Source organism: Oceanobacillus halotolerans (genome assembly GCF_010993955.1).
Classification (GTDB): domain Bacteria; phylum Bacillota; class Bacilli; order Bacillales; family Amphibacillaceae; genus Oceanibacillus_A; species Oceanibacillus_A halotolerans.
The window spans coordinates 173,015-230,685 of record NZ_WIXL01000004.1; the positions used below are offsets into that span (position 1 = coordinate 173,015).

The window sequence follows — 57,671 nt, forward strand, 5'->3', positions numbered from 1 at the left end:
CAATTTAAAAATGGAACGTTTTGTGGTTTAAATAGCTTGGTTAAGTGTGTTATAATCTGACATAGAAAAGTCTCCTTGTTAGTGGTTAAATTTTGTTTTGGTCGATAAAATTTCATCAGACGCTAATGGGGGCTTTTCTTTTTATTTTACCATTAATATCCGTCCATTTTGGGTATAAAAGGTTAAAATAGGCATCAAAAAGTACTTTAAAACTAGCACTTTTTGATGCCTATTTATATTTACAAGTCAAGCTTTATTTTCGGGTAAACTTAAATAGATTCCATTTCAAAAAATATATTATTGTAGAAGTTGTAATACTCCTTGGGGCTGCTGATTTGCTTGGGCTAACATACTTTGTGCCGCTTGAGAAAGGATGTTATTCTTAGTGAATTCCATCATTTCAGATGCCATATCCACGTCTCTAATACGTGATTCCGCAGCAGTTAGGTTCTCAGCTGAAGTTCCCAGGTTGTTGATAGTATGCTCTAGGCGATTTTGGAATGCACCCAATTTACCCCTCTCAGTTGAAACAGTATCAATTGCAGTTTGAATCTCCGTTATTGCAGTATCAGCGTTTTCTTGAGAATCTAAACTCAGTGTTTCAGCATCGACTGATAAATCAGATGCTGAAAATCCTGTTGTATCCAAAGCAACAGTAATTGCTTGATCCGCATCCGCCCCAACATGAATTTCAAAAGATGCTGAACCATTTAATAAGTCTTTTCCATTAAATTTTGTATCCTCAGAGATACGGGTTATCTCATCTGCTAGATCAGAAAACTCTTGGTTTAGTGCTGCACGATCAACTGAATCATCATTTGTATCATTAGCACTTTGTACAGCTAATTCACGCATACGTTGTAAAATAGAATGTGTTTCATTTAGTGCTCCTTCAGCAGTTTGGATTAACGAAATACCGTCTTGAGCATTTCTTGATGCTTGTTCAAGACCACGAATTTGTCCACGCATTTTTTCAGAGATTGCTAGTCCTGCTGCATCATCTCCAGCTTTGTTAATACGAAGACCTGAAGAAAGCTTCTCCAATGAATTTTGTGTTGCACCTTGGTTTGCTCCTAATTGGCGGTGTGCGTTAAGAGCAGCTATGTTGTGATTAATTTGCATAATTCCTTACCTCCATGTATTTGTTTTTTTTGCGGGTCACATCCTTATGTCCCGCATATCTATAACAACTCTCTAGTTAAGAGTTATTACCGTGTTTCTACCTAACGTTAGGTTAATTTATCATCAGTTCGATGACTTACATCTTATATCGGAAGGTTTATCAAATGTTAAAGTGCATTTATAAAATTTTTTATAGGAAAATAGTTTTACTAATCTATGGTGCAAAGCAAGGGTGAAGATATTCTATTATATTTTGTTAATACAAAACCAATTATACATTCAATAGATCTACTTAATATAATCTATCGCAAACCGATATTACAAATAGGGAACTTCAAACATACTAAATAATTTAGGAGTGTCGTATATGCAATCTTCGTCAGACAAACAACTACAGCAAGTTCGTAATATAGTGCAAACCTTAATAGAAGCTACGGAGCATTTTCATAAACTTATTAAAGAAAAAGAATTGAATCAAAGTATTTTTATTTTTAGTTCAATCGTTGAAGGATTTGGAGCGGTTAACAACATTTCTTACACTGGTTCAAACCATGACGAATGGAACACTAACAAAAATAAAGTGGAAAAGTATTTACTAGATATTGCGAAGTTACTTGAGAAAGGGAATTTCATAAAAATAAGTGAAATATTACAGTTTTCTTTATTACCGTTACTAAAGAAAATGGAACAAGGAATTGCTGATGAAATAGGAGACCAACACAAAGAGAAAATATATACGATAGGTGTATTCCATTCATTTCGAAATCCGCGTGAATTTTACATGGAATCACGTGTTAATGCGTTAGTCCAGGAAGGTGAAAAACAAAATACTCGGGTTCATTTCTTTACTTCTGAGGATGTTGATTTTGACAATAAAACTGTTACAGCAGATGAGTATAAAAACGGAGAGTGGAGACGTGTAACAACTTCTTTTCCTGATGTTATTAATAATGCAGGTGCAGGTAAACGGTCCCATGTTGAAAGAAAGTTGCGGAGAATAATTCCTTTTACTAGTTTTTTTGTTGGAAATAAGTATACCTTACCGAAGAAAATGGTTAAGCATCGCAAGTTTGCTGAATTACTTGTTCCTTTTATACGTTGCCGTAATGAAGAGGATATTCATACTTTTATAGATAAAAATATGAAAGTTGTATTTAAAGGTATTCGCAGTAACCGTGCAGAAAATATTTACTTTGTGACAAAAAAGGGTAATCACTACATATTATTAGAACATAAGAAAGAGCGTATTCTAAACCATGAAACATTCCAAAAATGGTTAAAATCTATTGTGTTAAGTGATAAAGGGAGTTTTATTGTGCAGCGTTATATTAATGCACGAACAAAAGATGATGAACCTTTTCATATTCGTTCGCAAGTACAGAAGAATGGAGAGGGTAAATGGGTTGTTACACATATTTATGTTACAGTTGGAAATAAAAAAGGAAATATTAGTAATTTAAATGCTGGAGGAAGAAGAGAGGAAATTCATACCTTTCTGCAACAAGAATATGGGGAGGAAAAAGGCAATGAATACGAACATTTTTTTAAAGAACTCGCTATAGATGTTGCTATGCACCTTGATAAATTATATGGATTCACTCTTGATGAACTCGGACTTGATCTTACTATTGATGATGCAAATCGCGTATGGATGCATGAAGCAAATAATGGCCCAGTTACTCGCTTTTTTGATGATAAAAGAGCAGTACATACCATCGCCTATGCAAAATACATAGCCAAAAATGGTATTGTACACGTCGATAATAACAGGAAAGCAGAAAATGGCTTGTTTCAAGCACAAATATCTAACCTTGAACTTGCAGAATTAGATAATCAACCTACTATTGGAATGTTAACAGGGAAAATAGTAAATGATCCATTAGCAGTTGCTTGCGCAAAAGCTGCTAAAAAGCAAAATATTCAACTCATTTCCTTTACACCTAAAGATTTGGACTATGATGAAATGCTGATTAAAGGGTATTTTTACGAGCATGATGAATGGGTGCCAAAAATAGTCGAATATCCTGATATTATTTTTGATCGTCTAAAACTGCGTGGTGATAAAAATGCACATTGGATCTATGAAGAACTGGAGGACATTCCATTCACCAATGAGTGGGAAACCAAAAGATACAACAGATCTGAAATATATAATAGAATTCACGATATAGAAGCTATTTCAACTATTCAAGTCCCATTTCGAAAGGTTACGAAAGCAAGGGACATTTTCCGTTCCATCGAGGACTACGGGAAAGTTCTGCTGAAACCAGAAAACTTAAATCAAGGAGGATATGGTATCGAAATACGTTCCAACCGAAAATATGCTTTAACAAGCGGTAATACAGTTAAAGAATATAATGAGTTGCCATTACAAAACAAAATAAAGAACATGATAAACGAAACAAACTATATCATTCAGAAAGATCCAAGAAGTTCAGATAAACATGATCAAACATTCAGCATCTATGCACATCTGATGCTATGGAAAGAAGAATGGCGTTTTGTAAGCCTTTATACACAGAAAACAGGTAATACCGCAGCAAAAGAAGATTTTGTGGAATTCCTTCATGATAATTATAGTAAAGAAAATGCGATCCTTTTTAAAAACAGAACAGAAGAAGTATCCAAAATAATTGCTAGTGAACTTCGAAAAATATATGGTGACGTCATTTCCGAGGTAGCTGTTGAGTTAGCAATAAATGAAAAGCAGCAATTAGAAGTAATAGACATCGATCCAAACGGCCCTGCAAGAATCTATGATGCCACTAAACATGCAGAAGCGATCATGGAGTATGCGGAAGATGTAGTTTCTTTAAATAAGAATAAAGAATTACAAATATAAATCGAATAAATTATATAGGAAATCACGTTAAAACTGCCAAGAAGTCACTTGGCAGTTTTTTCAATCAATAAATTCATAATATATGTTTTGACAAGCCCAATCCTACAAGCTTTTCTGCCACTTCATTTCTTGCTAGAGTGTGGATATATAGGCGCTAGTATCCTTTAAGATCAACTTTACGGATGCCTTGTTTCACATCTTCTATGTCCAATTCGATATTATCATGATCAATGTTATTAACTTTATTTCCCATGACACATCAACTCTTTTCTTTATGTTCCCTACAATCGTATTAACACTTTTTACTGCATCAGATCCTCCCGTAATGGAAGCGAATAAATGTGTTTAGTCTTTTTTTGAAAAAAATTGTAGAAAAATGATATTAACTTTTCGTACTATTACCACTATGAAAACGAAAATAAAAACATTGACGAATAATGTCACTCATATCAGGTTGAGTTTGTTCGCGAAACTGCCATAATATAAATTTAATGAGACATAAGTAACAGTTTAAATTAAAGATAATAAGGGAAATTAAGTATTAATTCCTATTAATGTTTACTTATTAAATAGAAGTTTACCCTTTTATGACGAAGGAGGTCGTTTTATGTGGAAGCATTATTCTTAGCGAAAGAAGTTGCTTTTTTAAACGGACTTGGTACTAGATTAAAAGAAATTCGACATCAGAAAGCACTCACACAAGAAGAACTGGCACATATTGCTGGGTTTACAAGATCCTACTACACAGAAGTCGAGAACGGAAAGCGAAACATTTCGATCTTAAATTTATACAAGCTTGCCCATGCGTTAGAGGTATCATTAGTTGAAATCGTTGATATTGATCTAGAACTAAATTGCACCAACTATGATCTAAAGAAAGGATAGGATAAGCAATGACCACCAAACATGTGAATGACATCTTACCAAATGAAGTATTAGCAGAAGATCTCGTTACGAACAATACATTGGTGCTGAAAAAAGGAACAGAACTAACAAGACGGATGATTGAACTAATTAAAAAACGCAACATAAAAACTGTAACTATCCAAGAACCAGAAGAAGAGCTTCAAGCAATAGAAGAACTAGAAATGCCGTTTCCTGACCAAAACAAAACCATTTATGTTCAGGATGAGGCAAAAGTAGAAGAAATCTTTTTGCATACATTGGCATATGTCGGATACGAATATCGATATGGGATGCTGTTAAATAAAGAAGAAGATATCCTATTTTTGAAAGAAATGTTTCTAAATATCCATCAAAACTATCCATTCATCGACACACTATACGCACTTCATAGGTGGGATCGCTATGCATTTGTCCATTCCTTTGATGTATTTGTGCTGGGAACATTAATGGCTAAGAAGCATAACTTAAGATCCCTTGAAACGATTGCATTGGGTTATTTATTTCATGACATCGGCAAAATGAATATCCCACAAGAAATTCTGCATAAAGAACGGAAATTAACGAATGCTGAATTTGAACTGATTAAAACCCATACCACTCAAGGGGAATCTATTTTACGTTCGCTTGGACAAGATCAGATCGCACACTTTGCTAGATCACACCATGAACGGATGGACGGATCAGGCTATCCAGATTCACTGACAGAGGAAAGCCTTTCCAAAGAATTGCGCATTTTACAAATGGTTGACGTTTACTCTGCACTCACCTTAAAACGAGCCTACAAGGATGAACTACCAGCACAAGAGGCATTACAAATCCTTTTCCGAGACTATAAAATGTTTGATATGAATCTATTATACGACTTTGTGGACACCTTAAACATTTATCCCTCTGATGCAACCGTCGTTTTGTCTGACGATACACCAGCAACCATCGAGGATATGCCAAATGGAGTACCAACTCTTCCCTATGTTAGACGAATTCCCGACCATACGACTGAAACATTGCCCTTAGACTTTTCTGTAACCATTTCTAGGATGATTAATTCTGAAGTAAAGTCAATGGAACAACTGTATAACGAATTCGTAGACGCGGTATTAAATGGACAAAGTAAAGAGGCTCAAAACACATTTGCAAAACTGATTGATGGGAGACAATTAGAAGATGTGTATACCCAGATTATTCTGCCTGTATATTATAAGGCGACAAATCGCTTACGCTCTAATGAGGAGTTTGAAGTGAGTCACAAGATATTAATGGACTTATTGAATGAGTTTGAACATGACAATATTAAATTAAACGAATACCATACACGTGTCCTTTTTATCATGGAAGAAAGTGTTGAAAATACGGTACCAGTTAAAAGTTTGCTAAATTTGCTGCATTTGGAACATGTCTTTCCAATGGTCATTCATCAAGCATTTTCTGCAACACAATTAGAGGCATATGTTAAGAAAAATGAGATCTCCCACGTATGTATGATTCATCGAGAGGAAAGTGACAAGCGGCGAATGCAAGAATTTCCGCCATTTAAAGCAGATATGTATCATACATCCTGTTATGACATCTCATTCCTATTAAAAGATCTCTTCCATACCGAACATCAATCATTGCATATGTTTGATCGCTTACGGACATTGGAAGTGAAACATACACTTGCAGCACATGGCTAATGACTACTTCTCATCTGGTCTGTTCCCCGACTGGATGAGTTTTTTGGTTGGGAAGGGTAGATGGATGCAAAATAAAAGCACGCAACGTCGTGTGCATGCTTTGGAGGGTCCTTTTGAAGAATGATCTAGTAGAAGATTGTGTAGGACAGGTTTATTTAATGTTGTTTATTGAAGTTTACAAGCTTTTCTGCTGTTTCATGTCTTACTGGAGTATCGAGATATCAGCTCGAGCATCAACAAGATCGTCAGAGAAGACAGATACTTTATGGTCAACTTTACGGATCGCTTGTTTCATATCCTTCATGTCTAATTCGATAGTATCTAATCTTGATTCTACGTTACCTAATCTAGACTCTACGTTATCTAATCTAGATTCCACATTATCTAGTCTATTTTCAATGGAATCGACTCTTTTTTCTACATTCCCTACAATCGTTTTAACACCTTTAACTTCATCAGATAATTCCTTGATGGCTACGAATAGATCCTCCATGGTTATGTTACTCACTTTTAGTTTCCCTCCTTTCTCTTATTATTTTCTTAGTTTAGCATGGGGTTGATTAGGTCACAAGCGAACATAATGTGAAATGTGACATTTATCGACATTGGGGAATTGTTTTAGTTGCACGAGTTTCTAGTGTTCTTGCATGAGTTTATTGCTTTCTTGCATAAGAATGGCGTTGTGTCGCATGACTTTTCTTGCTTGGTGCACGACTTTGTCCAGTTTGTGCATGACTTTTCCCCTATCATGCATGAGATTGGCGCTATGTCGCACGACTTCCTCCCTCTTACGCACGAGTTCGACACAATCTCGCACGAATTTTGCTCTACCACGCACGACCTTCTCATCCATCCATACAAAAAAAGCTCGCTGACATTGTCAACGAGCCCCTCTTCCTAATTTTATTTTGCCCACTCACTTGTATACGTTTCTGGTTCTGGTTCGCGATATTCAACCGCATTACTTTCTTCATAGTAACCTGCCCAGCCGACAGAATCAATGATCCATTCTCCAGAATCCTCATCATAGAGAAGACCATAGCCTACATCCTCACTTGTTTCATCCAAATCTACGTCTGAATCAAGATCATAATATGTTGCTGATTCATACATTACCGTTGCATTCGCTTCAATATGCCAGCCATCTCCATAATAGGAAATCGAATAAGAATCTGGATAGAAGTCTGTACCGGTAAAGCGTCCTTGGTAATAATAATCGTATTCTTGTTCATATTCTGCGTTGTCTACACGTTCTTCCACAATGTCTTCAGTTGCCGTTGTCATTTGACTTGCATCTGCTGTTGTACGAACTGCTAAATTCTCTTTCGTAAATTGAACGATGGTATCTTGAACTTGCTGAACAACTTCTTCACTAGGTGTAAAGATAACATCCATATAGTAGGACTCAATTGGTCTCTCTTCCGTTTTTGCCGTACCCCATGGGAATTCAGCCTCAAAGGAAGCTGTCATCGAACCATCTGTTAATAGTGGACCTACAATACTTTGTTCTTTCAGGTTGATCCCAGTGTCTTCCCCATTCAAATAAAGGGTAACGTGATCTAAATTCTCAAATGGCACATAAAACTCTACATCATCACCCTCAATATAAAGATCTACTTCGCTCGTATATCCTGGATCGAAGTTTGTGCGTTCTGTTTCTGTAGAGAGTTCCACATAATCTGATTCATATGTAGCTGTAAAGGTGTAGGTTCCAGGTACGTATGGACCTATTTCTTTGGAATAGTCTTCTTTATCTGCTGTTGCAACCTCTTCCCCATTAATAGAGATGGTCGTATCTTCATAATTAGTATAAATTCTAAAATAAACTGGTTCAATCACAATATCGTAATTATCAAAAATACCGAATGTCTTGCCATCCCTTACTAAATTAACAGGTGTACCAGATACAGCACCACCTTCTAATTGTGGTTCTATAGCATCAGGATTATTTTCATATAAACGGGATTGATCTTTCAAGTGCTGAATCATTTGTTCAAAATCACTTGGAGATTCTGCATAATATTCGATAAATCCTGTTACACTATTTTCATCAATCTCCAAATTTTTCGTATTGGTTTCTAGTAATTTCGCTACTTGGTCTGCATCATTTTCAATCATAGCTGTTTCAAACTTCTCCACAATTTTTTCATGTGATGTCATCGAAGAACCAACTTGATAGGCAATAATTAATAAAACTATAATTCCACCTGCAATTGCCATATATAATTTTTGTTGCTTGGTTAACTTCGAAACGGCAGAACCTCCACCACTAGAGGATGTGCTACCACCACTTGATCCTGTGAGCCCTCCACCTTGATCTTGTTGCTGATCATCATTTACTGGCTTATCTTCCCCTGCATTCGACAGGCCACTTTCTTCCTGACCAGAAAGACCTGTGTCATTAGTTGTTTCTTGTACTGGAGTGTCGTCACTAGCTACTTCGTTTCCGCAATATTTACAGAACTTGGCACCCTCGACAAGCTCCTTTCCACAATGTTTACAAAACTTCAATATACTTCCCCCTTGTTTTTTCTATCTATTTTTTGACAATTACGTAAAGATAGAGATATTATACTATAAAATTGTCGAAAATGGGAGAAAATCAGACAGAAAAGTCATAGAATGCTAGATATAAAACGTCAACATTTAGATAATTAGAATCACTTGAGTAAATAATCATGTTTATCATATACTATATGTCGAATAAAAAATACCGAGTGGCACTCTCCACCTGGTAGTAGTAATTACAAACCGCATCAAGAGCGGTTGACTGTGAATAAGTTGCGTAGTTCCGAGAAGTAACCGTCTACTCCGCTGGTCAAAATGGGGCGGTTACTTTCTATTTGTTAGGACGACAATAGTCACAGTTAATGTCAAAGTAGCCACCTCCCTTCTTTCGGGAAAATGGATTAAGAATAAGTATTAATGAGTAATTGATAGAATGCGAGGTTTGATTTCCACTCCTGACAGTCGCTTTCACCACGGGCATAAGTGCGACATCTGTTCAAACTTTACGTTTTCACAGTGTCTTCTTTACCGCAGGCACGGCCTCAGCCTCCTCGGAAGCAAACCACTTCCTGCTTAAGTCTATATACGTGCTGTCCCTATAAGAGTCAACTGTCCTCCGCTCAAATCAACTATTGTATTACTATTAATAAAGATATTAATAAGAAATAGAATAACACAAACTAGCGAAGTCGTAGCGATAATTATAGCGAAAACCAACTGCGCATAATATATAATGCAACGATACAAAACAACAGATATAACATATTTCAATTGTTGACTAATTTCTTCTCTCACATAAATAAACCTCTTCAACAGTAATTGTTCTTTCATGTAGAATACTCATAATACATTCCGCGCGCCCTATCTTTTACACTTATATTCATATCCCTTCCGCACATAAACTATATAATAATTCTGAAAACAACAGAATAGTATTGTACTGTAGATAAGTTCGATTATAATAACAAAAGGAGGGAAAAACATGTTTCAATCGATTACGTTATTTTTTGATCGTATGGTAAGAAGGTATCTACCAGATGCATTCCTTTTTGCGATTATTTTAACCTTTATTGTGTTTATTCTCGGAATTGGATTTACCAATAGCTCCCCAATGCAAATGGTGGAACATTGGGGTACTGGTTTTTGGGATTTATTAGCATTTGCCATGCAGATGTCGTTAATTGTCGTAACAGGTTATATTCTTGCTAATAGTCCTGTCGTTAAAAGAGTCCTTGCTAAAATTAGTACATTTGCAAACTCACCAGGCCAAGCCATTATGCTCGTGACATTTGTCGCAGCAATTGCCTGTCTTATCAATTATGGATTCGGATTAGTAGTTGGTGCCTTACTTGCTATCCATGTCGCAAAACGCGTTCCATCGGTTGATTATCGTTTGTTAATGGCGAGTGCCTATAGTGCATTCCTACTATGGCATGGTGGTTTGTCAGGATCAGTTCCGCTCACGATCGCAACAGAAGATCACTTTTTAACAGATATTTTAGGTGTCGTTCCTATTACAGAAACACTTCTAAGCAATGCTAACTTATTTATCGTCATTGCTCTATTAATTTCGTTACCATTGCTTAACCGTCTTTTAATGAAGTCAACACAAGGTGTCGGGAAAATTGATCAAGAATTTATTAATATGCAAACAAGTAAAAGCCTAGAGGAAGAAGAACCAACCAATACACAAATAGATGAAGATGCAACACCTGCTGAGCGACTAGAAAATAGTCAAATCGTTTCCTTTGTAATCGGCTTATTAGGACTTGTATTCATCATCTACCACTTCGTTCAAAACGGACTTGACTTAAATATTAATATTGTTAACTTTATCATGCTGTTTCTCGGAATACTTGCTCACCGAACACCACGCCGCTTCTTAAATAGTGTTAGTGATGCTGTAAAAAATGCGGGCGGAATCATCATTCAATTCCCATTCTATGCTGGGATTATGGGTATGATGGTCGAATCAGGCTTATCTGAGCAGATGTCAATGTGGTTTGTTAGTATCTCGAATGACTTTACATTACCACTATTCACCTTTATCAGTGCAGGGATTGTAAACTTCTTTGTTCCATCAGGTGGAGGACAATGGGCAATTCAGGGTCCAATTATGATACCTGCTGCAATGGAGCTTGGAGTTGATGGTGCCAAAACAGCAATGGCCGTAGCATGGGGAGATGCATGGACGAACATGATCCAGCCATTCTGGGCATTGCCGCTGCTTGCAATCGCGGGATTAAAAGTAAAAGACATTATGGGCTTCTGCGTCATGATCCTATTCTGGAGCTTCATTCCAATTACCATTGGCTTATTATTTTTCTAAAAAGGCGCAAAAAATAGGTATGCTATTTCGCATACCTATTTTTTATTAGCGAAAGAAGACTGAATAAAAGATAAATCCTACCACCATCAAGAGGATAAGAAATCCCGTGCCTTTCCAACCTAAGCTCCCTACTAAGTCCACAAGACTCCCTTGTTGTGATCGTTTAGAAGCATCATTCAAATTACCAGTTGGATTACTCTTTAATTCTTCTTGCCTTAATCTTTCTCTTCTTTGTTCTGGCGTTTCTTGACTCATTTAACAGTACCCACCTTCATCACGCACGCTTTATTCCTGTTTTATCACATTTCCGTCTTCATCATAATAGTAAATATTTTTAAAGGAAACATTCCCATCACCGGTTTGCGGTAATTCAATCCAAGTGGCTGATGCTTCATGAGGTGTAAATGTTTGCTCGAACTGACTCCCGTTAACTTCCATTTGTATTTCTGCAATTTCACTTTGCTTATTTGTCACAAACATCATTAGAGAGTCTTCAAAAAATGGGGGATAGAATAAACGGAAGGAATCTTGTTCTTCCGTTCGAACAACTCCCCTAATATAATTTCCTCTGCTATTTTTCCGAAATTCGATGTAAGACGGCTTCCCATTTGCTAAAAATCCAACGATCCGATAAGCTTCAAAATCTCTAATATGCAAAATCTCAATCTCATTATTTTCATAGCCTTCGATCGACTGAATGACTTTTACAATAGAATCCTTATCATTTCCATATAATTCTTTGTTATCAACATAAAGATATGAAATGCCGATGAGCAATAGGATGATAAATAACGGAAATAGCTTATCTAGCAGACTTGTTTTCAGATTTTTTTTCTTGTTATACCACACTATTTTTACGATGGATAACACCAATAACCCTATTAATACTGGTCCAAATAGGAATACATATATTTCATAAAGCTCTAAAAAGCTTATGGAAAATAAGGCTATCATCCAAAAAATAAGTAATAGCACAAACTTTACTTTTCTATATTTTTTATCATTAAAAAGAAATTCTAGGATAACTTCCTTCCACAAAAAAATTCACCCCTATAAAGCATTTAGTTGGATCATAACATATATTCCCCATTTTCATAATGGTATGACAACAATTCTTATAATATAAGACTGTTTTCTAAAGGTTATTGCTTTCTAATAACGTCATGCATATAAGATGTATGTTGCGCAGTAATTTACCGTTCCGGCAGAATACTTCGCTTTCACCAGGGGCACAAGTGCGACATCTGTTCAAACTTGTCGTTTTCACAGTGTCTTCCTAGCCATGGACACGGCCTCAGCCTCCTCAGAAGCACAGAACTTCTTTTAGGGGGCTTCGGACATGTGCTGTTCCCATAGGAGTCTCCGTATTCTGCCTTCACTGTAGAGATTTTCTAATCAAAATGTATCATTTATTATAAGTTACATAAATAGCAAAACCTACTGAATAGGAGTTGACTTCCTTCCGCTCTAATCACTAATAATAAGCTTATATATTGCAATAGCTGGTTTTAGCGGAGGAAATACACGGAGACTCCTGCGGGAAGAGAGGCATAGGTGAGACCCCGGAGTGCGTAGCACGAGGAGGCTCAACAGCCACCCGCGGAAAGCGAAGTGTATTTCCGTAGCGGTTTTCATAGAAAAACCTCTGCGTATAATATAGATTATAAGTAGTAGAAAACAACAATGTATCCGAAAAGAGCCTAATATAAGTTGGTTTACCCTATCCTTGTAATTCAGTTTCTAGGTTGAATAAGTAATCAAAGTCTATAATATAAGTATTAGAAAAATGCCGAGTAGCACGAACTACTCGGTATAGTAACTACAGACCGCATTAAAAGCGGTTGACCGTAGAATAAGGTGCATTATACAAAGTAGTAACCGTCTAATCCATTGGTCGGGGCGGTTACTTTTCTTTGTTTAGAAAGACGACGATCGAAATTAGAAAACTTGGGATTCACTGAGCCTTTAAGGTGAATCCCTTAGTTGCCCTTATGCAGTAGGGATGTTTATACTTTCCCTACTGCCAAGTAATGTTAGAGTAGCTGTTATCGTTAAGCTAAATTGTGCTACTAAACTTAATACTTCATATGTCGTCTTTCTACCACCTTCCTTCTGTCGGGAGATGGTCAACCGCCCACATGCTACGTAGTTACTAGTTTACTATTACCATATGATCGTACTTTTTTTATAGCGATATACAAACGTTTGATCTGAGTATTTACTCCCTATCTCCCTTTTTCACCGAAATCTGAGCAATTACAATGCCTGCCAAAATAAACAATGATCCAATGATAATTCCGATTGTTAAAGTCTCGCCTAATAAAATCGTACTAAATAATACCCCGAATACCGGGACAAGCAATGTCGAAATGGTAGCTGTTACCATGTCAACTGCACTTAATAGGATAAACCAGCCTGTGAAACAAAGTGCTGAAGCAAGCACTCCCGTAAATAAAACAATATACATGCTATGTCCGTTTAGGATAACTGGATCTCCCGCTTCCATTGCCAAGGCAGCAAGGATAATTCCGATGGTTCCAAACATCATTTGATATGCAGTCACTTGCAGCTGAGATAACCCCTTTATGTTTTTACGGTAATAAACATTTGATACACCCCAGGAAATGGCTCCAATGATAATTAAACCTTCACCGAAAATAACTAATGGATCCTGTACGATAAGGACATCCCAGCCAAGAATCGTAATCAGGCCGAACAATCCAATGCCTAAACCAACAGCCTTTTGCTTCGTCAGTTTCTCCTGTAAAAATCTTGCTGCAAACATACTACTAAAAATCGGCATCGAATACAGTAGAACGGACGACTTACCAGCATCAACAAATCGTAATCCATACATTGTTAGCAAGAATACGATCGATGTTTGTAATATCCCAATCATGATTAAATGCTTCCATTGATCTTTTGGCGGTAATGGGGCTCTCATCATTATTAAAATCACAAATAAAGTCAGTGCTCCCGTACCAAACCGAAACGCTGAAAACGTAAACGGCCCCATATAGAATAGCGACTCCTTCATTAACACCCAGCTATATCCCCAAATAACAGTAATTAATAGAATCAACGACCATGTTAGCCATTTTTTCTGTTGGAGTAATGTGATATATGATTGATTTATTGGTCTCTTTTGCATGTAAGTCATTCCTTTACATAAAGCTTAACTCATTCGGTGGGGATTTTCCGACGCACAGGACGTGCTAGTGCTGGCGTTGCGATTGACGTGGCGTTCTTAGCCAGTGAGACTCGACAGGACGTGCTAGTACTGGCATTGCGATTGACGTGGCGTTCTTAGCCAGCCTGCCAGTTAACACGTGACAAAAAGACATCCTTACTCAACGAAGAATAAGGATGTAGCTTGAATTTTCCATTATTATAACATGTCATAAATGATTAGTGGTGAAGATCGTTATTTCCTATTCTATATAAAAGAACGTTGCTTGTGTCGCTCTCATTTATTTCTTTGTTGCATGACTTTAGAAGGACCTCGCATGAAATTAGGTGTTGGTTGCACGAGAGTTTAGGTGGATGCTGCACGAGTTTAGGCGTTTATCGCACGAGTTTAAGTGGATGCTGCACGAGTTTAGGCGTTTGTCGCACGAGTTGGAGCTGCCTTTGCACGACTTTTATGAATCCCGCACGAGTTTACGACAAACTCTAACCCAACTCCTATCTTTAGATGTTTACTGTATCCTTTGTCATGTTTAGTAACGTTTGTGCAAACGCATGGGATCGTTCCACATCATCGTTGCTTGGTTCTAAATCTATCTTTAACCGTTCAGGTACTAGTTTTGCTCCTAAATCCACTAAGCGATCTCCCATTAACTCAATAGCACCTCCAAAGGTATCTGGATAGAAGGAATCACATGATCCAAACACCCCAACAGGCTTTCCAGAGAGATCAACATCCTCTAACTCTTCATAAAAATCCTCTACCTCATATGGTAGCTCCCCTTCATCCCAGGTATAGGTTCCAATCAACACGGCATCATATTCTAAAAGCTCCCCCACATCAATTGGATCAAAATCAAATGACTTCGTCTGTACTTGATGTCCAGTCTGCTCTAAATAGTCTACAATTGCTTCTGCGATTAACTCTGTATTTCCAGTCGAGCTTGCATATAGCATCAATATATTACCCATGACACATCCCCTCACGAATTGATGATGTCTTCACCTTCATCGTACTCTAGATTGAGAATGATTTTCAATCGCAATAGCGGAATTCACAAAAGAGGTTTGACAGAAGTGTGAAAAGATGAGGTTTTGTATTTGTTTGGGGCTGGTTTTGACTTTTGTTGTTACTGCTGCGGCACCGAAAAGCATACTCGATTAACTTTCTCCTACTACCCTCCCTGAAAATTACATCGAGAAGCTTGCTCACCTTTTCTTCCTTGAAAGTGCACCGACAAGCACGTTTACTTTCATTTCATCAAACCAACAACAAAAAAACGCCAACTCCCCTCTTGAGGAATTGGCGTTTCCACTATACGATTACTCGCCGATCCATTCATTAATAAGATCTTCGTTTTCTTCAACCCACTTGCGAGCACCTTCAATTTCTTCGTCTGCTTCATTTACATAGCTCATTAGTTGACCAATTTGTTCATCATTCATTTTCCAGTTTTTAAACCATTCATCTAACTCTGGGAAGTCATCTGCAAATCCGTGACGTGTTGCATGGGGTGGATTTAAACAATCTGGAATTGGCCGTGAACTAGGAAAACCAGGTTTAGAAGAATATCAAGAAACGAAGCATATCTTCCATAACCTAAACCCTGAGCCAATGAACTGGTTCTAATAGATGGAAGAGTTTATATAGACATAAATAGATTACTAGGAGGATTTTACATTATGAGTTTAAACATGAAAGTAGAACATATGCACAAATTCCACACATTCGAAATTCCAACAACCATCAAGCATGGAATTGGATCTATCAAACATATCGGTGAAGAAGTAAAAAATCTTGGCGTGACAAAAGTACTTTTAGTAACAGACCCAGGAATTTATAATGCTGGTGTAACAGCACCTGTTGAAAAACATTTACAAGAAGCTGGACTTGAAGTAGTTGTTTTCAATAAAGTAGAACCAAACCCACCTGTACGTTTAATTGCAGAAGGTTCTAAAGTATTTAAAGAAGAAGGCTGTGACGGTTTAGTAGCGGTTGGTGGCGGAAGCTCGATGGATACAGCAAAAGGTATTGGAGTAGAAGCAACTCATGAAGGTTCTGTACTTGATTATGAAGCTGCTGAAGGCAAAAAACCTTTAGAAAATCGTATTCCACCATTAACTACCATTCCAACGACTGCTGGAACTGGTTCTGAAGTAACACAATGGGCAGTTATTACAGATGAAGAGCGTGAATTCAAATTCAACACTGGTGGACCATTAATTGCAGCACACTTAACCATTCTTGATCCTGAACTACATGTATCCATGCCTCCACATGTAACAGCAATGACTGGTATTGATGCATTAGCACACGCAATCGAATGCTACACCATGCATTTCGCACAACCAGTAACAGATGCTGTTGCACTACTAGCTATGGAATATGTAGGCAAATACATTCGTCGTGCATATGCAGATGGTGGCGACTTAGAAGCACGTTATGGTATGGCTCAAGCTGCGATGTTAGCTGGTCTATCATATGGTAGTGAATCTGCTGGTGCAGCACACGCAATGTCGCAAACACTTGGCGGAATCATTCCTGTAGCACACGGTCAAGCTGTTGCAACCATGATGGGACCAGTATTGGAATACAACTGGAAAGGTCATCCTGCTAAATTCGCACGTATTGCCCAAGCACTAGGAGTGGATACTTTCCATATGACAGAAGAAGAAGCAGCAAAAGCAGCTGTTAACGAAATGTACAAACTAGCTGAGGATTTAGATATTCCTAACCTAGAAGAACAAGGCGTATCACCTGACATGATCGATCGCCTATCTAAAGAAGCAATGAAAGATCCACAAACTGTAGGTAACCCACGTGATCTTACAGAAAAAGATTACCAATGGATCTACAAACGCTGCTTCAACTTAGTACCAAAAACAGTTTAATAGATTTACTGGCTGAAACAGGAGATCCTTTTTGATGAGGATTTCCTGTTTTTGGTTGTGACGTTCGCAACTAGCGGAGTGAGGATTCATTGGGGAGCAAGATCTGGATCCTCGTTCCGCTATTGGGATGAAAATGTGGTGTTTTTGGCCTGAGATGAATCCTCGTTCCGCTAATCGGTCTAAAATGGCTATGATTCCACATATAAATTATAACAACTAATGTGATAAACTTAGAATGGAATCATTATCCTAAATCATACATAGGAGTAGATGTTATGAAACGTATTCTTTTAATAAGCCTTTTTATCATAGTGGCCTTCATCAGCTTCTTTTTAACAAGGAAAAAAGGAGCCGCAACAACTTATCAGGTAAAAGGTGTACCTACTTATTATCAATATCCAGAACTCCCAACTGGATGTGAAGCAACATCCTTAGCTATGCTATTAAGCTGGGGCAGCGGCGACGGTAAAGTGAGCAAATACGATGTGGTGGAAAAGCTGCCAAAGGGAGATAAAGTACATGAAGAGAACGGCGAATTAAGGGGAGCGAACCCTGATGTTGAATTTGTAGGTGATCCATATGGTGATGGAGATAGTTTTGGTGTATTTGAAGGGCCTATTCTGGAAACAATTGAAAAATTCATGCCAGGAAAAGGTGTTAATTTAACTGGAAAAGAATTTGAGGATCTACTAGATATAGTACGTTCTGGGAAACCAGTAATGGCATGGACGACTATTGAACAAAAGGAAACCTATCATAGTGATACATGGACAGATAGAAACGGTAATACCATTAAATGGTATACAAATGAACATGCTGTTGTCATCACAGGAATTGATGGGGACAATGTACTCGTTCATGATCCGCATACAGGAAAAGCAGAAGCCTATAATCGTGGATTATTTGAGAAAAATTGGGTATCGATGGGTAAACGTGCTGTCACGCTAGATGTTCCTCCTGAAACAAAGTAACTATTGAGATGTTATATTAAATAAAGCTTCTTTGCTGAAACAGGGATCCTTTTAGTGAGGGTCTCCTGTTTTGAATTAGTAGAACGGTCAAAGAGAGATATAGCGTTCTATTGTCTATGACCGTTTCATCTTGAAAAATAACCAAAAAGGCATTGAGACTGGCTCTCTATTACCTTTTTCAGAAAAAATGCTAGCACAATGGCATTGAGATTGCTTCTCTGTTAATGTATTAGTCTTAAATGAAGGAAAATGGGAATTGAGCACGCTTCTCTGTTCCCTTTTTACTTAAAAAGGTAGCAAAAGTGAATCGAGATCGTCCCTCGATAACCTTTCAATATTAAGATGTGGCACAAAGTGGATTGAGCTCGCTACTCGATCAATTTTTTTAGTACTCCAACTCGGAAAATGCATCAAGCATTCCGCTCGATCAACATTTTAGTATTTCAACTCGTTTAAAATACATTGAGTGCACTTCTCGATACACATTATATAATCTACTGGTAGTTAATCGACCACACATATCCGCTTCTCCAACTAAATTCTTTGACGATCTAGGGTGCATCTTCAGTGCCTTAGCATTATTCATTTGACGAACGGCTACGCAAATGCAACTCCCTCCCCTACTAAATCCAGGTACGCTTACACAATGACAATGGGATTCAATAACAGAGGTTACTGTGCAAGTGCCTGAATCCAAGCATCAACCAAACTCTTTAAGTTGCTGATTTCTCATCACAGTAACCAATTCTTCCACTATCTTTATAAGATTAAATAATTCCATCAACATAAAAATAACTCCTTCACGGAATAACGTCTCCCCTATCAAGTCCAAAATTGGAATAGTTCTTTTACCACTTCAAAATCATTTGGCAACACTTCTGGTGATACATCTACTGCTTGAATAGCGGCATCGGAATCCTTTAAGCCATTTCCAGTTAACACACAAACAACAGTGCTTCCCTTTTGAATTTCGCCTGTTTTCACTTGTTTAATGACACCTGCTAGGGATGCAGCAGATCCAGGTTCTGCAAAGATCCCTTCTGATTGTGCAAGAAGTTTATAGGCTTCGCGAATTTCGGAATCCGTCACTTCATCTATTTTTCCATTAGAGGATTTTGCTGCTTCAACTGCTTTTGACCAGCTTGCGGGGTTTCCGATTCGAATGGCAGTTGCAAATGTTTCAGGTGCTTCAATCACTTGATCCTGAACTATCGCAGCACACCCTTCTGCCTCAAATCCACGCATTTCTGGTAATCCTGAACCATGCTTTTCTTGATATGCCTTGAACCCTTTCCAATAGGCAGTTATGTTCCCAGCATTTCCAACAGGGATAGCGAGTACATCTGGGACCTTACCGAGCTGATCACACACTTCGAAAGCCGCCGTTTGCTGGCCTTCAATTCGATAAGGGTTTGTTGAATTGACTAATGTCACATGTGCCACGTCTTGTAATTGGCGAACCATTGCTTGAGCATTGTCAAAGTTCCCTTTAATGGCGATAATTTTGGCACCATAAATAACAGCCTGTGCTAATTTTCCTTTTCCAATCTTTCCATCTGGTACAATGACAATACAATTCATCTTCGCTCGTGCTGCATAAGCTGCAGCAGAGGCAGATGTATTTCCAGTAGAGGCACAAATAATCGTATTACTTCCTTCTTCTTTAGCCTTAGCAACAGCTAATGCCATGCCGCGATCTTTAAATGAACCGGTTGGATTGGCACCTTCGTATTTCGCATATAATTCAACACCTAATTGTTCTGATAATGTCGGTAATGGGATTAAAGGTGTATTCCCTTCATATAATGTAAGCATTGGTGTCTGTTCGGTAATGGGTAAAATGTCCCTGTATTCTTGTAAAATTCCTTGATAAGTCATAGCAATATCCTTTCTACTAACGAAATATTAGTTAAATAGTACACCAAACGCTAGATTAATTAAACGATTCGGTTCATTTTTAATAGAATTATAGGTAAAATAGAACTACTAGTCTATAGGAGGATTTCGAACGAATGAGTTTAAGTAAATATAAAAAGAAGAAAAATCAATTTACCGCTATACGTGTTTTTACGGATCGAGATCAACCAAGAGCTTCCTTTTGGAAATCATTTGATCAATTAGTTACCGATGAAGAGCCATTCAAAGTCCTTGCTTTTTACGGGATCGGTGGGATTGGCAAAACAAAACTACAGAACCATTTACATGAAGAAGTAAATACGAAAATCCAGCATCATTATCCGAATCAATTGAAACAAGTTTTTGTTAGCTTAGATGCATTTGAATTTGACTCACCGACAGATATATTAATCGCGATTCGGAAACAGTTGACAGTTCCCACATTTTTATTTGATTATGCCCTAATTACCTATTGGTCAGCTGTCGGATACACACCAATCGATATTAAAAAACGATTTGGTGGAACGGAAAATAGTATCATTTGGGATGTCCTAGAAGAAGTGAGTGATGTTGGTGGCTTACGAATTCCACTTAAAATTATCCGCTCCGCCTCAAATAAAGTGAAGCATAAATATTTACGTACATATAGTGATTATAAAGATGAGATGCATGAAATCGAAACTAGTCAGCCGATTGATATTTTCCGAAAACTGCCATTCTATTTAGGATTAGCCATTCACCAGGCATATGAAGAACAAACTATCAAACATATTATCTATTTCGATGCCTATGAAACGATGCTTAAAAAACTGAAAACCAAATCGGTAACAGAATCTGCAGATGAATGGATCCGCGAATTTGTTGCTTCTAGTGAAGTTGGGTTATTTGTAATGGGGAGTCGAGAGGCTATTAATTGGGAGATTTACAACCCTCAGTGGGGAGAGTTTATTAAGAATATTGATTTAGATGTATTAGGTGAAAAAGACGCAGATCGTTTTCTAGCTAATGTACCAATACCTGATACGTCAATTCGCAAAGAAATCATCCAATCTGCTAAAGGAATTCCACTTTATTTAAATTTATGTGTCAACATTTATGAACAAAAAGTATCAGAAGGGGTTAAACTGCAAAGTGAAGATTTTAAAATGGCAGAGTCGGAAGTAATTGATCGCTTTTTACGTCACTTATCAGAAGGCGAAGCAGAAATGGTCAAAACCTTATCCTCTATTCACTTTTTTGATTATGATCTGTTTTCCTATTTAAATGGGAACTTCCATATTGGTTACCCACTGACAAAGTACAAGGAATTTATCGAGAAATCTTTCATTCTTTGTATTGATCCAGATTATGGTATTTATAAAATTCATGATAGCATACGTGAGTATTTATTCGATGGAATTGCCAATTATTCTGGAAAACCGAGCGAGTTAAGTATCACGGTGATTAAAAGCTTATTTCAGTTTATCGATACGTATAAAGAAAAATACGATCTTCCAATTCTAGAGCGTTACTTTAGACAACTCGTCTCTTTATTGGTTCACATTAACGATTTCACGCGCAAGGAAATTGAAGCACTGATTGGAACAGCCTTATACTTAATTGATAATGGCTATTGGAATGAAGTCGAGGAAGCTTCCAAAAAAGCCGTTCAGGAATTACCGATCCCAGATCCATTTTACTTTTTACATGCCAATTGTCTATTGTGGAAAGGGAAATTAAATGAGGGATTAGACATCATTCAGCAGGCAGAGTTAACTCCCCAAAAGCTAGGTCGTTTCTCTGTCACGGCAGAATATGTGAAAACCCACATCATTGCTCTATCTGGTCGATATGATGAAGCGGAAGTACTGTATGAGGATTTAACGAATCGAATTAGCTATCAGCAGGAACAAGAAAAGCTTTACAGTAAGATTTTCCGTCAATGGGGAGACTTATTGTATCTTCGAGGAAAATATAATAAAGCTGTTTCTGTTTTGGATGAGACAGCCAATAAAACGATCAATATTTTTGAAAAAGCGGCAACCATTCGCACGAAAGGCCATGTGTATCGATTAAACTTTTTAAGCGATCAAGCAGAAGATATTTATCGCTCAGCACTTACAATGTTTGAAGGCGAAAAGACAGAGGGCTATATCGGCAAATCCCATACGAGTTTAATGGAGACATTGTGTTGGTCGAAACCAGAAGAAGCGATTGAACTTGCACCAAAAGCGATGGAAATCAATGAATTGCAACGGTCGAAAATTGAACTTGGCCGTATCTATGCATCTTTGGGTATTGCCTATGTCCTCCATGATAAAAACCTAAAACTTGCTAGAGAATATGCAGATTTGGCCATTCAAACACAGGAAGAAACTGGCTTCCAATCTGGTGTTCTTTTTGCAACTGTAGCAAAAGCGATGATAGCAATGGCAACGGGAGATGAAGAAGCTATTCTAGAAGCGAAACAAGCTGTCGAGTCCAAAGTAGAAGATCTTGATGTCTATCATTGTTTGCAATTACCACTTTATGTGTACTTAGACAATCAAGAAAATATTGATAGATTAAGCGAGCAATTTGATTGGATAGATTTCGATCAGACGATTCAACGGGTTGATCAAATCGTAGCGAAATTGAAATAATATTAGCATTAGGAGGTCTTTCTGATCAGGCGGAAAGGCCTTTTTTTGTTGGGTTAAATTGGAATTGATTCTAGCTTTGAGAAGGGTATAAACTATTAATAGAAAAGGCTGTTTTCTAAAAGATTGTTGCTTTCTAGTATGAAATGGCATATAAGATATATTATGCGCAATAGCTTAGCTATGAATACCGCTACGGAAATATACTTCGCTTTCACCAGGGGCATAAGTGCGACATCTGTTCAAACTATTCGTTTTCACAGTGTCTACTTTACCGCAGGCGGCTGTTGAGCCTCCTCGTGCTACGCACTGCGGGGTCTCACCTATGCCTCTTTTCCTGCAGGAGTCTGCGTATATTTCCTTCGCTAGTTATGCACTATTTCACTTCTTATAAATGCACTACTAGTACAAGGCTTGATTGGAGCGTAGGACAGTCGACTCCTGCAGGAAAAGCACGTGTCCGAAGACCCCGGAGGAAGTGGTCTTCTTCCGAGGAGGCTGAGGCCGTGCCTGCGGAAAGCGACTGTCCGTAGTGGAAATCAATGTACAACTTTATTGCACATAATATAAATTATGCGCAGTAGAAAACAGTATGTAAAAAGTGCCTAACAGAAAATAATTAATGGGGATGGAAATATGGGGAAAAAAACATTTAATCCATTTAAGAGGAAGTTTTGGACAATCGATAATTTATTTAAATTAGATAAAGACTCTGTCGTTGAATTCAAAAAGGATATGCGTGAGTTAAAAACAGAATTCAAAGATGATATGAGCGAATTGAAGGAAGACATGAATAAAACAAAACAAGAATTTCATGAGGATATGGGAGAGGTCAAGCAAGGTTTTGCTGAAGCTAAACAGGAAATTGCGAAGAACAAAGGTACTTTCATCGGCCTGACTGCTTTGGCAATCTTAGGAGTTACAGTCTGGATGATGTGGGATCGAATTGTTTCCTTCATGGCAACCGCGTGGGAATGGACCGTGAATTTATTTATTGTCTTTATTATCGTTTCGATTCTAGGATCAATTATTATGTTCTTATTAAGACCATTTACTAGAAGAAGATAGCTAAAAAGGAATGCGTTCTCTTAGTGGTTTATAACAACTATTAAATAATCAGGTGAAAATTATTTATCTTCGGAGCAAGATTTGACCTTCATAGACGTAATGAAGGTCATTTTTTCTGTTATCCAGACGGCTTGATCTTCACACACTAGTAGCTAATAGCTCCTACATTACATTACGTTAAATTCATTCCCTCGAGTTTTTTTCAAAATAATGAGATAATACCCTTAAAGGAGGTTGACACTTTAATGGATCATAAGAAATCGAACAAAAAGCCTATCATAAAAGAATCAGGCTGGACAGTAAATGATTATTATCAATTGCCTGAGGATGGAAATCAATACGAAATTATTAAAGGTATTCTTGATTTAAAGCCCTCTCCAACAACTACACATCAATTGGTTAGTCACCGACTAGAGCGAACGTTAACCGACGCTTGTGAGAATGAATATATCATTATGTATGCACCTATTGATGTCATTCTATCTGACAATGAAACGAGACAACCTGATATTTTGATGATAAATCGAGAGAGAGAACACATTATTGAGGAACACGCAATAGTAGGACCACCTGATTTAGTGATTGAGATTCTTTCCCCTAACACAGTAAAACGGGACCGTGTGATAAAAAAAGAAAGCTATGCGCTGTTTGGTGTCCCTGAATACTGGATTGTGGATTATCACCATCAAGTGATCGAACAATATGTACTAACAACAAAAGGGAAACCTTATGAACTCCATCATGTATTTGAGGCTGAGGACACAGTGACTTCAGAACGATTCCCATGTGTATCGTTTATCGTAAAAGATGGAATTAGGAAATAATAGCGTCCATTCTATACATCCATATGAGTCAACACAATCACAATTGATCCAGTGCTTGCAAGTCATCTACTACAAAACTAATATTGGCTACTCAACTTGTATTTGGAAAAAGTTAGTAGAATACTAGAATGAAGGAGCTATATTATCAAAAAAGTTCCAATTAATTGATATATTATTCATATTTGATAATTTATGTAAGCGCATTCAAAAAAGGGGAGGTTTTTAATGATGAATAATTTAATGGAGGGTAAAGCTGGTTTAGTTACTGCAGCAGGTTCAGGTATTGGTAGAGCGAGCGCTATAGCTTTTGCAAAGGCTGGCGCCAAGGTCATGGTTTCTGATATTAATGAAGAAGCTGGAAATGAAACAGTTCGAATGATTCAAGACCTAGGTGGAGTATCAGCCTTTTTCAAATGTGATGTTAGTGATGAAGAACAAGTAAAGGCTCTGATTGATGAAACGGTTAGTAAGTACGGAAAATTGGACTTTGCTCATAATAATGCGGGTACAAGTCTACAGCAAGGGAGAATTGGAGATGCGGATTCAGAGGCCTGGGATAAAACATTGAAAATTACGTTATATGGTACATTTTATTGTATTAAACATGAAGTGAACGCCATGGTGAAAAACGGCGGAGGAGCCATTGTGAATACAGCATCTGGAACGGGAGTAGAGGGTGTTCCAAATATGGCAGCGTATGTGGCTTCTAAACACGGAATTGTCGGACTCACGAAATCGATTGGTTTGGAATATGGAAAAGAAGGAATTCGAATTAATGCTATTGCACCAGGTTCAACCTTAACACCTGCAATTGAAAATTGGTCAAAAATGGCTCCTGAACAATACAATGCAGTTTTAAAAGCTATTCCTACTGGAGAAATAGCAACCCCTGAAGACCAAGGGAATGCTGCGATGTTCTTATGTTCTGATTTAGCCAAACAAATCAATGGTGTTATCTTGCCTGTTGACGGTGGCTTCGTAGCAGGTAAATTACAGCAATAAAAACTTATCTCACACAAAAGAATAATCTTAAATTATATGTGGCAGACCATACTCTTTCGTTTTGGTTTGCTTTTATTTTGGCACTAAAATTATGTTAAGAAACTTATCTGATAGTAGAGAGGTGATAAGACACTTTGTGAACGAATATTCAATTCAATAGATTACTACTTGAAAAGTCACCATATATTTTACTATATGCTTATAATTATCCAGTCGACTGGCTTCGTTGGGAGGGTGAGGTTTTTGAAAAAGCGAAGCAAGAGAACAATCCTATCTTTCTCTTCATAGGCTACTCTACTTGCCATTAGTGTCATGATTGTTATTAACAGTGAACAAACCTCCTATGGAACGATGGATCTGGCCATAATTTAGATAAAGAATCAAAAGACTTCAGGAAACTCTATACCCTTCATGTTATATGCTATAGTCACTATAATGTATATTAAGAAAAAGGATATTGTTTATATACTTTAGAATCGAAAAGAAGACAAGATAATTGAACGTAAATATGCGTGGAAAGATAAAAGGGTGAAAATGACTGGAGACAGGGCAAGAATTGATGCAAAAGCAAATGACACATGTATTGTATATGATGCAATAAATGGGCTTGTGAAAAAATATCCAAATGGTAAGATTGTTAAATTAGATCAAAAATTTTATGGTGAATCAGATGAAATAATTTGATACTAATTCTGATATATATTCAAGTTGTCTTAGCTCCATTTCATCCTTATCCTTTGAAATGATAGTTATTACCTATTATTATGCTTTAAGTTATATGATTGAACAATATCTTTGCTTTAGCAAGGGTACTGTTACTGGGGAGTTGAATCGTTTGAGAAGTGAAACGAGGAAACAAACCGATATACCTAAGAATTGGCTATTCGACTGGCCATTGGTGTCAATATTTTATTACACTACTATAAACAATGGTATATCAAGGAGTTAAAGGTGTTATAGTCCTAATATAAATACAGATAAGTAGGAAGATCAGTACTTTATAGATAACAATGAAGGGTTTATAGGATTGTCAGAGTATGGCAAATGCTGCTGAGGAAATTATAACAGAAACTGGAATGTTAGATAATTTACAGATGTATTTTGACTATGAGGTGAAACGTCACTATTTGTGCTATTTAATACTGTATGAATATAAAAGTCTCCTAGAAAATCTATGATATAGTCGGAGTTGTATATCTTGTAATCTTACACCACGATGATACAAAAAGTTTTCTGCAAAGAATTCCAAACGCCCCACGTGGTGATTAATGTCCTCATTTTTAGTCTACCTTTTTAATACAACTCAATAGCATATAACTGGTAGTTAGCTGGAAGTTGGCTTAAGTTCACAGTTGAATGGCTCAACTTTGCACCATTTAGGCTCAAGTTCACAATTTAACCGCTCAAGTTACAACCCAGCTCCCATGCCACTCCAAACCAGAGCATTAATCATTATGATTCCACTCATTTTTGAACTATACTAGTAGTAGAATTAAACATAAATGGAGCGAGATCAAATGACAAAAGTGAAAATGAATGTACAAACCGCTTATCATGGTGATTTATTACGTGCTGGAAAAGTGTATGAAGTCGATGAGGAAACAGCTAAACGCTGGATTGCTAGTAAAATCGCTACCTTAGCAGAAGAAACAACAGACTAAGAAAAGGAGTTATCACGACATGTTACGTGATAACTCCTTTTAAAATGCTTCCATAAATTGTAGTAATGCAGGACCTAATAAAATAATAAATAAGGTCGGGAAAATGAAAATAACAAGTGGAAACATCATCTTAATCGGAGCTTTCATTGCTGCCTCTTCTGCTCGTTGTTTTCGGCGTTCCCGCATGTCCTCTGTTTGTACACGAAGAACGGATACCATTCCTATGCCAAGTTTATCCGCTTGAATAATACTATAAATCAATGAACGTAAATCTTCTGATAATAGACGCTGTGTCATATCGTTCAGCGCTTCTTTTCGAGTTTTTCCTAATCGCATTTCTTCTAGAGCTGTTTTAAACTCACCAGACAAAACACCATGTTTTTTCGCCACTACCTGTGCTAATGCCGCATCAAATCCCAGGCCTGCTTCTAAACTAATTGTTAATAAATCCAATAAATCTGGGATTTCCTTCTCTGCTTGCTGACTCCGTTTTCCTGCTTTTGTTTTTAAATAATAATTAGGCAAAAAACTAGCGATAGCTATGCCAGTCACAGCGATTAAAATAGCTATACCTGGGTTTTGACCTGATAAAAGACCGTAGCCTACACCAATTGCGATAAAAACAACACACAATAACAGTTGGAAAAGCTTAAAACCAACAGGACTTGTTGAAAGACCAGCTTGTAATAGTTTCATCTCCAATTTTGATGTTACGTCATTACCTAACTTTTTCTTATACGATTGCTTTGCTTGATCCCAAAACGGTGCAATCATTCGCTCGTAAAACGAGACATTTTCTTCTTCGTCATTCAATGTTTGACTAGAGGCAGCTACATCTGTTGCAAAATAGGTTTGAATACGATTTTGCAGATGACTTCTTTTGGCTGTTACCAATGTAACCAATGCATAAACGAATAAGCTCATAAAGATAAATAAAGCACCATACAAAACCATATTCTACACCTCAATCGTTGTAATTTTTTGGACTAAGATAAAACCAATTACACCACTAACTAGTGCTACACCGACCATCATTAACCCAATTGGATTCGTGAATAATGTCGTCATATACGCTGGATTGATGACATAGATGATTAGTCCTAGTGCAACAGGAAGGATCCCAATAATAATCCCTGATAATCTTCCTTGTGCGGTCAATGTTTTTATTTGGTTTTCTAATTTTGTTCGTTCACGTGTTGTTTCCACAATTTTGTTTAACAAGTATGCAAGGTTTCCTCCTACTTGACGTTGGATTAAAATAGCTTCCACTAATAATTCTAAGTCTTCACTAGGCATCCGTTCTTTCCAGTCTAACAACGCATCCTCCAAACTTGTTCCGTATTGCATGGCCTTCAAGACAAGCGCTACCTCTTCTTTAATCGGGGAATAGGATTCTTCAGCCACTAACTGCAAAGATTGAACAAAGCTAAACCCAGCACGAAGCGATCCAATCATCGAGGTTAGCATATTAGGAAGTCCCTCATTAAATTGCTTAATTCGTTTTTTCTCCTTGTTACTTAACCATAGACCTAACAATTTATAGCCGAGAAGAAATCCAATTACAATCATTAATAGTTGGTTTGTAACTAAATAAAGAATGCCACCAATAATGAACCCTAGTATCCATTGAAAGGCAATAAATTCCTCCACCTTCATCGGAACACCAGCGACACTTAACTTTTGTGCTAAGTGATTCTTTTTCTTCGTTGGTTTTTTCTTTCGGATTAAAAGTGCCTTTAGTCGGTCATTTCCACTTTTTAATCCATCACGCAGTTTGAATTGCCGTACCCTTTTTTCTTTTCTTACATCTGTAGTACCCCTCGTTGTAAACATTGCCATGAGTAATAAAAAAACCGTCATAAATATACCGACAATTAGGAGCATGACCATCTTTTATCACTCCTTTTCCATAAAAATAGATGCTGGTAAATGAATTCCTTCACTTTCCATACGCTCATAAAATTTCGGACGTATTCCTGTTGGGACAAGTTTTCCAATAATCTTACCATTTTCATCGACGCCAAATTGCTTAAAGGTGAAAATGTCCTGTAATACGATGACATCCCCTTCTAAGCCTTGTACTTCGGTAATATTCGTAATCCGCCTTGATCCATCTTTCAAACGAGATTGCTGAATAATCACATGCAAGGCACCAGCAATTTGCTCGCGAATCGCTTTTACAGGTAACTCCATTCCAGCCATTAATACCATTGTTTCCAGTCTGGCTACCATATCCCGCGGACTGTTCGCATGTCCTGTTGCCAGTGAACCATCATGACCAGTGTTCATCGCTTGGAGCATATCAAGTGCCTCTCCACTTCGGACCTCCCCAATCACGATACGGTCAGGACGCATACGAAGCGAGTTTCGGACTAAATCACGAATCGTAATCGCACCTTTTCCTTCGATATTAGCTGGTCTTGTTTCCAATGACACGACATGTTCTTGTCCAAGTTGAAGTTCAGCAGCATCCTCAATCGTCACAATTCGATCTTCATTGGAAATAAAGGATGACAATACATTTAGGGTTGTCGTTTTCCCTGAACCAGTTCCACCACTAACAAAAATGTTTAACTTCGCTTCTACACATGCTTTTACAAAATCAGCCATTTCCTCAGTTAAGGTGCCAAAACGAATCAAATCATTTACGGTAAAAGGATCTTTAGAAAATTTACGAATCGTAATCGTTGGACCATTTAACGCAAGAGGTGGGATAATGGCATTCACCCTAGAGCCATCTTTTAATCTGGCATCTACCATCGGACTGCTTTCATCCACTCTTCGGCCAAGGGGTGCAACAATTTTTTCCAATACGTTCATGACATGTTCATGATCACGAAATGTCACATCGGTTAACTGCAGGCGACCATTACGTTCTGCATAGACTTGTTCTGGCCCGTTTACCATTACCTCTGATACACTCTCATCATTTAGTAATGGGGTGATAGGACCATACCCTGTTAGATCGTTTTTTATTTCTTCCTTGATGTTTTTCCAATCACTAACCGTCTTTAAGTCTTCGTTTTCCTTGAGGATTTCGGTGATAATCGCATCTAAATCAGACACAATCTCCTCAACATCTTCCTCTTTTCGTTCTCTAAGAATATATTTATAGATTAGATTTTTTAATTCATTATAGGCCTTTGTTTCTGCAGAAGGCACTTTCTTTTTCTTCATTATTGTTGAAACTGGTGCTACCTTTTCTACTTTTTGTTCGAATGTTTCTTTAGGCATCTGTTCACCCTGTTGTTTGGATTGTAACCTTTCTAGTAAACTCATTGATTATCACCTACCAATCGTTTCGGTTGAAATAAATAAAACTTCTTTTGGCGGGAAGTCTTCTCGCCTGTCAGTGTTGTCGCTACCGATTCCATTTCTTTTGTAAAGATGTGCTTCGGATGTGTAACTACAAGTGGCTGTCCTAAATCTAATGACTCATTCACATGCTTAGAATCAGCTGGTAAGACTACTAAACGATCCACACCAAGAATATCCACCAATTTTGATCGTTTCATAACGGATGAGCCACCAGCTTTATTTACTACTACCGTTATCTTCTCTTTCATACCAAGTGCCTCTATCGTTTCAATCATTAACTTTGTATTTTTTAACACATGCATAGCAGGCGTTGTAACAAGTAAAATTTCGTCTGCTTTTTCCATTACTTCTAACGCTTTTTCTTGTAAACCTGCTTGTGTTTCTACAATTGTTATATCCATATATTCTTTTGTTGCTTCAATTCCCGCTTGGAAAATAGCATTATCAATGATATCGGCAAATTCTGGACGAGTAGGTGCTGCCAACAATTGGATTCCAGATGGATGATTCGTATAATAGAGCCGAATATTATCTACATCTGAACGTTCTGAGATTTCCTTCAGGGTTAAACTTGGCTGCACATCCAATGCCATCGCGATATCCCCAAATTGAAGATCGCCATCAACAATGCCTACTTTCAACCCACGTTTTGCGAATGCTGTTGCCAAGTTTACGGTTATGGTTGTTCTACCAGTTCCACCTACTGCACTACAAACAGCAATTAATTTCGCTTGTTTTTTACTCATCATCCATCCACCTCCTTAGTTTTCTTTTTGTTGAACAATGCGGTTGCTAATCCAGCCTTTTTGTTGATCAGGGGTTTCTACTTCATACCATGTAATCTTCTTCGTCTTTTTTTCTTGTAGCACTACTAATGGCGTATCTTTTTTTACAACGGTTAGAACAGATGCCGTTAAATCAGGTGCCGTTCGGATATTAGATTCATATGGAATGGTAATAACCTCCATTTTTTCGGTTATAACATCTGACTTCTCTACTTTAGCTGTTTCTTCTAATGGATCGTATTTACTATATAAGGCAAGCTGCAGTTTTCCACCTTCTGCTGCACGAACACTCGCATCGACGACTTTAACCGTATCCGCTTGTTTCATTTCCAATGTAACCGCTTGGTATTGAACTTCTGTTCCATCTTCTTTTTCCTCTACTAATCGCTCCCCAACTGCTAATACACGGACTCGTTCTAAGATAATTTCCGTTTTCATTGGGTTAATCGTTGATAACACAACATCGACCATGTCTTCTGGCTGTAGCAAGTTAGAAATACCTGTTACATAATCAACTTGTACGGATACAGCACGATATCCTTCTTGAATCTTACGGGATACGACATCCTTTTCCTCTTCCTGTTCTTGGATACGATGGTGCAAGATCACCTCACCAGATTTGATCTCTGAGTCGGAATAAGCATTAACGACATCTGTTAGTTCTTGGATTGCTTCTGGATGCACTTGATCTTTGGGCATTTCTTTTAAAGCAACCTGTTCTTCTGTAATATGCTGATCTTTTTTGATATCTTCAGCTGCAACAACTACTGAAACCGTTTCTACTGCTTCCTCTACTACATCCGAACTAGATGCGGTTTGGTTTATGAGTACGAAAAATAAACCCGTTGTGACGATACCAGACAATAATGCTAATAAAAATATTCGTTTTCGTTTCATTTATTTCACCACCTACTCAATTAATGTAATTGTATATGCACCACGATCGTTTACAGTTTGTTGTGCAGGTAACCCTGTACCAGCACGCTCAATAAATTCCCCTTTAATCGATGTGTCATTGTTACTCATCGGTTCTGTTATATAAAAGTATGCAAAGCCTGTTACTTCCACACTTTTTAATTGATTTGTTGTTTGACTGTGAGGCTTATACACTAATACGAGCATAATGCGTGAGCAGTCACGGTGATGATATTCACCACTTGGATATGGACAGTTATCAATTCGATGTTTAATCCCTTCTCTAGTCGCACCAGCTATATTACCGGTTTGGGTATTAATAATGTCACCCACTTTAATTTGTTCTCCAAACCCCTCTTTCAGTGTTTCGCCATATAGTTTCGCACCAGGTCCTTCGAGAGCTAATACACCGAAGTTTCCACTAATCGAGTCCCCTGCATCTACTTTTAGTTCATAAATTTTACCTGGGATTAATTCGACTGATTCATCTACACCTAGTGGTACAGCGTCTTTTGCAGCGCCCATCACTTGAAGTGAAGCTGTTGCTTTTACCGTAATTGGGATTGAATCAACCCCGAATAATGTTGCAAAAAAGACAGGAACTTCCTTTTGTAATACGACTTTTACTTGTTTTCCTTGTTCAATAACGCTTTCTTGTAAGCTTGTTGTTTCCTCATGGGATGCTAGAACATCTGCAACCACTTGATTGACAGCAGCTTCTGTATTTGGAATCTCTTGTGCGCCAGATAATGCTGCAGCGTTAGCTGTTTTCTGTAAATGGCTTTTTGACATAAATAAATGTCCACCATCGATTACTAACCCAACCATCAGCAACATGCCCCCAAGAGCTACTGCCATTAAAAGTGCAATATTTCCTTTTTCTTGTCGTTTCAATCGTTTAAAAATAGAACGCATTCTCATCACCTCATTCCATTCGAATCGTAGAACTTGTTGTAACGGTGTATGGGAGTGCGAACCCTCCTAATACTTGTAAAAATTCTTCTGGATATGTCATTGTAATCGTGACATATTGTCCAGAAGAACGATTTGTTTCTGTTGGGGTAATCGTAATCCCAAGTTCTGCTGCATTTCCGTGAAACTGATTTTTAGCATAATCTCTTACAGTCACATCACTTTGTCCTAATCCCGCCAAACGTACGGATTCCTGTGTCACTAGTTCTAGTTGCAAGTGCGTATATATGATTCTTCCAAAATCAAAAATACCAACGACCAGCATGAGTAAGATTGGTAGGACTAGAGCAAACTCGACTAAAGATTGGCCATCTTGTTTTTTCATCATAGGAACCGCCACCCTTGTAAAGCCATTGTAATGACTACACCTGCAGCGATCGCAACACCATATGGGTAGGTTGCTGTTAACGAACCTTTTGCAATACCGCCTTCTAATATGACCCCAGATTTCAGACTAGCAAAATAGTAAATGATTGACTTTAATACATCGCGACGGAATAGGATAACTGCTAACGCGATTAATGCACCAATGATTGCAATATATAAAAACGATTGGAACACAAAAGCTCCACCTTTCATTGCACCAATTAATCCAAGCAATTTCACATCACCAGCACCCATGCCACCCATAAAATAAGGGATTAACAGCAAACCAAATCCAATCAAAAAACCAATGAAAGAATGGCTCAAAGCATCCCATCCGTCAGTAGCAAAATGATAGATAAAGGTTATGAGAAGTGCTGGAAATATAACATTGTTATAGATTTTTCGACTCTTCAAGTCAGTAATGACACAAATTAATAATATAAATAGAAGAAATATATCAATCATCTTGTCCATCCTTTCATTCGAAGTTTGATTTTGTTTGAAAAGGACCCTATTAGTGTAGGATCCTTTTGTGTTATTGATTGTTGTTAACATCGCAACATCTATATGATGCTTCATAGAATTTGAGCTACGGAAAACACTACGTTTCACCAGGTCATAAGTGCGACATCTGTTGTGAAAGCAACTTAGTATAAAAGTAACTTATTAAGCACCAATTGTTGGGATTTTGTCTTTTAAGCCATTGAATAAGTCTGAAATGTTATCGCCTAGGAATCCTAGTGCTGTAATGACACCCACTGCAATTAATCCTAAGATTAAGCCGTATTCTGTCATGCCTTGTCCTTTTTCTTCGATGAATAATCCTTTAATTTTGTTTAACATCAAAATCGCTCCTCTAATTTTTAAATTTTTTATTCTGCTCCAATTGTAGGGATCTTATCTTTTAAACCATCGAATAAGTCTGAAATGTTATCGCCTAGAAATCCTAGTGCTGTGATCACACCCACTGCAATTAATCCTAAGATTAAACCGTATTCTGTCATGCCTTGTCCTTTTTCTTCGATGAATAATCCTTTAATTTTGTTTAACATCAAAATCGCTCCTTTTAATTTAAAGTTGTTTTATTATGCTCCGATTGTCGGGATTTTGTCTTTTAAGCCATCGAATAAGTCTGAAATGTTACCGCCTAAGAATCCTAGGGCTGTAATGACACCCACTGCAATTAATCCTAAGATTAAACCGTATTCTGTCATGCCTTGTCCTTTTTCTTCGATGAATAATCCTTTAATTTTGTTTAACATCAAAATCGCTCCTTTTATATGAAATAATTATTTTTTATGAATACTTTGGTATGCCTAATCAACAAATGCTACCGTATGTCCCATAACTGTAGAGGTCTCCTTAATCGTGCCTGCGGGAAGTTCTACTACTGATTTTGTATTAAGATACCTTTTGCCAATTTTTCCAGTCTCCATGTTTTCGTCAACCCCTACAATCTCGTTTGCTTTATTTAGGTATAAAATATCAATGCGAAAGTTCATAAAGAATGTATGGATCGATGTACAAGGAGAGATATGAAGTCCTGTTTGACTAGACATACGTTTTGTAAACATTAACCCTTTCAAGCGGGTCCAAAATGAATAAGCTCCTTTTACGTCATCAGCAATAACCTGATCCGTATTGACATTGATTAATTTGATTGTCTCCACCTCCTGTTATGGTCGACTTGTTGGTGTTTCGTTGTTGACCAACTTACAATCCCTATTATGCCTTGTTGACCCTTTAAAAAATATCCCCCACCATTCCTGTTCTGCAGTCGATTAGGAATAGGAGTCGCTTCCTATTGCTTTTCCTAGTAGGACTATTTACATAGGACAGATGCCAAACGTTCTAGTAGTTCCATCTCGCTAAGCTATTTACATCAATGAATCACTCCGTTCCCCTCTTTTCAAAAGGCTCTTATTTTCTATGACGCATAATCTATAATGATGGGCAGCAACTAGATGCCGTTAGTTTTAGACGTATGCAATTGTCGTAGTTGTACTTTGGATCGTTTAAATTTCTATTGGCTTTATGGTGATTTTCCCCGTACAAATCGGTCCAATAGAGACAGTCTAATGGAACTTTTCGGAGGTTTCCCGTTCACTTCGGTCCAATAGAGACGGTCTAATGGACTTTTTCAGAGGTTTTCCGTTCACTTCGGTCCAATAGAGACGGTCTAATGGACTTTTTCGGTGGGTTCACGTTTACTTCGGTCCGATAGAGATGGTCTAATGGACTTTTTCAGTGCGTTCACGTTTACTTCGGTCCAATAGAGACGGTCTAATGGACTTTTTCAGTGGGTTCACGTTTACTTCAGTCCAATAGAGATGGTCTAATGGACTTTTTATTTGAGTTTATTACCGTTTGTTCTGTATCAGTGATCATTAATGTTATTCATATGTTACAATTCACGTCACATAATCCATCTTACATACATGACGTTTCATACCTAAAAGCAACAATCTTTTAGAAAAGAGCCTTTCGAAAATAGCCAACAAAAAAAGCCTCCTTGTAATAGGAGACTTAGCTAGAGTTTTGTCGCATTTGATAAACTTTTGAAATAGCATGTGCACGATCTGGAACATTCAGTTTCTGAAAAATCTTCGTGACATGGTTTTTTACGGTATGACCGCTAATATATAATTGTTCAGCAATTTGCTTATTATTAAATCCTTGTATTACTAGGTCCAATACTTCTTGTTCACGTGGAGATAGATTCAGTTCTTTAATAGTAGTTGATACCGTATGCAATTTTTTCTCGATGTTTATTTCTTCTTTCAGCGATATTTGATCTTCTTGAATTTGCGTTTCATTGATAAAGGCAGTAAATGATTCGATTAATCCCGTCGTATTACCCGATTTTTGTTTTAGATCCTCAATTGAATGGTTTCTCGTATACGAAAGTGTTAAAGCCACAATCTGAGCTGGGACACTTGTTTCTTCCCATTTGATCGAATACTCTTGATCCATTAGTATTTTTGCTTCTTGGACGATCATACTAATATGCGAATCCTGTAACGTTTCCTCTAAAAATGAAGCTGAATAATAAGATAGTTGGCAAGCTTGCACAATAGCTTTAATCATCGGAACTGCCAACCCTTGTTTTGTTGCGAATTCCCCTGCCATATTCGTAGCTTTTTCAAGTTGTGTAAAGGTCTCATTATCAAATTGTTGGATAGCTCGAAATAACGTATTGACCTGTTGATCCAGGTAATTTTCTTCTCCTCGACTGGCAAGTTGTAATGATACACCACCAATAATAGCTAAGGTTTGAAGAAAATTCGCATGTTTCTCTATTACTTGATTGGATTGATTTGTCGTACCAACACATAAAATTCCAAGTAATTGATCTCGATATATTAATGGACACTCAATGATACTTGCTCCCCAACTTACTTCGTGAACATGTGGAGTTGCTGCTTCTGGTTGATACTGCTTTCGGTTTTCCAACTGATATCGTTTTGCTGCATCCTTCACATATTCCTCCATATGCCCTTTCCAATTCCCTCGGGAGACGACATTCATATTATCTGTTTCCTTATCATGAAGGACTAAACAGGAAAACCCGCCTTCTACTAAATTTAGGCTTATATCCACTAATATATAAATAATTCGTTTCACATCTGGTGTAATAGCCATTAATTTACAGATCTCGATCAAAGCTGTTAGCCGGTTTAGCTGTTGATACTGTTCTGATTGTAACATGTCCATTTGTAAGCGAACCTCAGCTATGGCTGCAATCATCTTTACTAATTCTTGTGATGTTTTAGATATTCGTGAATTAGTAAAACTTCCCCCGAAAAACACAGCTTTTTCACCATTTTGTTGCTTTATTGGACAGGCAAATAACGATTTGGGCTGACTTTCCAGGCTCTGTCTGAACATCAATGTTCTCGGGTCTTGATTCGCATTATCTAAAAATCCCCGTTCATCTGTAATGATTACTCTACCTAAAAACCCTTCTCCTGGAACAAACTGTACGCCTTGGAAAGTGGCTGTGTTCTCTCCAACAATATGTGTTACCTCATATGTATCCCCCTGTTGTTTAGAAGCCAATCCAAAGAAATCAAACGTTTGATAGATGGAAATAAAATCATGAAATAAAGCCTCCATGTCATTTTTAGTGGTGAATGCCTGCTGAAAAAGCTGATTTTGCAGCTGAAAAAGATTTTGACCCTCTGATTCTTTCAAACATAATTCGATTAATGCCGCTAGTTTACGATTTGCATGGAGGATTTCCTCCCTATTAGATTGTGTTATTTCAGGAGTGTTTGCTAAAATCAGATCCCAATCCCTTTGGGTAATATCCATCTGTGAAAGTTGCTTTTTCACAAATTCTGCTGTGTCTTCTTCTATAAAAAGACCAGCCCACAACATGTATGTATGTCCTCCTTCGATGTGAATAGGAGTGACAATTGTATAAATCCCTGGCCAAATATCATAAAAAACGGGAGTCCTGAACTGCCAATTTCGCTTTACGTTTTCCTTTACCTGTTTTACGAATGATTCATAAAGGATTTTGCACAGTTCATTCTTCCCACCTTTTTCTACCAGTAGTTGTCCACTAGAATCCGTCGTTATTATCGTGAGACCATAACGTTCCGCATATATCGATTGCAATTCCTTTAGGAGTTCCAGGTGTTTCATATTATTTCACATCACCCGTTGTCGATAATTTTGTCATAACGGCTGGTTCTTTGTATCGATATAGCGGCTTTACTGGATCTCCAACATCTTCAATAATACCCTGCTTTTGTAGCAGTGTAATGATTGGTTTGACATCTTCTATTGGTTTAGCAAGCATGTTGGCTACTTCTTCGATTGTTTTAGTCATATATGGATTGCTTTGAAATAGCATCGTACATTCCATTTGTAATGGTAACAATTCTTTTTGTGCCATTTTCTACTCTCCTTTCTATTTCGTTGTATCAAACTAGTTTAGGTGATTTATTGGTTAGACCTTACTTTTCCGTTGTAAGGTACTCTTATCATAGCTTATAGAAGCATGAAAACATATCCCCTACTATTCCCATTTCCTTATAGGAACGACAGATTAGTTTATATAGTGTTTACCCTAAATGTAGAAAATATAACAACGATCCTAAGAAAACAAAAAACCCCATTACAACAGATTTCCATTGCAATGGGGATTCTTTATATAAAAGATTTAGCGATCAGCAAAAAATGCTTCTGCTTTTTCTAAAAAGACTTCTTGGTCTGGAGTAAGATCGTATTCTTCCTCAATTGCTGAGACAGGACAAACTGCCTTACATGCTCCACAATCAATGCAAACATCTGGATCTATGTAAAATTGGTCTGGTCCTTCCTCAATACAATCGACTGGACAAACGCTTACACATTCTGCCGCTTTTTCCGGTCCACACGGATCTAAGATAACAAAAGCCATCGCTTATTCCTCCTTCACCTATGATAATCTATCGAAGTAATCTTATGAACTATTTTTGGAAATAAAAAATTCCCTATCCCTAATGATACATGTCCATTTTAAAGAAGTAAACCATTCTCTCTTTCATTTATCATGCACATTGACATTGCATCTTTAGTCCTATATATTTATAATAATTGTACTTTTCTAAAAAATATCATGGAGGTTTTAGGATGGATTTTGGGGAACAAAAAATTGGTACACAACCAGAGGATCGGATCGATAGTTTTCTCAGTTATATGGAAGGAGATACATTTGTCGGTCGAGATGAAGAATTGGAATGGTTTAAGAATCAGTTACAATCACAAGATCCTATAAGGCTACTTCACTTACATGGACCTGGTGGAGTTGGAAAAACCTATTTACTTAATGAATATCATCGTATAGCCGAACAGCTTGGAATCATTTTTATCCAATTAGATAGTCAAGATTTTTCACATACAACAGAAAGCTTTCTAGAACATTTATTATTTCAATTGGAAACACATACAGATATCGAAGTTGATTTAGAAACCATTTCATTGCGAAAAACCTTTCGACTGTTAAAAGTAATTCCGGTAAATCAGCCAATTATCATTTCTATTGACTCCTATGAGTATATGGATTCGCTTGATCGTTGGTTTCGGGAAATGTTTGTACGCAATATGCCATCTAATATACATATAATCCTTTCTGGCAGACAGCCATTATCAAACGAATGGATTGCATCACCCGCATGGCGAAAAGTAGTAAAAGAAATGGAGTTAGGTGATTTTTCCTTTTCGCAAACACGCCGCTATTTAGCAAATTTTAATATTAACCAAAAGGAAAATGTTCAAACACTTTGGCAATTCACAAAAGGGCATCCACTAACCCTTTCTCTAGCTACAATCATTGCTGAAAATCAAAACGAATTCGATACGACATTATTAACGAAAGAATCGTCACAGATTTTAATGGAGCTCACCAAACAATGGTTGAAAGAAGTAAAAGAGGAGGATATGCACGAATATGTAGAAGCAGCTGCCATGCTAAATCGGTTTGATCAATCTATTCTCTCCATCATTTTAAAGCGAGATGTTCCATTAAAAGTATTTCAAGCATTAACATCCTTATCATTTGTTAAACCCACTAAACAAGGGTGGGGCATGCATGAACTCATACGTGATGCCATTCGGATGGAATTAAAACACCGAAATCCAGACTGGCATCAACTATTGAATGAGCGAAGTGCAGCCTATTTTTATAAGAAAACACTTGCTACGAGATCTCCACTTGATGTTGCATCCTTTTTCTATCATCTAGGGGACGAGTTTATTCAATCCGTTTTTTTCCAAGAATCAATCGACACATCTATGTACTTAGAGCCAGTTGGCGAGTATAACATTCACGAAGTAACCGAATTCTTTCAAAAACGGAAACAAAGCCAATCAGAAAGTGAGGCGCAATTTTACAATCGACAAACGAATCAATCCTATCGCTTTTACGCATCGTTAGCGCACAATCAAAAAGAGTTGGAGATACTAGATGATCATTATGTACGAAAAATAGATTACAAGGGAACGAATTTACTAAAAAACAAACATGGCATAACCGTCGGGCTTATTATCATCGTTCCAATTAATAAAGATACACTACAGGTGTTAATGGAAGAACCAATCTCAAGGGCATACTTCAAGCAATTATCAGAGAAAGAAAGAAAAGAATATGCAGCGGAGCCATCTGACAATGCAGGCTATTTCATTCGTTTATTTGATTACCTGGACCCTGCTGACACCGCTGCACGATCGTTTACTTTATATAGTTTATTTCCATTACTTTTAACAGGTGGTAAAATAATTGCATCCACACCATTACCATTTTTCAAGGAATTATTGGAGAACTTTGGGTTTGACACTATTCCAGAAGCAACCCATTATGATTACGGAGAAGATAATCCTAGTACAACCTACTTTCTTGATGTTCGTGGACCCAAATTAGCGACTTATTTACAGCATTTAACCAACAGTCTATCATCTAATTCCAAGCAAAAGGTGCTACAGGAAACCTTTTCCTTAACCGATAGAGAAGTTGATATTGTTACCTTAATTTTAGAAGAAAAAACAAATGCTGCTATCGCAAAGGAACTTTATATTGCTGAAATCACGGTCAAAAAACATATTTCTCGCATTTTCCACAAAGTCCAAGTGAAAAACCGTTCCCAATTAATTAAACGGATCATGGAATTAATGTGAATTAGATGTAGGCAGTTCCCCCTAGCTGCCTACCCAATTCATCACTTAATTAATTGGATCTTACCTATTAATGGTAGCGGTTTTTCATGGCCATTTGCTGCATTAATGATTCCCATAATAGCTAGTATTAATAAACCTATACTACCTAACGGCAAAATGAACAACCATCCAATAATAGGGATGATCGTACCAACAATATACACACTAACGCCACACAAGAATAAGGTTAATCCTTGGTTTGCATGATACATGGCAAATGGTGATTCTTTCGCAGCAAGTAGTGGAATAAAGAAAATGATATAAGCTAAAATAGCCATCCCTTTATTTTGATCTACATCTGACTTTTCTTTCGAGTCATTGTTGTCGGATTGTTCCTCTTTAGAAGCAACCGTAACTGTTGGGGTTTTTTCTTCCTTAGTAGTTTGTGCTGCTTCCTCTTTTTCTGTCTGTTTATCTTCTAGTTCCGTTTCTACTTTTTCTTCTTCTGACATTTGAACACCTCCTTAAGATATGTTCTTATTAAATCTCGAAGCACTATCTACTTTTTTTACATTCATAAATACATTTACCAAAAACAGGATTGCTCCGAATACTCCCCCACTGATTGTTAGTTGAACGAATCGGACATTTACGGGCAGTTTGATCCCCCACTTATCTTTCTTGGATCTCCTAAGAAATCTTGAAGTGGGGGTATTACTGCCCGTTACATGCGGGATAAAACGTGTTGCCATCCAAAACACCCCTTTTCAACCATGTAAACAGGGTGTTTATTCTGATTTAATATTATGATTATGACGAAATTTATTTTTTGGATCATATTTTTGCTTAATTTTTTTTAATTTCTCAAAATTATTTCCGTACGTATTTTTCGTAATAATGGGATCCACTTTTACACCATTTAAATAAGAAGAGTGGCGATAGGAAAATGGTAGAATTGCTTCATAAAATTGATCCATCCAGTTAAAGCATTTCGATGGTTCATCTGTAGGGATCTCTGCATCAATTAACAATAAATAACGTGCACCACGAATGGCAAAGGCAGTCTCATCTGCTGGAACCCGATTCATTTCCCCATGTAAAGCCCACAATTGAGCCATTACCATTGGTAACTCATTCGACTTCTCAATTTGTTCTAAGAGCTCACTAATCAAAGCATCATTTAGTTCGTTTAAAAACAGTGACGTCCCATCCATTGGCACATGATCTGGCACCATTGGATCTAACTTTTTTTGTAATTCAATGTAAGAAACCATTCCAGTTTGATCCATAAGCGGTACTGCCAGCTCCCGTAAAGGCTGAATCACTGTTTCTTTCTTTTCCGTTGTTAGCGGACCAATATACATACCGGATAACGTAATAACACGCTTATGGTGAAGATCTTCTGGTAAGAAAGGTGCTGGAGGTAGTTGTAAAATTGCTAAATTAATCGAAATATCATCAGGTGCATCTTGCATATAAACATCTAATTCCTTTAATATTTCTGTTGCATCGTTATAATCATACATCACATCAATACCAAACACTTCTGGTCCTACTGGGTATAATTGAAACGTAAAGCTAGTAATGACACCAAAATTCCCACCACCACCACGAATTGCCCAGAATAAATCTGGATATTCTGCTTCATTCACTGTAATGAGTTCACCAGAGGCTGTGACCATCCGTACCGAAACAATGTTGTCACACGTTAAACCATACTTTCCTCTCAAATACCCAAACCCACCACCAAGTGCTAAGCCGGCTATACCAGTTTCCGATACAGTTCCAGTTGGTGTTGCCAATCCATAAAATTGTGCCTCTTCATCAATATCACTTAATGTAGCACCTGCTTCTGCTTCAACCAATAAACGATCAGAATCAACAGCAACCGCATTCATCTTAGACATATCAATCATAACACCGCCATCACAGACAGCGGTTCCTGCTATATGATGCCCACCACCTTTAATGGAAATCTCTAAATCTTGTTCATTAGCATACTTGACGGCAGATACAACATCCTCTTCCGATTTACATTCAAAAATCGCTGAAGGATATCGATCAATCCATCCATTCCAAACTTTTCTTTTTTCATGATACGCTTCATGGTTTGGCAAATAAATATGACCACTTTTCTCTGCTTGCGCTTTCTTCTCCATACCATAACCTCCATCGATATACCCTTAATTGTTTTTGTCTTTTTTGACTAATCAGATAATACCACAAACATACGATATTGTGATGTATACTTGAGTATACAATTTAGAAATGGATGTTTTAACGGGTTTACGCTGAGTGAGAAAGGGTAATAAGCTGCTAAAGCTGAAAAATGTAATCTGTTATTTTGTGACTTTCCTTACAATGGAATATTAATGAGGAGAACGCTTGCTTGATTGGTTAGGATGTGCATAATTTAAGTTATGTTTTAGTAGGATCATTTGGTTGTTTTGGTTTCGACAAGCAATTTTTGTTCCCTTTTGACTGTTTTTCTTGCTCGCTTTGATATCGACAAGCGGTGTCGATTCCGTTTTAGCTATTATCCCTCCTTAAAATGACATCGATAATAGTTCTCTGTTCTCTTTTTCTATCATTCTTGTTATTGGTGCATTGACAAGCAGTCTCAATGCTGTTTTTACATCTCTACATACTGATTTGTGAACTGATAAGTGCTTTCGATTCACCTTTTCCCATCTTTTTTTCTTCATTGAAAGCCAATATTTTTTCATCTAATATACATACTTAGAAAACTTGGCTTCTTTCCAAGTATTTATGGCGAAAAACCTTCGTTATACCTACGATGTACAAGACATGCTAGACGGGAGATACGATTGATGTGATATTTTTAGCCAGTAAATAGGAAGAGAGATCCAATCTATCAAAAAAGGCTTAGAGAAAGTTTCTCTAAACCTTTTAGTGTGATCTATTATGTTGCATCTTTTGGTGGCTCTTTTAATTCCTCTCCATTCTTCCCTTGGTAACGAAGTCCCCAACCAGTTAATGCTGCTATAAGCATGACAATGACTAGGAACCAACCTTGGAAGACAAATGGGAATACTTCAGTTGGTCCAACAATTGGCAACCATTCATAAGTTTCTTGCATGGTTTGAATTGTCGTCCAACCTAATAATACTGGTGCACCCCATGGGAATATATAACCAAGAGCAGATGTCACGGCATCTAACATATTTGCGCGACGATAACTATGAATCTTGTATTTCTCCCCTAGTTCTTTTACAAATGGCGCTGCAGCAATTTCAGCTGCTGTGTTAATCGTAATCGAACTATTTAATAATGCCACAATCGCCCAGATTGAAACCTCTGCTTTACGAATAGAATTTTTGATCCATTTAACAAGCCCTCTTGTAATCGCTTCCATTGTTCCGCCTAAACGTAACAAATGTGCTGCTGCGACAATTAATAGAATAAGAATCGCCATATTAAAGTATCCTGTTAACCCATCTACTAATGCACCTTCTACAATAGCATCGGATTCTGCATTAAACCGAATGATATCACCGAATGTTCCTAAGTTTAATACAACGATTAGTGGAATTGCGGAAATAATTCCCCATGTTAGAGACGTAATTAAATGCTGTCCAGATAAAGCTAAAATAAGTACAATTGCAAAAGGAACCAACATAATCAAACCAGCTGGATTTGTTGCCTCTTCCATAACTTGGGACTGGTTTGCTATCGCTTCACCACCACCACCAAAAATGGCAAATAACACCATTGCTGGAACAGCTGCAACAATGGAATACTTAAAACGACTCCGTACAACACCAGGTACATCCGTATCTTGTGTTGTAGCCGATACGATTGTTGTGTCTGATACAGGTGCTAAGTTATCCCCAAACACTGCACCAGCTAGAATAGCAGCAAATAGCATAACTGGATCTGCCTCAACGGCAACACCCGCAGGAAACATCAGTGTACAGAAAGCAACCGTTGTACCGTAACCAGTTCCTACTGCCGTAGAAAAGGTTGCTGCTAATAAAAAGGTTAAGGCGACAAACAATCCACCTGTCAATCCAGTGATTGCACCAATCCAAACAAGACCTTCTACTAATCCACCTACTTGTAGGACTTGTGCGAACATCCCTGCATAGAACCATGCAACCATTGCAATAACACCGACTGGCTGTGCTAACCCATCAAATAATCCTTGTGCATAATCAGCCCACTTACTTTTGCAAAACAATAAACCAAGTGTTAATCCAATAACAGCACCAAGGACAAGCCCAACTTCAGATGATAACTGAAGGACACTAATCGTAATTGCCCATACGACAAAAAACACCAATGGAACTGCTGCACCAAAAGCACCTAAACGAAAGTCTAGTTGATTAATAGTCTTGGCCCCAGTTGCTTCAGCCAACGCTTCTTTATCTGACATACTTTCCCCTCCTTTTAAATTGGTGTTCACTTCTTTCATTTTTGCGTGAATGAATGCTGTTCATTTCCTTTGTTGTCTACGTCTATTATCAGTTTATCATACATATTTAAAATTATGAATGCGATTACAATCATTTTGTGAATAAATTCTGCAATTAAAAAAGCGATTAATTAAAAGATTGTTTCATTTTCAAGAATGAATGGTTAAATTACACTGCCATGGACGTAGCATTTGTACCCGAAACGATGAAAGCGACTGTCTAAGACAGAGGCCAACATAGTAGTTTCGTAGTTTAAATGTATTATTCCATAAAACTTACTAGAGCAACGATCTTTTAGAAAACAGCCTTACGAAAAGATCCAATATAAAAACAGCTCGCCTATTAAAGGGCGAGCTGTTTTTCAGTACAACGGTATGAAACACAGTATGAAATATGCTATACATGAACCCCTATTCCTGGTCCAAATGGAATACCAAGGAAGACAAATCCAAGTAATAAAATAATCCATACGATAAGGAAAATGATACTATATGGCAACATCAATGCAATCAATGTACCAAGTCCTGCCTTTTTATCATATTCTCGCATAAATCCAAGCACGATAATAAAGTATGGGTTCATCGGTGTTACAATATTTGTCGATGAATCAGCAATACGATATGCCGCTTGAATAAAGGCAGGATGATAATCCAAGAAATAAAACATTTTTAAGAAGACAGGTGCTTCTAATGCCCATTGTGCTGAGCCACTGAAAATCAATAAATTCAATAATGCTGTTAATAGGATAAAGGCAATAACGACCGTAATTCCTGTTAATCCTACAGAATCTAAGAACGAGGCACCGTTAATGGCAAGCCATGTTCCGATATTAGACCATTCAAAATATGCAATAAATTGTGCTGCAGCAAATACAAGCACAATAAATCCAGATAAGTCCTTCATTGCTTCTCCCATATATTGGGCGATGTTCCGTGTGTTTTCAATCTTCTTCACAGTAACCCCATAGGTAACACCTAGCGTGATAAAGAACAACATAATAATTGGTACTATACCAGCAATAAATGGCGATGGAATAAGCCCACCTTCTTCATTTCGAAGTGGAGAATCAGGGAAAAAGATCACCAGTAAAAGAAGGCCAATATAAACAAGTCCGGCTAGGCCGGCATTACGTAGTCCTTTTTTCTCTAATGGTGTCGTTTCTTCAAATACTTTTGTGTTATTTCCCTCATACGTACCAAGTCTTGGCTCTACGATTTTCTCCGTAATTAGTGCACCAGTAATAGAAAGGAAAATAACAGATACGAGCATGAAATACCAGTTGTCCACTGGTGTAACCGTAACAGCATTTTCAATTGTTTCCATCACTTCTGCTGATATCCCAGAAAGGACGGCATCTGTATTCGAAACAATAATATTAGCAGTAAAACCTGATCCAACACCGGCAAACCCAGCTGCTAGTCCAGCTAATGGATGTCTACCTACATTATAAAACACCATTGCAGCTAGTGGTGGCACGATAACAAATGCTGCATCTGCTGCTAGGTTACCTAAAATACCTGTAAAAATCACGGCAAATGTAATCAACGATTTTGGTGCTTGTAGGATTGTATTTTTAATAAACGTTTCTAATAATCCTACTTTGTCAGCAAGCCCAATCCCTAGCATCATCGTTAACACAATACCTAAGGGTTTAAAGCCTACAAAGTTATCGAGGACCGATGTTACCATAAACTGCAAGCCTTCCCCAGATAATAGGTTACGAATTGTCATTTCCTCGTCACTTCCCGGTTGGGTAAACGTGATATCAAATAAGGAGATAACCCAGGATAGTCCCATTACAATAAAAGCTAAGACAACAAATAGCATAAATGGGTCCGGTAATTTATTTCCGATTCGTTCAATTCGATTTAAGAATCGAACAAAAATAGAATCTTTTGTTTCCTCCATTTATTTCACCTTCTTTATGTTAATAGTCATAGTTGTTTAGTAGAAAACACATATATATTTAGCTAGCTTGTAATATAGTTTCCCTTCATACCATGGCAAAAATGCAACTTTAATATATTATCATTATTCATATTAAAATAGTAGGGATTGTCGTTGTTTTTTACTGGAAAATTTTCCACTTAAAAACAGCTATTCCAATGGTCGGGAATAGCTGTTTTTCATTTTGCCCTTTTTATAACAATTGTAGCCTTCTATGACGCAGTGGAAAATACTCACTTTAATCTTTCTTTAATTTGGCTAATGCATCTGCTAAGGCATTATTTTTAAATCCATCATCTTGTTTTTTCAAATATTTATTGACGTCTTTTTTCGATACTTTATGCTTTTTCTCCCGTTGTTTGCGTTCATTGAAAGTAGATAGTTTCTCACGGTGCCCACATTTACAGAAGAACATCTTTCCTTCGCCTTCTCCTCGCATCTCCATCCGTTTGTGGCAGTTTGGACAGCGAGCGTTCGTTTGTTTGGCAATATTTTTCTTATGGCCACAAGAACGATCCTGGCAAACGAGCATTTTTCCGTGTTTATTCTTAACTTCTAGCATAAGTTTGCCACAGTCTGGGCATTTGGATCCAGTTAGATTGTCGTGCTTAAAGCCTTTGTCACTGTTTTTTATCTCGTGGACAACTTCTTTCGCATAATCCTTCATTTCTCCAATAAACTTATTTTTACTATGTTTTCCTTCTGCAATTCGGCTAAGCTTTTGCTCCCATTCTGCTGTTAAAGCTGGGGAACGCAAATCTTCTGGAACAAGGTCTAATAACTGTCGGCCTTTTGATGTCAGATAAATAGACTTCCCTTTCATTTCCATGTACATACTATTGAAAAGTTTATCAATAATATCTGCACGTGTAGCAACTGTCCCTAGTCCACCTGTTTGATGGATTGTTTTTGCTAACGTTTTATCATCTGACTGCAAATATTTAACTGGATTTTCCATCGCCTGTAACAGCGATCCTTCGGTAAACCGCTCAGGTGGCTTTGTTTGTCCTTCTGTTAGAGAAACCGATATATCGGTTAAGGTATCCCCTTTTTTCCATGATGGAAGGTGCTGGTCCTGTTCTTCTGCAGCGTCATGCTGATTAGTATATAGTTCTTTCCACCCAAGTTTTTGGACTACTTTTCCTTTCGCCACAAAATGTTCGTTTCCCATTTCCGTATGAATCGTCGTTTGTTCATATTCATATGGGTCAGCCAACACTGCTAAAAATCGTTTGACGACTAAATCATATATCTTTCGTTCATTGTCCTGTAATGCACTTAACTGAACAGCTTGTTCTGTCGGAATAATCGCATGGTGATCTGAAACCTTACTATTATCTACGACCGATTTTGGCAATTTCCGCTCCCGATTGATTAGTTTTCGAGCAAAGGAGGCATATTGGTCTACCTCGCATGCTTTAATACGATCCTTTAATGTTGGTACAATATCAGTGGAAATATAACGAGAATCGGTTCTTGGATAGGTTAGTACTTTATGCTGTTCATACAGTTTTTGCATAAGCGACAATGTTTGTTTTCCAGAAAAGCCAAAGATTCGGTTCGCGTCTCGTTGCAGCTCTGTAAGGTCATATAATTGTGGAGCATGCTTTTTCTTATACGTTTTGTCTACCTTTGAAACGGTTGCCTTCTTTCCGTTGATTCGCTGATAGATTTGATCTGCTTTTGCTTTATTAAATATTCGACTATTATGCTTTTCATCTTGCCATGTAAAGGTGATCCCTTTCTTCGTCTTTGCTTGAATACCGTAATAGTCTTTCGGTTTAAATTCACGAATTTCCTTTTCCCGTGCTGCTACCATCGCAAGTGTTGGTGTTTGAACACGGCCACCAGAAAGTTGTGCATTAAACTTAGTTGTTAAAGCACGGGTCGCGTTTAAGCCAACATACCAATCTGCTTCTGAACGTGCTACAGCTGCAGCATACAGGTTTTCATATTTATGACCTGGTTGCAGCTTTTTAAACCCATCTCGTATTGCCTTATCAGTCACGGATGAAATCCATAGCCGTTTGACTGGCTTTTTCACCCTTGCTTTTTCTAAAATCCAGCGTGCAACCAGTTCTCCCTCTCTTCCAGCATCTGTTGCAATAACCACTTCCTGAACATCTTTACGGTTAAGTTGCGTTTTCACTACATTAAATTGTTTTCCTGTTTTCTTAATGACGACTAATTTTAACCGAGGTGGAAGCATTGGTAAATCTTCTAAGTTCCATTGTTTATAAGAATCATCGTAAACTTCGGGATCCGCTAATGTCACCAAATGTCCAAGTGCCCATGTCACAATATATTTTGATCCTTCCATAAAGCCATTACCTTTTTTCGTGCAATGTAACACTTTAGCAATATCACGACCAACAGAAGGTTTTTCAGCTAAAACAACTGTTTTTCCCATTGTAAAAATCCTTTCTAAATCGCTTTTTAAAAAACATCTATCCTAATACTTTACCACAAATAAAGCGAAGTTACCTAAGCACACCTTCCATTTGAATCCATACAATAATTAAGGAAGTAAAAGTAAGTCGTCTTGTTAAAATTTGTCAACGCACAAAAGCTATTGTTTCTTTTTTCAACTGCTAATACGTTATCGATAAAGGATTGGTCGGTATGCTTTTTTATACAGGATTATTTCTGTTGGTCATTGCCGTCAGTTTAGATGGCTTTGGTGTTGGAGTTACGTATGGAATGCGAAAAATCCATGTACCAGTAAATGCTCTTTTCATTATCATGTGCTGTTCTGGTATTGTTGTGTTGCTTTCGATGACCATCGGGAATCTCTTTACTACTTTTTTATCTCCAAATATAGCAAGTATGCTTGGAGGGTTCATCCTAATCGCAATTGGAATTTTTTCGTTAGTCAATATATTCCGACCAAAAACGGAATCTCCCACAGAAGCATCTGATAAACAAATGAGCACATTCAAGACCGTATTAACAACACCTGATAAGGCCGATTTAGATCAATCTGGAACTATATCCATTAATGAAGCCATTTTGTTAGGAATCGCACTAGCCCTAGATGCTTTTGGTGCTGGTATTGGAGCTTCCATGTTAGGTTACTCCCCTGTCCTCACACCAATCTTAATTGCATTAATGAGTGGAATATTTGTCTATTGTGGTATTCATATTGGTATTCTTTTGTCTAAAAGTAAACATCTACAAAATGTGACGTTTATTCCACCATTACTCCTTATCACTCTCGGGATTCTTAATATTTTATAACTAATGCATGCATAAGCAGCCACACAGGCGTTATCTTATCCTAAGGTAACGCCTTTTTTTGGAATCAGCCACCCCTTGTGATTAGTCGTAAATGTTTTCGCTATAATTACCGCTACGGAAATACACTAATTTTCTTACTGCATAAGTGCAACTAAGGCTTTCGCCGCTTGGCGACAAGCCAAGTTTTCTAATCGGGTGATCAAGGCGCTTACGCTTTTCGATTGAGGAAGCTGAAGCGTTGTCCGCGGTGAAGAAGACACTGTGAAACCGAACAGTTTGAACAGATGTCGCACTTGTGCCGTGGTGAAAACGACTGTCCGGAGTGGAAATCAATGACGCTATTTTACAATGTATTATATATAGATGTTTCGACGTAAAAACAATAAAAGAATTCGGGAAGCGCCATATCAAAAAAAATCCTTGGGTCCTATTGAGATGGAATCAAGGATTTTTCTGGTGCTTATTGATTTAAATCAAACCGCTTCCCTTTGACTAAATAAATAACACCTTCCGAAATATTAGTCGTGTGGTCCGCAATGCGTTCAATGTAGCGACAAATAAAAGCTAACTGTGTAATTTGTGTAATGGTTGAAGGATGGTTGGACATATATTCTAGCAACTCCTTGATCAGCTTTCCATATAATTGATCAACATGATCATCTGTTTCCGCAACTTGTTTTGCTTTCCGAATATCTTCCTCATTATATGCTTCTAATACTTGATCGATCATTTCCCGTGCCATTGTCACCATTTTTGGTATGTCCTGAACAGGGATATCAAATGGCTTCTCGCCAATTCGAATGACAGATTTTGCGATATTGACCGCTAGATCACCTATTCGTTCCAGATCGGTAGCAAGCTTAATCGTGGTAATTAATTTTCGTAAATCAGAGGCTAGGGGTTGTTCTTTCGCAATAAGCCATGTAGCCATTTCATTAATTTCTTCTTCTAACTGATTAATTTGGTCATCATCATCCAAAACTTTTAAAGCAACATCAATATCCTGGTGATTTAACGCTGTAATGGATCGGTCCACTGCTAATCGTGCATGGTCTGCTAACTCCAAAAACTTTCCCTTTAAATCGTCTAATTGTTCATCAAAACTTTCTCTTGCTTCCACCTTGGTTACCTCCCATCTTTTAGCCAAATCGACCAGTAATATAATCTTCGGTTCGTTTATCTTTTGGGTTAGAAAAAAGCATACTCGTATCCTCGTGCTCAATTAACTCTCCATTTAAAAAGAAAGCTGTTTTATCTGATATACGTGCCGCTTGTTGCATATTGTGTGTGACAATGACAATGGTATATTCTTCTTTTAATTGTTGGACCAACTCTTCTACCTTTAGTGTTGCGATTGGATCAAGTGCTGATGTTGGTTCATCCATTAAAATAACATCTGGTTCAATCGCAAGACATCTAGCAATACAAAGACGCTGTTGCTGTCCACCAGATAAACCAAATGCATTGTCCTGTAAGCGATCTTTCACCTCATCCCACAATGCTGCACCACGTAAGCTTTTTTCCACAATTGCATCCAAGTGTTTTTTCTTCTTAATCCCATGAATCTTTGGACCATATGCGACATTTTCATAGATTGACTTTGGGAATGGGTTTGGCTTTTGGAATACCATCCCAACATTGGTTCTTAATTCTTCTACACGGTAACTTGGATCAAATATATTCGTGCTATTGTATACAATATTTCCTTCCATATGGACAGAAGGAACCATTTCCACCATTCGATTTAATGCCTTAATAAAGGTTGATTTCCCACACCCAGATGGACCAATAATCGCAGTGACACGATTAGTAGGAATCGTCATATTAATTTCATGTAATGCCTCTGTTTCTCCATACCATAAACTGAAGTTTTCTATCTCATAAATCATCTCTTCGGCTTTCATTTTTTGGGGCACTGCCTTTAGTTGACTCTGTTTTAATACGTTCAACGCCAATTCCTCCCTTGATGAGCACTTTCCACCTATAGTTATAGATTACTAGGAATTTATTAACAGAACATAAAGGGAATGTAAAATTATTGTAAAGAAAAAACTGCTATATGAGACGAATGCTCACATAACAGTTTTCGTTTTTCTTTTAGGCAATTAAATTTAATAAAATGGTTACCGACACAATACTTACTATGGTGGTAACTAATGTAATACTTGATACAAGATCTGGCTCTGTATCAAACTCTATTGCATACATGGTTGTTGTCGCTGCACTTGGCATTGCAGAGACTATCAAAATGACTGCTGCTATAACAGGGTCAACCGATACAAACGAGATAAATCCAAACGCAATTAATGGTGAAATAACCATTCGAATCAGAACCGCTGAAGATAGAACGGGCCAATTAAAGGATAACGATTTAATTGATGCGAGTTGCATCCCTAACACAACCATCATCAATGGTATCGCAGCGTCTGCTAACATGGATAACGGAGAGTAAACTGATTCTGGAATCTCCCAATCTATTTGTTGAAAAATAAATGCTAGAATCGTAGCATGTGTTGCTGGCATTTTTAAAACCGTGTAGAATGCTTGCTTCATGCCTGAGGTACTTCTGGATGCATAGTATACACCAAAGAAACTCATAATCAATGTTTGTAAGACCATAAAGAACACGGCGTATGGCATTGCTTCGTCACCGATACTATAGAGGATAACTGGTACCCCATAATTACCACCATTCATAAACGCACTTGTAAGAATGGAAGCACTCTCCACAGACTGTTCCCACTTTAAGATAATCTTTAAGATTCGGTTGATCATAATGATGAATGCAAGTAGCACAAATGCAAAGATAATTATCGTTGTAAATCCTTGATTATAGCTAGATTCATATAATGTTGTAAAAACAAGTGCTGGCAAAAAGATATAAATTGATACCGCTGCAATTGACTTCACATCTAGTACGCGAAACCGTTGTAGTATATACCCCGTTCCGAAAACGGCAATGATCGGTAAAATCACTTGAAAGAATAATTGCATGATGACAACTCCATTACTCTATTATTTATTCATTTTCCAATACTCATCTTCCAAAATACTCATGATGATTGCATCATGATAAGATCCATTAACAAAATACTCATGAGGTAGATCTGCTGTATGATAGAATCCTGCTTTTTTGTATACATGTATTGCTTTTTTATTCTTTTTATCAGCAATTAAATACAATTTGTGTAAATTTAAATTAGAAAAGGCATAGTCCATTGCAAGACGTGTCGCAGGATAAGCATAGCCATTACCTTGATGCATCGGATCAATCATAATCGTAAACTCTGCTTTTCGATGAATCGAGCTGATAGATACTAACTCGACTAATCCGAGTTTTTCATCATTCTTTTGTAAAATAAATTGACGTTGATGAGGGTTGGCTATATTTTTATCAAATTCATCTTCTAATTTAGCAAGTGTTTGATAAGGCTCCTCAAACCAAAGTGGCATAATAGCTGGGTTATTTTTTAATGTATGTATGAAGGAGAGGTCATCTCGTTCCAATGCTCGTAACCCTATTTGTTCTGTCATCTTAATTCCCCCTTTGTCTATGGTAGTTTTTTTCGGATCATTATCACTTTATCATAGCACAATAGGCAAAATAAACTGAATTATTTGCACGAAGAATGGAATTTTTATGATGGACTGGGACTTCATCGCGAGAAAACCGAACTCTTTTTACGCCTTTTACAATAGGCTCATTTCACATACTTTGTTGCCTTCTTACGTCGCAACATCTATATGAGGTGCAATAACATTTAGCTAAAATTACCGCTACAGAAATCAACGGTTTAGTTTACTGCGCATCATACATCAACTATTCATTAAGATTCATACTGGAAAAAGCAACACCCTTTTAAAAACAGCCTCGCAATAAGAGTGAAACAAGCAATACCTATCAGGAGAATGAACCTTTTTGAGGAAAGTCTGAATTTTAGGTACGAAGACTGACCCCCTTACTATGAAGCGACATTCTTTCCCAAAAATATTGACAAGCTAGTCAATGTATGAGATGATACATAAGTTGTATTGAGAAGTAATCAATAAGCATACTGGCATTCTACTTATGTTTTTAAAGATGCTTATTCACACTGGCGCGACTAAAGGGTCGCAAGGACGTAAGAGCAGGTAGGGCTTACGTTGCTTAAGTTAGAAAACACCAGTGGAACGAAAGACCGCGGTTATAGACTAGTTTTAATGAAATTTACACGCCCAAATTTCACAATAAAAATAAAAAGCTTATGTGTTACTTTTCCATAAAAGGGATACTCTTGTAATAGGGTATCCCTTTTCTAATTATAGAAAGAAAGTAGGTATGATAGATGATACATACAAAAATCGGAACCATTCAAACATTACACGTTGTTCGGAAAATTGATACAGGATATGTATTGGAACATGATGTGTTACTCCATCACAATGAAACAGACAAGGAACTGGAACCTGATCAGGAGGTAACTGTATTTTTGTATCAAGACAAAAAAGGACAAACTATCGCAACGACACAACTCCCCGCCATTCAAATGGATACATATGGTTGGGCGGAAGTAACAGAGGTTATTCCTAACTTAGGTGTATTTGTTAACATAGGAACTACGAAAGAAATTCTTGTATCGAAAGATGATCTTCCTTTATTCGAAAATGTATGGCCACAAAAAGAAGATAAACTCTATGCTACCTTAGGAAAAGATCAGAAAGGACGACTATTAGCCATTCCAGCCACAGAAGGGGTATTTATGCGTGAACGGGAATATGCTCCTTTTGAACTGTTACATCAACCTGTTACAGGTAGAGTGTATCATACTAGTAGAGAAGGGTCTGCCATCTTTACCGAGGAGCAATATCGTGGATTTGTCCACCATAGTGAGCGAATAGAAGAACCTCGTTTAGGGGAACTCGTAAAAGGGCGTGTGATTGAAGTGAAGGATGATGGGACCATTAATGTATCACTTCGTCCATTCAAAACACATAGCATTGGTCCAGATGCAGAAGTCATATTAAAGCATTTAGAAGAAAACGGTGGTGAGATTCCACTTAGTGATCAAAGTGACCCAGAAGATATTCGTGGAACATTTAATATAAGTAAGGCCGCCTTTAAACGAGCATTAGGGAAGTTAATGAAAGAAGGAAAAGTAGAACAACGGAATGGAAAAACATACTTAACCAAGCAATAATCATGAAGATATGATCCAACAGCACGTTATAAATGTGCACATCAAAGCAGGATGCCAACATCGGCATCCTGTTTCCTGCTCTTTCGACAATATTCGCCAAATTTCGGGTGGTGCCTGTCACTCGTAAAACTCTATCAGACAATAGAATACTGAATTGAATAAAAAAATTGTAATTTTAAAATTATCGTGTAATACACTTTAAAAGGAGAAAGGTTTTGAAGGTCATTTTTACTCCACCTCTTGACCTTCCCTTTCTACCCCAAATTCGAAGGGAGGGAGAACATGAATAAACGTCTTATTTATCAAATAATCGGTGCATTTGTGCTAGCCATTGTTGCTGGATTAATTTTTGGTGAGCAAATTGAAGTCGTCCAACCACTTGGGGACTTATTTTTACGCCTTATCCAATTTATTATAGTGCCATTAATACTAGCTACCATTATCGTTGGTGTTACGAGCACTGGTGACATCAAAAGATTAGGCCGGTTAGGTGGAAAAACTGTTTCTTTTTACTTAATAACTAGTTTCTTTGCGATAACATTTGGCTTATTGGCTGGTTTTGTGTTTCAACCTGGAACAGGCTTAGATGTATCCATAGAAGAAGAGTCGGTTGCACCTACAGAAACAGAAGGTGTTGTTCAAACATTATTAAATATTATCCCAACCAATCCGATTGAATCATTAGCTACTGGCAATGTCCTACAGATTATATTCTTTGCTGTCTTTATTGGGATTGGGATTACAATTGTAGGCGATAAAGCGAAACCTGTACAGAACTTTTTTGATGGATTAGCAGAAGTTATGTACAAAATCACAAGTATTATTATGTTGCTCGTACCAATTGGTATTTTTGGTTTACTCGCACCAATTGTTGGTCAATATGGGATCTCTGTACTACTCCCACTAATCAAAGTAATTATCGCCATGCTAGTTGCTTGTATTATTCACGTGGCTATCCTTTACTCCATTGCTCTTAAATCATTTGGTAAAATGAGTCCTATTCGCTTTTTTAAAGGAATATTCCCTGCAGCAGCTGTTGCTTTTACAACTAGCAGTAGTTCAGGTACATTGCCGGTTACCATGAAAAGTACCCAGGAAAATTTAAATGTATCAAAAGAAACAAGTAGTTTTGTCCTGCCTTTAGGTGCAACTATTAACATGGACGGAACAGCTTTATATCAAGGTCTTGCAGTGGTGTTTATTGCACAGTACTTCGGTGTTGACCTAACCTTCACCCAGCTCTTAACCGTTGCTCTTGTCGGAACATTAGCTTCAATCGGTGCTGCTGGTGTACCAGGTGCTGGGATGGTTATGCTCATGATGGTATTAACTGCTATTAACTTACCTTTAGAGGGGGTTGCATTAGTAGCAGGTATTGA

Annotated in this window: 51 protein-coding genes and 1 pseudogene (1 of these 52 cut by a window edge); 19 read left to right on the plus strand and 33 right to left on the minus strand. The window is 37.5% G+C overall.

The features are described from left to right. Positions 1 to 297: 297 nt before the first annotated feature. On the minus strand, positions 298 to 1,122 hold the full coding sequence (hag, locus tag GHC26_RS07415; RefSeq protein WP_163970625.1) for a flagellin Hag: 825 nt from the start codon (positions 1,120 to 1,122) through the stop codon (positions 298 to 300). Positions 1,123 to 1,489: 367 nt separating this feature from the next. Here hag and GHC26_RS07420 point away from each other — a divergent pair, with 367 nt between their 5' ends. From GHC26_RS07420 to GHC26_RS07430, 3 genes are all read left to right on the plus strand, one after another. Then, complete coding sequence (locus GHC26_RS07420; protein ID WP_163970626.1) at positions 1,490 to 3,964, plus strand: YheC/YheD family protein; 2,475 nt, start codon at positions 1,490 to 1,492, stop codon at positions 3,962 to 3,964. A gap of 609 nt (positions 3,965 to 4,573) precedes the next feature. Further along, positions 4,574 to 4,849 (plus strand): helix-turn-helix domain-containing protein, encoded by a 276-nt coding sequence (locus GHC26_RS07425; protein ID WP_163970627.1) that lies wholly within the window; start codon positions 4,574 to 4,576, stop codon positions 4,847 to 4,849. 8 nt (positions 4,850 to 4,857) lie between these two features. Further along, on the plus strand, positions 4,858 to 6,543 hold the full coding sequence (locus tag GHC26_RS07430; protein WP_163970628.1) for an HD-GYP domain-containing protein: 1,686 nt from the start codon (positions 4,858 to 4,860) through the stop codon (positions 6,541 to 6,543). 202 nt (positions 6,544 to 6,745) lie between these two features. On the opposite strand, the gene GHC26_RS07435 is transcribed toward GHC26_RS07430, so the two are convergent. Then, complete coding sequence (locus tag GHC26_RS07435; RefSeq protein ID WP_163970629.1) at positions 6,746 to 7,051, minus strand: hypothetical protein; 306 nt, start codon at positions 7,049 to 7,051, stop codon at positions 6,746 to 6,748. A gap of 395 nt (positions 7,052 to 7,446) precedes the next feature. Further along, entirely contained in the window at positions 7,447 to 9,054 is a 1,608-nt protein-coding gene (locus GHC26_RS07440; RefSeq protein ID WP_163970630.1) for a zinc ribbon domain-containing protein, read from the minus strand. A gap of 979 nt (positions 9,055 to 10,033) precedes the next feature. On the opposite strand from GHC26_RS07440, the gene GHC26_RS07445 reads away from it, so the two are divergent. After that, complete coding sequence (locus GHC26_RS07445; protein WP_163970631.1) at positions 10,034 to 11,380, plus strand: short-chain fatty acid transporter; 1,347 nt, start codon at positions 10,034 to 10,036, stop codon at positions 11,378 to 11,380. Between the two features lie 45 nt (positions 11,381 to 11,425). Here GHC26_RS07445 and GHC26_RS07450 read toward each other — a convergent pair whose 3' ends face one another. The 5 genes from GHC26_RS07450 to GHC26_RS07470 form a co-directional block, all read right to left on the minus strand. Then, positions 11,426 to 11,635, minus strand: a complete 210-nt coding sequence (locus tag GHC26_RS07450) for a DUF6366 family protein (protein ID WP_163970632.1) — start codon at positions 11,633 to 11,635, stop codon at positions 11,426 to 11,428. A gap of 30 nt (positions 11,636 to 11,665) precedes the next feature. Then, positions 11,666 to 12,418, minus strand: a complete 753-nt coding sequence (locus GHC26_RS07455; protein ID WP_163970633.1) for a hypothetical protein — start codon at positions 12,416 to 12,418, stop codon at positions 11,666 to 11,668. Between the two features lie 1,180 nt (positions 12,419 to 13,598). Continuing rightward, entirely contained in the window at positions 13,599 to 14,531 is a 933-nt protein-coding gene (locus GHC26_RS07460; RefSeq protein ID WP_163970634.1) for a DMT family transporter, read from the minus strand. Between the two features lie 539 nt (positions 14,532 to 15,070). Continuing rightward, positions 15,071 to 15,538: a flavodoxin gene (locus GHC26_RS07465; RefSeq protein ID WP_163970635.1), complete on the minus strand. Its 468-nt coding sequence runs from the start codon at positions 15,536 to 15,538 to the stop codon at positions 15,071 to 15,073. Positions 15,539 to 15,889: 351 nt separating this feature from the next. Further along, positions 15,890 to 16,102 carry a glycine betaine ABC transporter substrate-binding protein gene (locus GHC26_RS07470; RefSeq protein WP_163970685.1) on the minus strand — a complete coding sequence of 71 codons (213 nt, stop codon included), beginning with the start codon at positions 16,100 to 16,102 and terminating at the stop codon, positions 15,890 to 15,892. Between GHC26_RS07470 and GHC26_RS07475 the strand changes: the two are divergent. The 3 genes and pseudogenes from GHC26_RS07475 to GHC26_RS07485 all read left to right on the plus strand — a co-directional run. Then, positions 16,077 to 16,196, plus strand: a pseudogene (locus GHC26_RS07475) (aldehyde dehydrogenase family protein); the annotation flags it as partial. The gene GHC26_RS07470 and the pseudogene GHC26_RS07475 overlap by 26 nt on opposite strands. Before the next feature lie 53 nt (positions 16,197 to 16,249). After that, on the plus strand, positions 16,250 to 17,458 hold the full coding sequence (locus GHC26_RS07480) for an iron-containing alcohol dehydrogenase (RefSeq protein WP_163970636.1): 1,209 nt from the start codon (positions 16,250 to 16,252) through the stop codon (positions 17,456 to 17,458). A 275-nt stretch (positions 17,459 to 17,733) separates the two neighbouring features. Then, on the plus strand, positions 17,734 to 18,429 hold the full coding sequence (locus GHC26_RS07485; RefSeq protein ID WP_163970637.1) for a C39 family peptidase: 696 nt from the start codon (positions 17,734 to 17,736) through the stop codon (positions 18,427 to 18,429). 822 nt (positions 18,430 to 19,251) lie between these two features. Here GHC26_RS07485 and thrC read toward each other — a convergent pair. Further along, positions 19,252 to 20,307, minus strand: coding sequence for a threonine synthase (gene thrC, locus GHC26_RS07490; protein ID WP_163970638.1), 1,056 nt, complete (start codon positions 20,305 to 20,307; stop codon positions 19,252 to 19,254). Positions 20,308 to 20,441: 134 nt separating this feature from the next. Between thrC and GHC26_RS07495 the strand changes: the two genes are divergently transcribed. The 8 genes from GHC26_RS07495 (at position 20,442) to GHC26_RS07535 (ending at position 27,498) form a co-directional block, all read left to right on the plus strand. Further along, positions 20,442 to 22,946 (plus strand): tetratricopeptide repeat protein, encoded by a 2,505-nt coding sequence (locus GHC26_RS07495; RefSeq protein ID WP_163970639.1) that lies wholly within the window; start codon positions 20,442 to 20,444, stop codon positions 22,944 to 22,946. Positions 22,947 to 23,579: 633 nt separating this feature from the next. After that, on the plus strand, positions 23,580 to 24,011 hold the full coding sequence (locus tag GHC26_RS07500) for a hypothetical protein (RefSeq protein WP_163970640.1): 432 nt from the start codon (positions 23,580 to 23,582) through the stop codon (positions 24,009 to 24,011). Between the two features lie 245 nt (positions 24,012 to 24,256). Continuing rightward, entirely contained in the window at positions 24,257 to 24,835 is a 579-nt protein-coding gene (locus tag GHC26_RS07505; protein ID WP_163970641.1) for a Uma2 family endonuclease, read from the plus strand. Between the two features lie 228 nt (positions 24,836 to 25,063). Further along, on the plus strand, positions 25,064 to 25,837 hold the full coding sequence (locus tag GHC26_RS07510; protein ID WP_163970642.1) for an SDR family NAD(P)-dependent oxidoreductase: 774 nt from the start codon (positions 25,064 to 25,066) through the stop codon (positions 25,835 to 25,837). Positions 25,838 to 25,983: 146 nt separating this feature from the next. Next, positions 25,984 to 26,145, plus strand: a complete 162-nt coding sequence (locus GHC26_RS07515; protein WP_163970686.1) for a DUF255 domain-containing protein — start codon at positions 25,984 to 25,986, stop codon at positions 26,143 to 26,145. 226 nt (positions 26,146 to 26,371) lie between these two features. Beyond that, positions 26,372 to 26,521, plus strand: coding sequence for a hypothetical protein (locus GHC26_RS07520; RefSeq protein ID WP_163970643.1), 150 nt, complete (start codon positions 26,372 to 26,374; stop codon positions 26,519 to 26,521). 353 nt (positions 26,522 to 26,874) lie between these two features. Beyond that, the gene (locus GHC26_RS07530) at positions 26,875 to 27,015 is read left to right on the plus strand and encodes a hypothetical protein (RefSeq protein ID WP_163970644.1); all 141 of its coding nucleotides are present in this window, start codon (positions 26,875 to 26,877) and stop codon (positions 27,013 to 27,015) included. A 339-nt stretch (positions 27,016 to 27,354) separates the two neighbouring features. Further along, the gene (locus GHC26_RS07535; RefSeq protein WP_163970645.1) at positions 27,355 to 27,498 is read left to right on the plus strand and encodes a hypothetical protein; all 144 of its coding nucleotides are present in this window, start codon (positions 27,355 to 27,357) and stop codon (positions 27,496 to 27,498) included. 39 nt (positions 27,499 to 27,537) lie between these two features. Here the strand turns inward: GHC26_RS07535 and GHC26_RS07540 are convergent, their stop codons facing one another. The 15 genes from GHC26_RS07540 to GHC26_RS07610 all read right to left on the minus strand — a co-directional run bounded on the left by GHC26_RS07540 (position 27,538) and on the right by GHC26_RS07610 (position 39,264). Continuing rightward, a complete protein-coding gene (locus GHC26_RS07540; RefSeq protein ID WP_163970646.1) occupies positions 27,538 to 28,452 on the minus strand; it encodes a type II secretion system F family protein in 915 nt (304 codons plus the stop codon). Between the two features lie 3 nt (positions 28,453 to 28,455). Next, positions 28,456 to 29,388: a type II secretion system F family protein gene (locus GHC26_RS07545; protein ID WP_163970647.1), complete on the minus strand. Its 933-nt coding sequence runs from the start codon at positions 29,386 to 29,388 to the stop codon at positions 28,456 to 28,458. Between the two features lie 6 nt (positions 29,389 to 29,394). Further along, positions 29,395 to 30,777 carry a CpaF family protein gene (locus GHC26_RS07550; protein ID WP_163970648.1) on the minus strand — a complete coding sequence of 461 codons (1,383 nt, stop codon included), beginning with the start codon at positions 30,775 to 30,777 and terminating at the stop codon, positions 29,395 to 29,397. After that, positions 30,774 to 31,562, minus strand: a complete 789-nt coding sequence (locus GHC26_RS07555; RefSeq protein ID WP_163970649.1) for an AAA family ATPase — start codon at positions 31,560 to 31,562, stop codon at positions 30,774 to 30,776. The genes GHC26_RS07550 and GHC26_RS07555 overlap by 4 nt, the downstream gene beginning before the upstream one ends. A 15-nt stretch (positions 31,563 to 31,577) precedes the next feature. After that, on the minus strand, positions 31,578 to 32,498 hold the full coding sequence (gene cpaB, locus GHC26_RS07560) for a Flp pilus assembly protein CpaB (RefSeq protein ID WP_163970650.1): 921 nt from the start codon (positions 32,496 to 32,498) through the stop codon (positions 31,578 to 31,580). A gap of 12 nt (positions 32,499 to 32,510) precedes the next feature. Beyond that, the gene (locus tag GHC26_RS07565) at positions 32,511 to 33,431 is read right to left on the minus strand and encodes a TadE/TadG family type IV pilus assembly protein (protein WP_226376892.1); all 921 of its coding nucleotides are present in this window, start codon (positions 33,429 to 33,431) and stop codon (positions 32,511 to 32,513) included. Between the two features lie 10 nt (positions 33,432 to 33,441). Next, complete coding sequence (locus GHC26_RS07570) at positions 33,442 to 33,816, minus strand: TadE/TadG family type IV pilus assembly protein (protein ID WP_163970652.1); 375 nt, start codon at positions 33,814 to 33,816, stop codon at positions 33,442 to 33,444. Next, positions 33,813 to 34,319, minus strand: coding sequence for an A24 family peptidase (locus GHC26_RS07575; RefSeq protein WP_163970653.1), 507 nt, complete (start codon positions 34,317 to 34,319; stop codon positions 33,813 to 33,815). Before GHC26_RS07575 ends, GHC26_RS07570 begins: the two co-directional genes overlap by 4 nt. 201 nt (positions 34,320 to 34,520) lie before the next feature. Further along, the gene (locus tag GHC26_RS07580) at positions 34,521 to 34,697 is read right to left on the minus strand and encodes a Flp family type IVb pilin (protein WP_163970654.1); all 177 of its coding nucleotides are present in this window, start codon (positions 34,695 to 34,697) and stop codon (positions 34,521 to 34,523) included. 29 nt (positions 34,698 to 34,726) lie between these two features. Then, complete coding sequence (locus tag GHC26_RS07585; RefSeq protein ID WP_163970655.1) at positions 34,727 to 34,906, minus strand: Flp family type IVb pilin; 180 nt, start codon at positions 34,904 to 34,906, stop codon at positions 34,727 to 34,729. Positions 34,907 to 34,939: 33 nt separating this feature from the next. Continuing rightward, entirely contained in the window at positions 34,940 to 35,116 is a 177-nt protein-coding gene (locus GHC26_RS07590) for a Flp family type IVb pilin (protein WP_163970656.1), read from the minus strand. Positions 35,117 to 35,170: 54 nt separating this feature from the next. After that, the gene (locus GHC26_RS07595) at positions 35,171 to 35,524 is read right to left on the minus strand and encodes a DUF192 domain-containing protein (RefSeq protein ID WP_163970657.1); all 354 of its coding nucleotides are present in this window, start codon (positions 35,522 to 35,524) and stop codon (positions 35,171 to 35,173) included. Positions 35,525 to 36,380: 856 nt separating this feature from the next. Further along, positions 36,381 to 38,504: a LuxR C-terminal-related transcriptional regulator gene (locus GHC26_RS07600; protein WP_163970658.1), complete on the minus strand. Its 2,124-nt coding sequence runs from the start codon at positions 38,502 to 38,504 to the stop codon at positions 36,381 to 36,383. A 1-nt stretch (position 38,505) separates the two neighbouring features. Further along, the gene (locus GHC26_RS07605) at positions 38,506 to 38,757 is read right to left on the minus strand and encodes a hypothetical protein (RefSeq protein ID WP_163970659.1); all 252 of its coding nucleotides are present in this window, start codon (positions 38,755 to 38,757) and stop codon (positions 38,506 to 38,508) included. Positions 38,758 to 39,024: 267 nt separating this feature from the next. Then, entirely contained in the window at positions 39,025 to 39,264 is a 240-nt protein-coding gene (locus GHC26_RS07610) for an indolepyruvate ferredoxin oxidoreductase subunit alpha (protein ID WP_163970660.1), read from the minus strand. Between the two features lie 212 nt (positions 39,265 to 39,476). Between GHC26_RS07610 and GHC26_RS07615 the strand changes: the two genes are divergently transcribed. Further along, entirely contained in the window at positions 39,477 to 41,516 is a 2,040-nt protein-coding gene (locus GHC26_RS07615) for a LuxR C-terminal-related transcriptional regulator (RefSeq protein WP_163970661.1), read from the plus strand. Between the two features lie 41 nt (positions 41,517 to 41,557). Here GHC26_RS07615 and GHC26_RS16130 read toward each other — a convergent pair whose 3' ends face one another. The 5 genes from GHC26_RS16130 to GHC26_RS07640 form a co-directional block, all read right to left on the minus strand. Continuing rightward, a complete protein-coding gene (locus tag GHC26_RS16130) occupies positions 41,558 to 42,007 on the minus strand; it encodes a DUF4870 domain-containing protein (RefSeq protein WP_318936994.1) in 450 nt (149 codons plus the stop codon). A 276-nt stretch (positions 42,008 to 42,283) separates the two neighbouring features. Continuing rightward, the gene (locus GHC26_RS07625; RefSeq protein WP_163970662.1) at positions 42,284 to 43,654 is read right to left on the minus strand and encodes an FAD-binding oxidoreductase; all 1,371 of its coding nucleotides are present in this window, start codon (positions 43,652 to 43,654) and stop codon (positions 42,284 to 42,286) included. 764 nt (positions 43,655 to 44,418) lie between these two features. Further along, the gene (locus tag GHC26_RS07630; RefSeq protein WP_163970663.1) at positions 44,419 to 45,891 is read right to left on the minus strand and encodes a Na+/H+ antiporter NhaC family protein; all 1,473 of its coding nucleotides are present in this window, start codon (positions 45,889 to 45,891) and stop codon (positions 44,419 to 44,421) included. Positions 45,892 to 46,327: 436 nt separating this feature from the next. Further along, positions 46,328 to 47,839: an AbgT family transporter gene (locus tag GHC26_RS07635; protein WP_163970664.1), complete on the minus strand. Its 1,512-nt coding sequence runs from the start codon at positions 47,837 to 47,839 to the stop codon at positions 46,328 to 46,330. 277 nt (positions 47,840 to 48,116) lie between these two features. Beyond that, positions 48,117 to 50,288 (minus strand): DNA topoisomerase III, encoded by a 2,172-nt coding sequence (locus GHC26_RS07640; protein ID WP_163970665.1) that lies wholly within the window; start codon positions 50,286 to 50,288, stop codon positions 48,117 to 48,119. 212 nt (positions 50,289 to 50,500) lie between these two features. On the opposite strand from GHC26_RS07640, the gene ytaF reads away from it, so the two are divergent. Then, positions 50,501 to 51,115: a sporulation membrane protein YtaF gene (gene ytaF / locus GHC26_RS07645; RefSeq protein ID WP_163970666.1), complete on the plus strand. Its 615-nt coding sequence runs from the start codon at positions 50,501 to 50,503 to the stop codon at positions 51,113 to 51,115. A gap of 460 nt (positions 51,116 to 51,575) precedes the next feature. Here the strand turns inward: ytaF and phoU are convergent, their stop codons facing one another. The 4 genes from phoU to GHC26_RS07665 all read right to left on the minus strand — a co-directional run bounded on the left by phoU (position 51,576) and on the right by GHC26_RS07665 (position 54,649). Next, positions 51,576 to 52,235: a phosphate signaling complex protein PhoU gene (gene phoU, locus GHC26_RS07650; protein WP_163970667.1), complete on the minus strand. Its 660-nt coding sequence runs from the start codon at positions 52,233 to 52,235 to the stop codon at positions 51,576 to 51,578. Positions 52,236 to 52,254: 19 nt separating this feature from the next. Next, entirely contained in the window at positions 52,255 to 53,019 is a 765-nt protein-coding gene (gene pstB, locus GHC26_RS07655) for a phosphate ABC transporter ATP-binding protein PstB (RefSeq protein ID WP_226376897.1), read from the minus strand. 193 nt (positions 53,020 to 53,212) lie between these two features. Continuing rightward, complete coding sequence (locus tag GHC26_RS07660; RefSeq protein ID WP_163970669.1) at positions 53,213 to 54,109, minus strand: AEC family transporter; 897 nt, start codon at positions 54,107 to 54,109, stop codon at positions 53,213 to 53,215. Positions 54,110 to 54,130: 21 nt separating this feature from the next. After that, a complete protein-coding gene (locus GHC26_RS07665; protein WP_163970670.1) occupies positions 54,131 to 54,649 on the minus strand; it encodes a GNAT family N-acetyltransferase in 519 nt (172 codons plus the stop codon). A gap of 791 nt (positions 54,650 to 55,440) precedes the next feature. Between GHC26_RS07665 and GHC26_RS07670 the strand changes: the two genes are divergently transcribed. Both GHC26_RS07670 and GHC26_RS07675 read left to right on the plus strand, forming a co-directional pair. Further along, positions 55,441 to 56,292, plus strand: a complete 852-nt coding sequence (locus GHC26_RS07670; protein WP_163970671.1) for a CvfB family protein — start codon at positions 55,441 to 55,443, stop codon at positions 56,290 to 56,292. Between the two features lie 282 nt (positions 56,293 to 56,574). Continuing rightward, on the plus strand, positions 56,575 to 57,671 hold the 5' portion of the coding sequence (locus tag GHC26_RS07675; RefSeq protein WP_163970672.1) for a dicarboxylate/amino acid:cation symporter. 115 nt of this gene lie beyond the right edge of the window; the window shows 1,097 of its 1,212 coding nt (coding positions 1-1,097); its start codon is at positions 56,575 to 56,577; the stop codon falls past the right edge of the window.

What these genes read in the sequence shown, in the direction of transcription:
- hag (WP_163970625.1), bottom strand. Translation starts at nt 1,122, where the DNA reads ATGCAAATTAATCACAACATAGCTGCTCTTAACGCACACCGCCAATTA.
- GHC26_RS07420 (WP_163970626.1), top strand. Translation starts at nt 1,490, where the DNA reads ATGCAATCTTCGTCAGACAAACAACTACAGCAAGTTCGTAATATAGTG.
- GHC26_RS07430 (WP_163970628.1), top strand. Translation starts at nt 4,858, where the DNA reads ATGACCACCAAACATGTGAATGACATCTTACCAAATGAAGTATTAGCA.
- GHC26_RS07445 (WP_163970631.1), top strand. Translation starts at nt 10,034, where the DNA reads ATGTTTCAATCGATTACGTTATTTTTTGATCGTATGGTAAGAAGGTAT.
- GHC26_RS07450 (WP_163970632.1), bottom strand. Translation starts at nt 11,635, where the DNA reads ATGAGTCAAGAAACGCCAGAACAAAGAAGAGAAAGATTAAGGCAAGAA.
- GHC26_RS07460 (WP_163970634.1), bottom strand. Translation starts at nt 14,531, where the DNA reads ATGCAAAAGAGACCAATAAATCAATCATATATCACATTACTCCAACAG.
- GHC26_RS07465 (WP_163970635.1), bottom strand. Translation starts at nt 15,538, where the DNA reads ATGGGTAATATATTGATGCTATATGCAAGCTCGACTGGAAATACAGAG.
- GHC26_RS07480 (WP_163970636.1), top strand. Translation starts at nt 16,250, where the DNA reads ATGAGTTTAAACATGAAAGTAGAACATATGCACAAATTCCACACATTC.
- GHC26_RS07485 (WP_163970637.1), top strand. Translation starts at nt 17,734, where the DNA reads ATGAAACGTATTCTTTTAATAAGCCTTTTTATCATAGTGGCCTTCATC.
- thrC (WP_163970638.1), bottom strand. Translation starts at nt 20,307, where the DNA reads ATGACTTATCAAGGAATTTTACAAGAATACAGGGACATTTTACCCATT.
- GHC26_RS07495 (WP_163970639.1), top strand. Translation starts at nt 20,442, where the DNA reads ATGAGTTTAAGTAAATATAAAAAGAAGAAAAATCAATTTACCGCTATA.
- GHC26_RS07500 (WP_163970640.1), top strand. Translation starts at nt 23,580, where the DNA reads ATGGGGAAAAAAACATTTAATCCATTTAAGAGGAAGTTTTGGACAATC.
- GHC26_RS07505 (WP_163970641.1), top strand. Translation starts at nt 24,257, where the DNA reads ATGGATCATAAGAAATCGAACAAAAAGCCTATCATAAAAGAATCAGGC.
- GHC26_RS07510 (WP_163970642.1), top strand. Translation starts at nt 25,064, where the DNA reads ATGAATAATTTAATGGAGGGTAAAGCTGGTTTAGTTACTGCAGCAGGT.
- GHC26_RS07520 (WP_163970643.1), top strand. Translation starts at nt 26,372, where the DNA reads ATGACTGGAGACAGGGCAAGAATTGATGCAAAAGCAAATGACACATGT.
- GHC26_RS07530 (WP_163970644.1), top strand. Translation starts at nt 26,875, where the DNA reads ATGGCAAATGCTGCTGAGGAAATTATAACAGAAACTGGAATGTTAGAT.
- GHC26_RS07535 (WP_163970645.1), top strand. Translation starts at nt 27,355, where the DNA reads ATGACAAAAGTGAAAATGAATGTACAAACCGCTTATCATGGTGATTTA.
- GHC26_RS07540 (WP_163970646.1), bottom strand. Translation starts at nt 28,452, where the DNA reads ATGGTTTTGTATGGTGCTTTATTTATCTTTATGAGCTTATTCGTTTAT.
- GHC26_RS07545 (WP_163970647.1), bottom strand. Translation starts at nt 29,388, where the DNA reads ATGGTCATGCTCCTAATTGTCGGTATATTTATGACGGTTTTTTTATTA.
- GHC26_RS07550 (WP_163970648.1), bottom strand. Translation starts at nt 30,777, where the DNA reads ATGAGTTTACTAGAAAGGTTACAATCCAAACAACAGGGTGAACAGATG.
- GHC26_RS07555 (WP_163970649.1), bottom strand. Translation starts at nt 31,562, where the DNA reads ATGAGTAAAAAACAAGCGAAATTAATTGCTGTTTGTAGTGCAGTAGGT.
- cpaB (WP_163970650.1), bottom strand. Translation starts at nt 32,498, where the DNA reads ATGAAACGAAAACGAATATTTTTATTAGCATTATTGTCTGGTATCGTC.
- GHC26_RS07565 (WP_226376892.1), bottom strand. Translation starts at nt 33,431, where the DNA reads ATGCGTTCTATTTTTAAACGATTGAAACGACAAGAAAAAGGAAATATT.
- GHC26_RS07570 (WP_163970652.1), bottom strand. Translation starts at nt 33,816, where the DNA reads ATGATGAAAAAACAAGATGGCCAATCTTTAGTCGAGTTTGCTCTAGTC.
- GHC26_RS07575 (WP_163970653.1), bottom strand. Translation starts at nt 34,319, where the DNA reads ATGATTGATATATTTCTTCTATTTATATTATTAATTTGTGTCATTACT.
- GHC26_RS07580 (WP_163970654.1), bottom strand. Translation starts at nt 34,697, where the DNA reads ATGTTAAACAAAATTAAAGGATTATTCATCGAAGAAAAAGGACAAGGC.
- GHC26_RS07585 (WP_163970655.1), bottom strand. Translation starts at nt 34,906, where the DNA reads ATGTTAAACAAAATTAAAGGATTATTCATCGAAGAAAAAGGACAAGGC.
- GHC26_RS07590 (WP_163970656.1), bottom strand. Translation starts at nt 35,116, where the DNA reads ATGTTAAACAAAATTAAAGGATTATTCATCGAAGAAAAAGGACAAGGC.
- GHC26_RS07600 (WP_163970658.1), bottom strand. Translation starts at nt 38,504, where the DNA reads ATGAAACACCTGGAACTCCTAAAGGAATTGCAATCGATATATGCGGAA.
- GHC26_RS07605 (WP_163970659.1), bottom strand. Translation starts at nt 38,757, where the DNA reads ATGGCACAAAAAGAATTGTTACCATTACAAATGGAATGTACGATGCTA.
- GHC26_RS07610 (WP_163970660.1), bottom strand. Translation starts at nt 39,264, where the DNA reads ATGGCTTTTGTTATCTTAGATCCGTGTGGACCGGAAAAAGCGGCAGAA.
- GHC26_RS07615 (WP_163970661.1), top strand. Translation starts at nt 39,477, where the DNA reads ATGGATTTTGGGGAACAAAAAATTGGTACACAACCAGAGGATCGGATC.
- GHC26_RS16130 (WP_318936994.1), bottom strand. Translation starts at nt 42,007, where the DNA reads ATGTCAGAAGAAGAAAAAGTAGAAACGGAACTAGAAGATAAACAGACA.
- GHC26_RS07625 (WP_163970662.1), bottom strand. Translation starts at nt 43,654, where the DNA reads ATGGAGAAGAAAGCGCAAGCAGAGAAAAGTGGTCATATTTATTTGCCA.
- GHC26_RS07630 (WP_163970663.1), bottom strand. Translation starts at nt 45,891, where the DNA reads ATGTCAGATAAAGAAGCGTTGGCTGAAGCAACTGGGGCCAAGACTATT.
- GHC26_RS07635 (WP_163970664.1), bottom strand. Translation starts at nt 47,839, where the DNA reads ATGGAGGAAACAAAAGATTCTATTTTTGTTCGATTCTTAAATCGAATT.
- GHC26_RS07640 (WP_163970665.1), bottom strand. Translation starts at nt 50,288, where the DNA reads ATGGGAAAAACAGTTGTTTTAGCTGAAAAACCTTCTGTTGGTCGTGAT.
- ytaF (WP_163970666.1), top strand. Translation starts at nt 50,501, where the DNA reads ATGCTTTTTTATACAGGATTATTTCTGTTGGTCATTGCCGTCAGTTTA.
- pstB (WP_226376897.1), bottom strand. Translation starts at nt 53,019, where the DNA reads ATGAAAGCCGAAGAGATGATTTATGAGATAGAAAACTTCAGTTTATGG.
- GHC26_RS07660 (WP_163970669.1), bottom strand. Translation starts at nt 54,109, where the DNA reads ATGCAATTATTCTTTCAAGTGATTTTACCGATCATTGCCGTTTTCGGA.
- GHC26_RS07665 (WP_163970670.1), bottom strand. Translation starts at nt 54,649, where the DNA reads ATGACAGAACAAATAGGGTTACGAGCATTGGAACGAGATGACCTCTCC.
- GHC26_RS07670 (WP_163970671.1), top strand. Translation starts at nt 55,441, where the DNA reads ATGATACATACAAAAATCGGAACCATTCAAACATTACACGTTGTTCGG.